The following is a 42059-nucleotide window of genomic DNA, read 5'->3' as shown; positions in this document are numbered from 1 at the left end:
AGGGGAAGATTTGTCCCCGTCTCTCATCGGCCCCGGTTATGACCCAACTCAAGCGGGGTTGAGCTGTCGGGAACAGCGAAAGAGAGCGATCGTCGGGAACGAATCGCGAACGACCCCGAATGTTTGGGTGATAGCCGGTGGGTTTACCGCTTCAGCGGCGATGAGCTCGCCGGGCGCCGGGGCTGTCCGGGGGATGGCGTTATCCCCCGGACACGTTCACCGTACTCTGAACGTGCAGGGAAAACTGATCTACGGGTGAACGGAATAACTGCGGAGCGAGAGATCGCCCCCGGAAGATGTTGGAAGGAAAATGTGTATAAGATACAGCCCTCTGGGAGAGGGCTGGGGTGAGGATTGCCTTTCAGGCAGACTGAAAGCGCCTGCGATACTCCCCCGGCGACACGCCGAACCTGCCCTTGAACGCCGTTGAAAAATGGCTGTGATCGGCAAATCCCCAGCTATAACCAATGCCCGACAGCTTTTCGCTGTGGCTCGTCGTACGCAGCGCCTGGGCGCAGAGATCGAGCCGCCGGTTTTTGATGTACTGAGCCACCACCAGGCCTTTATCGGCAAACAGGCGATAGAGGCTACGCACCGACATCCCGGACTCGGCGGCAATCCACTCCGGGCGCAGGGTTTCCGACTGAATATGTTCGTCAATCAGCGTCATTACTTTTTGCAGATGGCGATCGCGCTTTGAATGCGGCAGGCTGTGCCGGGTCAGCGCCGGAGCAAGCAGACAGGCAATCGCCTCAAGCGTGGCTTCACTTTCTCCGCCGGTCAGGCCGTCGCTGCCCATACTTTCACGCAGCAGGCCGTGGCTGAGGCGGACCATCGGCATTTCGGCCGGGAGCCTTTGTGCGCAGGGGATTTCCCCCAGACGCAGGTGCTGCTCCAGCAGGTGGCGGGGCAGCAACAGCGAAACCTGCTTCGCCCCGTGCGTATAGGTAAAACAGCTGGGGCGTGAGGCGTCGATAAGCGTGATATCTCCCTGGCCGAGCACGGCCTGGTTTTCCCCTTGCTCCATCACGGCTTCGCCCTCCAGCTGGAAGACGGTATAGAACCAGGCGTCGTTGCTTTGGGCGACTTCGCGGCTTGTTCTCAGCAAACGAGCCTGGTTAATCCCTACCACGCTGAGTTTAATGGCATGGGCAAGATGCTCCCTCAGACTGCCGTGAAACCCTTGCTCCAGCGCCGCGCCCGAGAAACGACCACATGCGACATTCACCTTCTCCAGCCATTTTTCGAATCGCTCGTTGTGTTGTCTTTCCGCCATAGATCCTCACTTATTGCCGCCCGAGGCCAATAACTATAGGTAAATGCGATTCAAAAAAAGAATCATTATAGACATTTGTGTAGCGTGTCACAGCCAGCAAAGCGAATGTCAGCCGCAGAAAACCCTAACCTCAACATAACGCCTAGAATGAAGGGGTGCTACCCGATAATGACCTTGATAAGGAGATGCTATGATCGAGCCAGAAACGGTAAGCGTGCTTGGCAATGTGCGCCAGTTTCTTCAGCGTTCTCATGGGCTATATATTGATGGCCGCTGGCAAACGTCTAACAGTGAAGCACGTTTGCCTGTCTTCAACCCGGCGGATGGGCAACAAATTTCCAGTAGCGCCGATGCCAGCGCCACGGATGTTGACCGGGCGGTAACGTCTGCCTGGCGGGCCTTTAGCAGCGGCGTATGGGCCAACATGCTGCCCGCCGGGCGAGAAAGAGTCTTACTGCGTTTTGCGGACTTACTTGAGCAAAATATGGAAGAACTGGCGCAGCTTGAAACGCTGGAACAGGGCAAGTCCATCAACATCTCCCGCGCGTTTGAAGTCGGCTGCACCCTCAACTGGATGCGCTACACCGCAGGCCTGACGACGAAAATCAGCGGCAAGACGCTCGATGTGTCGATCCCGATGCCGGAAGGCGCACGCTATCAGGCGTGGACGCGCAAAGAGCCGGTTGGCGTAGTGGCGGGCATAGTACCGTGGAACTTCCCGCTGCTGATTGGCATGTGGAAAGTGATGCCGGCCCTGGCCACAGGCTGCTCTATCGTCGTGAAGCCTTCGGAAACCACGCCGCTGACGCTGCTGCGCATGGCGGAGCTGGCAACCGAGGCTGGCGTACCGGACGGCGTATTCAACGTGGTGACAGGCAGCGGCGCTGGCTGTGGCAAAGCGCTGACCGAACATCCGCTGATTGCCAAGGTCAGCTTTACCGGTTCGACCGCGACGGGAAAGGGCATCGCCAGAGCGGCGGCAGACAGGTTAACGCGCGTAACGCTGGAGCTGGGGGGCAAAAACCCGGCTATCGTGCTGAAAGATGCCGACCTGGCAATGGTCATTGAAGGCTTAATGGCGGGCAGTTTCCTCAATCAAGGGCAGGTGTGTGCCGCCAGCTCGCGGATTTATATCGAGGCGCCGCTGTTCGACACGCTGGTGAGTGGTTTTGAGCAGGCGGTGAAATCACTGCAGGTAGGGGCGGGCATGGATCCGGCGGCCCATATCAACCCGTTAGTTTCGAAGGTTCAGCAGCAAAAAGTAGCCGGATACCTTGCCCAGGCGCAAGAGCAGCGTGCGGAGCTGATTTCCGGCAACCCTGGCCCGCAGGGCAACGGCTACTACATTGCGCCGACGCTGGTGGTAAACCCTTCAGCCAGCCTGCGGCTCACCAAAGAAGAGGTCTTTGGCCCGGTGGTCAACCTCGTGCGGGTGGCGGATGCGGAAGAAGCGTTGCGGCTGGCTAACGACAGCGACTACGGCCTTACGGCGAGCCTGTGGACCAACAGCCTGCAGGCGGCAATGCAGTATACCGGGCGTATTCAGGCCGGTACGGTTTGGGTAAACAGCCACACGCTTATCGATGCAAATATGCCGTTTGGCGGCATGAAGCAGTCGGGTACCGGGCGTGATTTTGGTCCTGACTGGCTCGATGCCTATACCGAAACGAAATCTGTCTGCGTGCGTTATTGAGGGCGCACATTTTTGGCCCCATCACGGCCCGTTATTAATTGACGCTGCTATTCTGAAGGCCCCCGCTAAAGGGGGAGATCGTTGTCCGATCTTGACCATTAATCTTAATAAATAAATTTTGCTACCTTAAGACCGGGATATCCCGGTCTTTTTTTTGTATTTTTTTGTCAGGAAGGCGCTATTTTAGTCATGAAATGCTTGCCATAGGTGATTATCGCGCTTTGTGAATAGCGGTCTGACTCCCCCCGTTTTGCGTAAAACTAACCGCAATGTAACATTTATGGAAAAACAACCAAAAATGAGCAACCCGAATTTATCGCGCGGCTGTCGGAAAATGTAAATTTGATGTAAATCAATCCTTATTCCATAACCTTATGAATTATAACCTATAGCTATTTGTATAAATGTACGCAGATACGGTGCTTATTTGTCTTATTGTTCTGCTTCTTTTCTTTTGAGTAACATTCCGTTAACAATAAATGATTGGTGAGGTTAATTTTTCTTTGGTAGGATTTTTCTTGCAAACGTTTCGGAAAAAGAATTTGGGTGGTTTGCACCCCCGATTTAAATAAGTCATATTGCGTGACGCCTTATATAAAGGAAGCATGAAAAAGCCACCGCTTTCATTTATTAAGAGGAAACGAAAGCAATGCAGGCGTCACTACCTCATTTTAAGTGATACGGAATTGCGCCGTTGAATTTAATGGGCAGCAATGCTGTGGAAATTTTAATTTAAAAAATCATTGCTGCTCAAAACATTTGAGTTGCTAAGCCATGCCTGTTTATACGCAATACAGGACGGTACAACAACACCCAGGTTATTTCGCGGATAAGGATATTGTCGGTTATGGTCCACTCATGTTCCCTGCCAGCCATGATGCTCGCCGTTATTTGTCTCGGCAGCGGCCTGCGGGCGAATGCCGCGCCGGTTCCCGACTGGGCTGCTGCACCCGGTGTAGCCCAGGCGTCGACCTTAACGCTCGGTGAAAGTATTCTGTTCGCACTGGACCGCGACCCCTCGGTTTCTCAACAGGCGGCACAGTTCGGTATTGGGCTGGCGCAAATCGCGCAGGCACGTAGTGCCTGGCTACCGCAGATTTCCCTCAACGGAAGCACCGGCCATTCCCGAACCACAGACTCCAGTGGTTCGCTAAAGAACTCGGCGGCTTATGGACTTAGCCTGACGCAGCTGGTCTACGACTTCGGTAAAACCAACAGCAATATCAGCCAGCAGCAAAGTCAGCGCGAAAGCTATCGCTATCAGCTGATGGCGACGCTAACCGGCGTGGCCGAAAAAACGGCACAGGCCTATGTGGACCTGAAACGCAATCAAGCGCTGATTGCGGCGACTGAAGAGAGCATGGAGGTGCTGCAAAGCGTCAATGTTATGGCAAAACTGCGTGCAGACGCTGGGTTAAGCTCGAGTTCGGATGTGCTGCAAACTCAGACGCGCATCGCCGGGATGCGCTCGACGCTCGAGCAATATCAGGCCGCCTTGCAAAGCGCTAAAGCACGGCTGGCGGTATTAACCGGCGTTAGCGCTACCCAATATCAGTCGATGCCTGAACGGCTGGCGCTGGAGCAAACGCCGCTCGACAATATCAATTACTCGTTAATCCCATCTGTGCTGGCCGCTGAAGCAATGCGTGCATCTTCGGGCTACGCCGTTGATAGGGCAAAGGCAGGCCACTGGCCAACGCTAAGCCTGAAGGGAGGGCGCACGCGCTATCAGTCCAACAACAACGCCTACTGGGACGACCAGATCCAGCTGAGTGTCGACGCACCTCTCTACCAGGGCGGCGCGGTTTCAGCCCAGGTTGAGCAGGCTCAGGGAGCCAGCCGCATTGCGGCCTCCCAGGTTGAGCAGGCGAAGTTCGACGTTCTGCAGAAAGCCTCGGTGGCGATGGCTGACTGGAACGGGGCTAAAGGCCGCGAGGCGGCGGGTAAGCGCCAGCTTGAAAATGCCCGCCGCGCCCGCGAGGTTTATAAAAACGAATATAAGCTTAGCAAGCGTAGTCTTAACGATTTATTAAGCGTGGAACAGGATGTTTTCCAGGCTGCATACGCACAAATTAATGCTGACTTCGACGGCTGGCAGGCTGCAGTAAATTATGCGGCCGCCGTCGATAACTTATTACCTCTGGCAGGAATTGAAAAAAACGCCGCATCAAAATTACCGGATTTAAAATAAATAGAGTCAGGCCAGTGGGTTAGTCACGGTCATCTGAAAATAAATTGATGTGAAATGAGAGCTGGAATTCTCAGGGTTGCCTACATCTGAAAATTAATAGCGCATGCCTCGTTTCGGCATATATAAGGAGAAGTGCTATGAGTAAAATTCTTGACGTTATTTCCCGTAAAAATGCAGAGAAAACATTATTAAGCAGTGACGGTAATCTCTCTGTTTCGCTCTCTTCCCCCTCGATAATCCAAGTTCATGCCAGCGCTCAGGATGTGGTTCGTTACGTGCGCCAGGGCAAGGATCTGCTTGTCTACATGAAAGACGGCAGCGTGATCCGCTGTAACGGCTATTTCGTCGAGGAAGAGGGCAATTCGGGGTACCACTCCGAGCTGGTCTTTGATGATGGCAAGGGGCTTACTCATATTACTTTTGAAGACGCGGCGGCGCTGCCGGGCGGCCAGGGCGTAGAGCTTACTGCCACGGCGACGCCGGTTGACTCTATTCAGCCGCTGATCGACGGGGCGGGGATGAGCGAAGTGCCGTGGGGCTGGGTGGCGGGCGCTATCGCAGGCGGCGTCGGCGTCGGGGCGCTGCTGGCGCACGGTGGCGGAAAGTCGCATATCGACGTGATCGACAATACCAAAGAGGTGGAAAGCGCAAAGCCCACCTTTAGCGTCACCGATACGAAAGGCGACAGCAAAGGGCTGCTGAGCAGCAATGCGGTTACCGATGATGCCACACCAACGTTCAGCGGTTCCGGTCAGCCTGGCGCCACTATTCAGGTAAAAGACAGCAGCGGTAATACGATTGCCAGCACCCAGGTCGACAGCAACGGTAACTGGTCGGTTATGCTCAGTGAGCAGGTGGACGGCACGCATACCTACAGCGTGGTGCAAATTGACGGCAATAAAATCACTTCCGCAGGGGAGATAACCCTTAATGTGGTCACTGCCCAGGCTTCCCTGAGCATCGCGATGACCGCGGGCGACAATACGATCAACGCCGCAGAGCAGGCTAACGATTTTACCGTAAGCGGAAGTTCTAAAGCGCTGGCAAGCGGCACCGCGCTGACCGTCACGCTAAACGGCAAAGCTTATGCGGCTACCGTAGGCAGCGACGGAAGCTGGAGCGTAAGTGTTCCTGCCGCCGATGCGAAGGCGCTGGCGGACGGAAACTGGACGGTGGCGATTAGCGGCAAAGATGCTGCGGGCAACACTATTTCTGCCAGCCAGACGCTGGTCGTGGATACGAAAGTCCCAACGCTGACGCTGGATACCGTCGCGGGCGACAATATCATTAATGCCGCCGAACATAACGCCGCGGTGGGCATCAGCGGTAAAACCGATGCAGAAGCCGGGCAGGTGGTAACGCTTAAACTGAACGGTAAAACCTATACCGCGACCGTAGGCGCAAACGGTAGCTGGAGCATGGAGGTAACGGCGGCCGACGTGCAGGCATTGGCGGACAACAATTACACGCTGAACCTCAGCGTCAGCGATAAAGCGGGCAACACCACAACGGCAAATTCCTCGCTACTGGTAGACACCACGGCGCCAGAAGCCAGCATCAATGCCGTAGCCGGCGATGATATTCTTAGCGTGAGCGAGCAGGGCCAGGCGCAGATCGTCTCCGGCATCAGTCGCGGGGCCAGCGCGGGTGACAGCGTGACCGTTACCGTCGGTGGCACGAGCTGGAGCACGACCGTGCAGCAGGACGGCAGCTGGAGCGTCGGTATTCCTAAAGATGTGGTCTCTTCGCTGCCGGAAGGCACAAACACCATTACCGTAACCATCACCGACGCGGCCGGCAATACCGGCTCCGCTACCCACGATATCACCGTAACGTCAACGCCGCCGAGCGTTGCGTTTGACGCTATTAGCCAGGATAACGTGCTGAACGCCATTGAGGCGACCCGGCCACTGACGCTGAGCGGCACAAGTAACCTTCCGGATGGAAGCACCGTCAACGTTACGCTAAACAGCGTAACCTATACTGCGGCAGTTAACGGCGGCATCTGGCACGTTCAGGTGCCGGTCAGCGACGTGGTTAAGCTGGGCGACACAACCTACACCCTGAGCGTGAGCGGCACCGACAGCACCGGCAATACAGACACCGCCAGCGCCATGCTGCTGGTTGACACAGCGCTGCCAACCGTCACGGTTTCTACTTTTGTGGGCGATAACCGCGTTAACAACAGCGAAATTGCCAATGACCAGACGCTGAGCGGGCGCGTGACCGGCGCGCATGAAGGCGATACCGTAACGATTAAGATTGGCGGTAAAAACTACACTGCCACCGTACAAAGCGATTTGACCTGGAGTACCACGGTTCCTGCGGCCGATCTGCAGGCGCTGGGCGATGGCGATGCGTCTATTGTGGCCTCTGTCACCAACGGTCACGGTAATACCGGCTTCGGCAGCCGCGACATTAACATCAACGCGCAGCTTCCTGGCCTGCGCATCAATACCGTCTCCGGCGATGATGTGATTAACGCCATCGAGCAGTATCAGGATCTGACCGTTACAGGAACCAGCACGCATCTCAGCGCCGGTACGGTGATCACCGTACGCATCAATAACGTGGATTATCCGGCCTCGGTTAGCGCAACAGGAAGCTGGCAAATCGGTATTCCAGCGAGCGATCTGGCGGCCTGGGCCAACGGCAAACTGGAGATGGTTGCCAGTTCAGCCGACGAATGGGGCAACCCGGTCGCCGCCTCGCGCTCGGTTGACGTTGACCTTCATTCTGTTGCCATTTCTATCAACAGCGTGACCAGCGACGACATGCTGAATGCGGTAGAGAAAGCGGCAGATCTGACGCTGAGCGGTAAAACCCTGGGCGTGGAAGCCGGGCAAACGGTGGTCATCAAGTTTGCCGGACACACCTATACCGCGACCGTTAACGAGGACGGCACCTGGCATTACAAAATTCCGGCGGCAGACATGAAAGACATGATTGATGGTCGCGCCGACGTTTCCGTGAGCGTTACAAACGCCAGCGGCAACGGTGCCAGCGGTGCGCGTGAAGTGCTGGTTGATACCCAGCCGCCATCAATCACGCTGAACAACATCACCGCTGACAATATCCTGAATCATGCCGAAGCTACGCAGGATCTGGTGATAACCGGCACTTCTACCGCGCAGGCGGGGCAGACGGTTACCGTTATGCTCAACAACCAAAGCTACACCGGGCTGGTGCAGGCTGACGGCAGCTGGAGCGTCACCGTCCCGGTTCAGGACCTCGGTCGCCTGACTGACGGAAGCTGGTCGGTTAACGCCAGCGTCAGCGACGTAGCGGGCAACCCGGTCAGTATCAGCCACGGTATGTTAGTAGACACCACCGTACCGGTGGTCACTATCAATACCTTCGCTGGCGATAACATTGTTAATCAGTCTGAACACGCGCAGGCGCAGATGCTGTCCGGTAAAGCGACGGGCGCCGCGGTTGGCGACAGCGTAAAAATCACCGTCAACGGCGTTGAATACACCACGGTTTTGGACGCCAGCGGTAACTGGAGTCTTGGCCTGCCTGCGGACGTCATCAGCGGTCTGGCGGAGGGGAAATATACCGCAACGGTCGTCGTTACTGATAAAGCGGGCAATACCGGAAGCAGCGCGCTGGCGTTTGAGGTTGCCACCGGGCTGCCGCAAATCACAATTAACACGATTGCGCAGGACGACGTGGTTAACGCCTCAGAAAAAAGTGCAGATCTCACTGTCAGCGGTACCAGCAATCAGCCGGACGGAACCCACATCACGCTGAGTCTGAACGGTGTGAACTATGACGCCATCGTGAGTGGCAACGCCTGGCGTGTGAAGATCCCGGCGTTGGACGTCGCTAAACTGGGTGAAGCCAACTATACAGTCAGTGCCTCGGTAACGGATGTCAACGGCAACAGCAATACCGCCAGCCATAACGGACTGGTGGACAGCTCACTGCCTCTTATCACCGTGAATACCGTAGCGGGCGATAACATCATCAACCTTGCTGAAGTCAACGCCGGGCAACTGCTCAGCGGCAGCGTGATAAACGCGGCAGCGGGGGATGTTGTCACGATCGTTCTGGGCGGCAAGCACTATACAGCCGTCGTGCAGAGCGACCTTAGCTGGAATCTACCGCTGAGCAAAGAGGTCCTCAGCGCGCTGGGTGATGGCTATCTCATCGTTCACGCATCTGTCACCAACGGGCGTGGCAATACCGGCAGTACGGATCATGACATCACCATTGATGCTCAGCTGCCGGGCCTGCGCGTTGATACTATCGCAGGTGATGACGTTATCAACCTGGCTGAGCATAACCAGGATCTGATCGTCAGCGGTACCAGCAGTGGCCTGAACGCGGGCAGCGTGGTCACCATTACGCTGAATGGTAAAGACTATCTGGCGACGGTTAACGCTGACGGAAGCTGGAGTGCGGCGGTGCCGGGTACCGATGTAGGCAACTGGCCTGACGGCGTATTGACGGTCACCGCTTCGGCTAAAGACGGCGCCAACAACCCGGTCAATATCAACAGCATTGTCGACGTCGATCTGGCACCGGTTTCCATTAGCGTAAATAGCGTAACGGCAGACAACGTACTGAATGCTGGGGAAAAAGGGGCAGATTTACTGCTTTCTGGCCTCACGACTAACGTGGAACCAGGGCAGACCGTCACCCTCACGTTTGCCGGACATCGCTATACCACTACCGTGAACGATGACGGTAGCTGGCACTACACCGTGCCTGCTGAGGACATGGCCAAACTGAAGGACGGTGATGCACAGGTGACCGTTAGCGTCAGCAACGTTAACGGCAACCCGGCATCCGCTGCGCAGGAATACAGCGTGGATGCCAGTGCGCCAACGTTAGTTATCGATCCGCTGAGCGGCGACAATATGCTTAACGCTGCCGATGCTAAACAGCCGCTGATCGTGAACGGTAGCAGCAGCGCGGAGGCCGGTCAGATTGTTACCGTTACGCTCAACAACGTTAGCTATAGCGCAGTGGTCGGCACCGACGGTCGCTGGAGCGTAAGCGTGCCAGCAGGCGATTTGGCGGTGCTCAGGGACGGTACACTCACCGTCAGCGCCTCGGTGGCGGATAAAGCCGGTAACCCATCCAGCGCCGATCGCGGCATGCTGGTGGATATCACCGAGCCGACCCTGACCATCTACACCGTAGCCGATGATGATACGATTAACGCGGCTGAGCACAACCAGGCTCATACCGTCAGCGGTGCCAGCGCCGGTGCCGCTGCGGGTGATGTGGTTACCGTTGTGGTGAGCAACGGGCAGGGAACCTCATTCACCTTCACCACCACCCTGGACAGCGCGGGCAACTGGAACGTGGGTCTCCCGGCATCGGTGGTTAAAGGTCTTGCTGACGGCAGTTACACCATCACTGCAAGCGTTACCGACGCCGCAGGCAATAGCGGCAGCGTAGATCATGCGTTAACGGTTAATACCGCCTTGCCGGTTATCGATATCGCTACGCTCGCTCAGGATGACGTCATCAATGCGGCGGAAAAAGGGCAGGATCTTGTGCTGTCCGGCACCAGCAACCAGCCGGCAGGAACGGTGATTACCGTCACGTTAAACGGCATTCGCTATCAGGCTATCGCCGGAACCGATGGCAGCTGGAGCACGAGCGTACCGGCCTCCGCCGTCAGCAAACTGGGTGAAGCGGATTACACGGTGAGTGCGGCGGTAACCGATGCCTACGGCAACAGCAACAGCGCCAGCCATCAAGTACAGGTGGATAGCGCATTGCCGACCGTCATTGTTCACAGCGTGACCAGCGATAATATCCTGAACGCCTCGGAAATCGCCAGCGGCCAGACGCTCAACGGAACCGTCACCGGGGCGATAAAAGGTGACGTTGTCACGATTATTCTGGGCGGTAAACGCTATCAGGCGACCGTTCAGGACGATCTGAGCTGGAGCCTGCCGGTTTCAAAAGACATTCTCACCGCCCTGGGTAACGGCGATCTGACCATTACGGCTTCCGTGACCAACGGGCACGGTAATACCGGCAGCGGTAGTCGCGATATCGTTATTGATGCGAATTTACCTGGCCTACGTGTGGATACCGTGGCCGGTGATGACGTGATTAACGCCATCGAGCACAACCAAAACCTGATTATCAACGGCACCAGCACTGGCCTTAGCGCGGGCAGCGCGGTGACCGTCACGATTAACGGCAAAGACTATGCGGCGACCGTGCGTGCGGACGGTAGCTGGCAGGCGGCGGTGCCGGGCGAGGATGTCGGCCGCTGGACTGAAGGCGCGGTAGCCATTGAAGTCAAAGGCAGCAGTAGCGCGGGCAATGATGTGGCTATCCAGCATCAGGTAACGGTCGACCTCGCCGAAGTGGTCATCAGCATTAACGCGGTAACCGGCGATAACGTACTGAATGCCGCCGAAAAGGGCGCAAACCTCGTGCTCTCCGGCATGACGCAAAACGTAGAGCCGGGTCAGACCGTCAAAATTACCTTTGCCGGGCACAACTGTACCGCCACGGTTCAGACGGACGGCAGCTGGAAATATACCGTGCCTGCGGGGGATATGGTTAACCTGAAAGAAGGTGAAACCGCCGTACAGGTGAGCGTCACCAACCAAAATGGTAACAGCACCGAAGCGGCACAAAACGTTAGCGTAGACAGTCTTGCACCGGCGCTAACCGTGGATCCTGTTAGTCAGGATAACCGGCTGAACGCCGCAGAGGCGAAGCAAGATCTGATTATCAGTGGGACCAGCACCGCAGAGGCGGGCCAGACTGTGACCGTACAGCTTAATGGCGAAAGCTATCGGGCAGCAGTAAAAGCAGACGGAAGCTGGAGCCTGACCGTACCCGCATCGGACGTCGGCAAACTGGTTGACGGTAATATCACCGTCACCGCAAGCGTAGAAGACCGCGCGGGTAACCCGGGCAGCGCCAGCCGCGACATGCTGGTTGACGTCACCGTTCCTGAAGTGACCATCGGTATGATGGCTACCGACGATGTTATTAACCAGACCGAGCACGGCCAGGCGCAGGTGATTTCTGGTACCAGCACCGGCGCGCAGGCAGGCGACATTGTCACCGTTACGCTGGGCGGTAAAAGCTATACCGGCGTGGTGGATGCGAACGGAAACTGGAGCGTGGGCGTGTCGCGTGCAGATATCAGCGCGCTGGGCGACAACACCTACACCGTGACCGCCTCCATTACCGACAAAGCAGGCAATACCGGCGATGCAACCCATAGCGTTAAGGTCGATACCGCTGCGCCAACCCTGACTATCGACACCATTGCGGGCGATAATATCCTGAATGCCGACGAAAAAACGGGTGATGTGGTCATCAGCGGTAGCTCCACAGGCCTCGCCAGCGGGACGTCCGTAACCGTTAATCTGAACGGTAAAAATTACCCTGCCACGGTAGACTCTCAGGGCAAATGGACCACTACCGTACCGGCACAGGACGTAGGGAAGCTGGGCGAAGCCTTCTATGAGGTTTCCGTTAGCGCCAGCAGCGGCGTTGGCAACACCGGCAGCCAGACCAGTACCCTGGAAGTCGCTTCCACGCTGCCAGGCGTCACGATCAATGCCGTGGCGACCGACGATATTATCAATGCTGCCGAACTGGCAGCCGGGCAGACGATTACCGGACGCGTTACTGGCGTACTGGCCGGGGCTGACGTGACCGTGAATATCGGCGGCGTGAATTATACCGCGAAGGTGCAAAGTGAGCTCACCTGGAGCCTGACACTTAGCCAGGACGTTCTGACCGCGCTGGGCGACGGTGCGCTTAAAATTAACGCCTCTGTTACGGACGGTGCGGGTAACACCGGCACCGGTTCACGCGGCGTCACCGTTGACGCTGCGCTGCCGGGTATCCGTATTAACACCCTTGCGGGCGATGACGTTATCAACGCTATCGAGCACAGTCTGAATCTGGTGATTAACGGTACCAGCAGCGGCCTGAATGAAGGCACCACGGTAACCGTGACGGTAAACGGCAAAGACTACGCGGCAACGGTTCGGGCCGATGGAAGCTGGCAAACCGTAGTGCCGGGGAACGAGGTTAACCAGTGGAATGCCGGCGATATTACCGTATCGGCAGCCGGAACCAGCAGCTCGGGTAACCCAGTCACTATCGATCACACCATCAATGTGGATCTCAGCGCGGTGGCGATAACAATCGGCCAGATTGCCGGGGACGACGTGCTGAACGCCGCCGAGAAAGGCGCTGATTTATTGCTCTCCGGTGCAACACAGAATGTGGAAGCCGGGCAGACAATCACCATCACCTTCGCGGGGCACACCTATACCACTCAGGTAGAGAGCGACGGCAGCTGGAAGCTGACCGTACCGGCGAATGATATGAAAGGGCTGAAAGACGGCGAAACTTCCGTGGAAGTCAGCGTCGCTAACGTGAGCGGCAACGGAGCATCTGCCGGGCGTGAAATCAGCGTGGATACCGCAGCCCCGACTCTGCAAATCAATACCATCGCCGGGGATAACGTGCTTAATGCCGCCGAGGCCGGGCAGCCGGTGGTCATTAACGGCACCAGCAATGCGGAACCGGGCCAGACCGTGACCGTGACGCTGAACAATGAAACCTATACCGGTACAGTACAGGCTGACGGGACGTGGAGCGTAACCGTTGCGGCGGACAAAGCCTCCGCGCTTAGCGACGGCGTCTATACCGTTGAAGCCAGCGTCAGCGATGCCGCAGGCAACGGATCCTCAGCGAGCCATAACCTCGGTGTGGATGTCACCGTGCCGTCCATCTCGTTTGGCGTGGTTGCAGGTGACGACGTGATAAACCTTGCCGAGCATAGCCAGGCGCAGATCATCTCCGGCATCAGCGGCGGCGCGGCGGCGGGCGATAAGATAACCGTGACCATCGGGGCAAATAGCTGGACCACTACCGTTGATGCCGCGGGCAACTGGAGCATTGGCGTACCGGCAAACGTGATAGGTCAGCTTGCGGACGGCAAGGTCACCATTAGCGCCAGCCTGACGGATGCCGCCGGTAATACCGGAAGCAGCAGTCATGAAGTGACGGTTAACACCGGCTTACCATCGATTAATTTCAACACCATCAGCGGCGATAATGTGGTGAACGCCACTGAAAAAGGGGAAGTACTGACGCTGAGCGGAACCAGCGCTAATCTTGCGGCGGGCACCCGCGTAACCGTAACGCTAAACGGCAAAAACTATATTGCCACCACTGACGCCAGCGGTAGCTGGCGTGTGGATGTTCAGCCAGGCGATCTGGCCCGGCTGGGCGAAGCGAACTATACGTTGACCGCCACCGCCACCAGCGCTGTCGGCAACAGCGCCAGCGCCAACGCTAATCTGCTGGTGGACACCGCCGCACCGGGCGTCACGATTAACCCGGTCACTGCAGATAACATCCTTAATACCGCTGAAATCGCCACGGGACAGACGCTGGGCGGTACGGTGAGCAATGCGGCGATAGGTGACGCTGTCACTATCTCGCTGGGCGGCAAGACTTACACGGCGATCGTGAAGAACGATATGAGCTGGAGCCTCAATCTGCCTGCAGAGGTGCTGAGCGCGCTGGGTAACGGCAAATTAACCGTTACGGCATCCGTCACCAACGGCCACGGTAACAGCGGTTCAGCGGATCGCGAGTTTGCTATCGACGCCAGTCTGCCGGGGATCCGCATTAACACCGTAGCGGGTGATGACGTGATTAACACCATCGAGCACAATCAGAACCTGATTGTCAGCGGCAGCGCCAGCGGCATGAGCGTAGGCAGCACCGTCACCGTCACCATTAACGGCAAGCACTACCTGGCTACGGTTAGCGCCAGCGGGACATGGTCGGCCGCCGTTCCGGCGGAAGATGTCGGTAAGTGGGCGGCAGGTGATCTCACCGTCACGGCTGCGGGCAGCAGCAGCGCGGGCAACCCGATCTCTATCGACCACGCGGTGAAGGTCGATCTCAGCCCGGTCGCGGTCAGTGTTGAAAATATCACTGCCGACAACGTGTTGAATGCCGCCGAGAAAGGCGTGGACCTGGTGCTTTCCGGAAAAACCCAGAACGTTGAAGCAGGACAAACAGTCACCGTTATCTTCGGCGGTCACACCTACACGGCTAAGGTCCAGGCTGACGGTAGCTGGAGCTACACCGTTCCGGCAAGGGATATGGCCGGGCTGAAGGACGGCGAGGCTACGGTAAACGTTAGCGTCACGAACGTTAACGGCAACGGGGCTTCTGCAGAACGTGAATTCAGCGTTGATGCCAGTGCGCCAGGGTTGTCCATCGATCCGGTGGCGACGGATAACGTGATTAATGCCGCTGAAGCCGGGGCGGGCGTCACCGTCACCGGAACATCAAATGCGGAAGCGGGCCAGACGGTCACGTTGACGCTGGACGGCAAGAACTATACCGGCGTAGTGAAAGCCGACGGAACCTGGAGCATCGCGCTGGACGCGACGGCGCTGAGTACGCTGGCAGATAGCAACTATCAACTAAACGTCAGCGTCAGCGATGCGGCGGGCAACGGCGTAACCGGCAGTAAGACGATTACCCTGGACACCTCCGCACCAGGCATCCGCTTTAACGCTATCGCAGGCGATGACATCATTAACCTCGAAGAGCACGCCCAGGCGCAGATTATCTCTGGCTCTAGCAGCGGCGCGGCGGCAGGGAACAAAATCGTCATCACCCTGAACGGCATTCAGTACGTGACGCAGGTTGATGCCAACGGTAACTGGAGCGTGGGCGTGCCGGCTTCGGCTATCTCTGCGCTTAATAACGGCACGGCAACCGTCACCGCAACGCTGACCGACGGCGCAGGGAACGAGGGCACGGCATCCCACGACGTTGAGGTCAACGCCGCACGGGTTGAGCTAACCATCAATACCCTCAGCGGCGATGATGTGATCAACGCGGCTGAGTTGAGCCAGGATCTGACGATCGTCGGCGGCAGTCGCGAACTGGCGGTGGGGACGCAGGTAACCGTCATGCTTAACGGCGTGCAGTACACCACTACGATACAGACGGGCGGCAGCTGGAGCGTAACCGTGCCTGCAGGTCAGGTGCAGAATTTGGCGCATGGCAGCGGCTACACTGTAACCGCATCGGCTAACGACAACGCGAGTAATACAGCCTCGGTTACCCACAATATCAGCGTGGATACCTCCGCGCCGGTGGTAACCATTGCCGAGATTTCCGGGGATAACGTCGTTAATGCGGCCGAGCAGCAGCAGCCGTTGACAATCAGAGGCACCAGCAGCGCGGAGGCCGGGCAGAAAGTTACCGTTACGCTGGGTAGCGGAAGCTATGACGCGACGGTTCAGGCGGATGGTTCCTGGAGCGTGACCGTTGCGGCTGAAGATTTGGCGAAGCTCGCTGAGGGTGAGTTTACCGTTCATGCCGCCGTCAATGATAAAGCCGGTAACCCTGGCAGTGCGGATCGTATTTTGACGGTAGACACGATCGCGCCGACCCTCACCTTTGACAAGGTGGCGGGTGACGACATCATCAACAGCGCAGAGCAGCAGGCGGGCCAGGTTATCAGCGGCACCACCAATGCTCAGCCCGGGCAGACCATTACTGTTACCTTCAACAACCATAGCTACACCGCGAAGGTTAGCGATACCGGAACCTGGTCGGTCACTGTGCCGGCGCAGGACTTCTTCGGCGCAGCGGACGGCAGCTATACAATCTCCGCAAGCGTGAGCGATAAAGCGGGTAACGGCAGCAGCGCTGACAAGCAGGTCACCCTGAGTGGCGAAGTGCCGACTATCAGCATCAATGACTTTGCTCAAGACAATATCGTCAGCGCAGCTGAGCACGGTACGCCATTAGTGATTAGCGGCGTGACCAACGCGCCTGCGGGAAAAACGGTCACGATTACGCTTAACGGCCAGCAGTACACCACCACGGTAAACAGCGATGGCACCTGGAGCTATACCCTGGGCAGCAGTGCGGTTACCGCGCTGGCTGACGGTGGTGCATATGTGATTCATGCCGGCGTCAGCAACAGCATCGGCAACAGCGCCGGGGCGGACCGCACCATTACGGTCGATACCACGCCGCCGCAGATGACCATTACCATTGATGCTCTGCAGAATGACACCGGACTCAGTGCTACCGACTTCATTACGGCTGATAACAAGGTGGTGGTTAAAGGCTCTTTGAGCGCCGCGTTGGGCAATAACGAGAAGGCGCAAATTAGCCTGGACGGTGGGGCAAGCTGGATTGATCTGGTGGTCAACGGCACGTCGTGGAGCTATGCCGACGGGCGCACTCTCCCGGACGGCATTGTGGCCTATAACGTGCGCGTTATCGACAATGCGGGCAACGTTGGCTCGACGGCAACGCAGAACGTGGCCATCGATACCGTGGCACCGGACGCCAGTAAGACCATCACTGTCGACGCTATTACCCAGGATACAGGCCTGGATGCGCACGACTTTATTACCAGCGACAATACCCTGACCCTCAGCGGCAAGCTCGGCGCTCCGCTGGCGACGGGTGAGCACGCCCAAATCAGCATTGACGGTGGGAAAACCTGGATTGACGTGCGTATTAGCGGCACTACGTGGAGCTACATTGATAACCGTACGCTTGCCGACGGCGACCATCTCTACCAGCTGCGCGTGATTGACGATGCGGGCAATATCGGTTCTACAACCAGCCGCCTGGTGACCGTGGATACCGTGGCGCCGGACGCGAGCAAAACCGTCTCGATTGACAGCATCAGTGACGATACGGGGCTGAGCAACACTGACTTCGTCACCAGCGATACCTCGCTGACGATCCACGGTTCTCTGGGAGCATCACTCCTGGCGAGCGAACATGTGCAGATAAGCCTGGACGGCGGTACGGTTTGGCAGACGGTAGTCACGGTTGGCACAACCTGGTACTTCAACGACGGCAGAATCCTCAGCGACGGCACTTATCAGTACCTGGTTCGCGTGGTTGACGACGCCGGTAACGTTGGGCAGAGCGCATCTAAGAACGTCACTGTGGATACCACGCCGCCGGACGCATCTGTTACCGTGACCGTCGACAGCATCACCACCGACAGCGGCTTCAGCAACAGCGATTTTATCACCAACGATAATACGCTGACGCTGAACGGCTCCTTAGGTGCGGCGCTCGGCAAAAACGAATATGTTCAGGTGAGCTTCGACGGCGGAGCCAGCTGGGTTTACGCCACCTCGGTGAACGGCACCAGTTGGCGCTATACCGACGGACGCCAGCTTGCGGACGGCGACCACACCTGGCAGGTTCGTGTCGTTGATCTTGCCGGCAACGTGGGCGCAACCACCAGCCAGACGGTGACGGTGGATACCGTCGCGCCAAACTATGGGATCACCATTGATAGCATCGCTGATGATACCGGGCAGAGCGCCAGCGACTTTATCACCATGGACACCACGCTGACGCTGAACGGCACGCTCGGCCATGCGCTGGCGAGCGATGAACGCGTACAAATCAGCCTTGACGGTGGTAAAAACTGGGTCGATGCGGTGGTGAACGGGACCGCCTGGCACTACGTTGATGGCCGCACCCTGGCCGATGGCGACTATGTCTACCAGGTTCGCATTATCGACCAGGCCGGAAACGTAGGTTCAACTGCAAGTCAGGTTGTGACGGTTGATACCGTCGCTCCGGACACCGTGGGGAGCATCGTCAGCTATACCGACAACGACGGCGAACGTACCGGTAATTTCGACAGCAGCTATTCTACCGACGACACCTCGCCGGTGCTAAACGGCACGCTGAACCAGGCGCTGGCCGACGGCGAAATCGCGCAGATCTTCCGCGACGGCGTGCTGGTGGGCAAAGTGACCATCACCGGCGGCACCAGTTGGACGTTCGCAGACTCTGGCCTGCTGGACGGAAACTACCAGTACGTCCTGCGGATAACGGATAAAGCAGGGAACTACACCGAATCGAATGACTTTACGCTGACGGTAGATACCTCGGTGCCGACGACCAAAGCGCTGGTCGATGGTTTGAACACCACCGACACAACGCCAATTATTACCGGCAGCGTGGATGCGAACCTGGTGAACGGCGAGTTCGTGGTGGTGACGGTGAACGGCAAGACCTACACCTCCGATCGCGGCGGTGCAGTGGTGGTCGATCCTTCTTCTAACACCTGGTATCTACAGATCCCTGACGCCGATGTTCTCTCGTTAAAGAGCTATGACGTTACGGCGCAGGTGAAAAGCAACGCGGGCAACGGCAACAGCGTAGATGTCACGCACGGCACGGTGGTGGTGGGCGCAGAAGCGTCGATGTCGCCAACCTAGTCCTTCACCAGCGCGACCAACGCCATTGCCGCAAGCTTTATGCTGGATGAGAACGGGATGTGGACGTTTGCCAGCAACCAGCAGTTCGCTACCTCGAACGACCGCAACAGCTACAGCGTGAGCGGGAACTTCTCGATGACCGGCAGCTACACCACCGGCGCCTATGCGGACATTAACCGCGACGGCCATGCAGATATGCTGGTGGAGAGCACTAACTACAACTATGTCACCCAGCTGATGAACAACGGTGACGGCACCTACACGGCGTCCAGCTCCGGCAGCAGCGCTACCGTGGGAACCTTGCTTTGGTACGGTGCCGTCGTGGCTCTCGACTTCCAGGGGGACGGCTACGTTGACTTTGTGATGGGGGATGCCGGTGGGCCAGACTCCAACACCTTTGTGAATAACAACGCCGGAAAACTGATGGGGGCTTCCAGCGGCGGAACCTACACCAACTTCGTCTCCGGGGCAAAAGTCGGCAACTACAACAGCCTGATTGAAACTTCCGGCGTTGATCTCAACAACGACGGCATGGTGGATGTCGCCCAGCACACGACTAACGGCGGTAATAACTATGCGCTGTCGACGATGTTTAACAAAGGGGATGGCACCTTCACCTGGAGCCAAAATTTCATCAACACGATGTACAGCGCAACGGGTTCTGTCGCGGCGAATAATGCGGTGAGCATGACCTGGGCGGACTTTGACGGCGACGGCTACATGGACCTCTACATGGGGATGTCACGAGCAGGCACCGGCGGTACGATGATGATGAACGATGGCAAAGGCAACCTGCTCGCGGGGACTGCGGTCGGTACCGAGAAGTACAACGGCACGGTTAGCGTCGCGGTGGACTGGAACCTCGATGGCCGGATGGACATCATCAAGCTGGCTAACAGCGGGCAGTCGTACATGTACACCAACGACGGGCTGAAGGGCGTAGCAAGCTTTACCTCGTCGACGTTCGGTTCGGCTGCCACCAGCCAAGTCTCCGGCGCAGCGCTGGTCGACTACGACTGGGATGGCGCGCAGGATCTGCTGATCTTCCGTCAGAACGGCAGCGTGACGTTGGAGCGGAACACCAACGCCGTGGCACCGGACACGGCCATTCACCTGAAAATTGTCGACAGCCAGGGCATTAACGTGTTCTTCGGCAACACGGTGAAGCTCTATAACGCGGCAGGTGATCTGGTGGCAAGCCAGGTGATTAACGCCCAGTCGGGGATCGGCATCAACGACGCTTCGGCGCTGGTGAGCTTCTACGGGCTCAACCCGAATGAAACCTACCATGCGGAGCTGGTGCGGGCGATCAACGGCGTTTCCAGCAACACAACCTGGGGCGGGTTAACTGCCGGTGATGGCAAAGAAAGCTATGCCCTGACGGCAGAGGCCGCGACCGGCGTACACGGAGGCACGCTCACAGGCACAGGCTACAACGATACGTTTATCGCCGAGCAGGGCACCTATGTCTACAACGGCGGCGGCGGCTGGGAAACGTCTTCCGATCGTCAGACCTGGAGCGCGACGGGCGGTATGGATGTGGTTGATTTCCGTCACTCGAGCGTGGGCGTCAGCGTCGATCTGGGTAAAACCGGGGCGCAGAACACCGGGTTTAATACCGCAACCTTTAGCAATATCGAAGGGATCGTCGGCTCCAGCCATGACGATGTGATCACCGGCAATAGCGGCAACAATACCTTTGAAGGAGGCGGCGGCAACGACACCTTTAATATCGGCAGCGGTGGACACGATACGCTGCTCTACAAGTTGCTGAACAGCACGGACGCTACCGGCGGTAACGGTCATGATGTGGTAAACGGCTTCAGCGTCGGGACCTGGGAAGGCACCGCGGACAGTGACCGTATCGACCTGCGTGAACTGCTACAGGGCAGCGGCTATACCGGCGATGCTTCGGCTCACTACATCAACGGCGTAGCACAGCTGGGTGCTGGTGCAGGCAACATCGGCGACTACATCAAAGTGGTACAAAACGGCAGCAACACCGAGATTCAGATTGACCGCGACGGCAACGGGAATGTCTTTGACCCGACAACCGTGGTGACGCTGAACGGGGTGCAGACCGATTTGGCCACGCTGCTGGCAAACCACCAGTTATTGGTTATTTAGCGCTAACGCCCGCCGGGCTTTAAGTCCGGCGGCATTTTAGCCGCTTATTTTTATTACCCGGTATAAAACATGTTTATGAAACAAGCCGTGGAAAGGACAACACCGGCGCTCTTTGCCACTTTCGCAGGACGTGAAACACGATGACTTCAACGCATTCCCGCTATGAACCCTGGCTGCAGGCCATGCTGGCGGTCGCACGCCACTACCGACTGGATTTCTCGGAAGAACACGTACGCGTTGCGGTTAACCAGGAAAGCCAAAGTCCTCATCACCTGGTGCTGGAAGACATGGCTCGCCAGCTCGGACTGGCCCTGCGCAGCATACCGGCGGATGTCACGCTTATCGATCCGTGGCGTTTGCCGCTGGTGGCTGAGCTTAATGATGGCCAAATGGCGGTGCTGACCCATATGGATAAGCACGGGCAGTTGAGCGTACAGCTTAGCGGCGATGGCGGCCTGGAAACCGTGGTCAGCCGTGAAGCGCTGGCAGAACGGCTGAAAGGGCTATTCCTGCTGCGTCCGCTGAATTCGATTCCCGATGCACGAGTGGACGACTACGTTAAGCCGTATCAGAAAAACTGGTTCTGGGCGCTGGCGCTGAAAGACTGGAAGCGGTACGGCGACATCATGCTGGTGGCGATGGCGGCTAACGTGCTGGCGCTGGCCGGGATGATCTTCTCCATGCAGGTCTACGACCGCGTGGTACCTTCGCAGTCGGTGCCCACCCTTTGGGTGCTGTTTGGCGGCGTGATGCTGGCCATCATCTTTGAATTTACGATGCGTATGCTGCGCGTCCATATTGCCGACGTCGTCGGAAAAAGGGCCGATTTGCGTATTTCTGACCGGGTGTTTGCCCGGGCATTGCGCATTAAAAACAGCGCACGCCCAAAATCAACAGGCTCTTTTATCTCGCAAATTCGCGAGCTGGAATCGGTACGTGAACTGATTACCTCAACGACGATCGGCACGGTGTCGGACATCCCGTTCTTCCTGCTGTTTGTTTTCATTCTTTGGCTAATCGGGGGGCCGCTGGTGTTTGTGGTGCTGCTGGCAATCCCACTGCTGCTGATCCCGGGCCTGCTGGTGCAGCGACCGCTGGCACATCTCTCAAATGAGGGAATGCGTGAATCGGCTATCCGCAACGCCACGCTGGTGGAGGTCGTGCAGTCCATTGAAGACATCAAGCTGCTGCGGGCGGAACAGCGGTTCCAGAATCAGTGGAATAATACTAACGACGTTGCCGCCGCGGTAGGCATGAAGCAGCGTTGGCTGACCAGCCTGCTGATGACCTGGACCCAGGAGGTGCAGTCGATTGTCTACGCCGTGGTACTGCTGGTGGGCTGCTATCTGGTGATCAACGGAGATATGACAACCGGCGCGTTGGTGGGCACATCAATCCTGGCTTCCCGTACCATTGCGCCGCTGGCGCAGATCTCTGGCGTACTGTCGCGCTGGCAGCAGGCGAAGGTGGCGCGTAAAGGGCTGGACGACCTGATGCAGCGCCCGCTGGACGATCCTGAACAGGGCAAAAAAGTGCATAAAGCGCATTTGCAGGGGAACTATCAGCTTAACTATGCGGCGTTTTATTACGATGAGGAAGAGAAGGTCAACGATCTGGATATTGCCAGCCTGACTATCCGCGCCGGTGAAAAAATTGCGCTACTTGGGCGCAATGGTTCAGGGAAAAGCACGCTCTTACAGCTGCTGGCGGGGATGCAAACGCCGCAGCACGGACAGATCCTGCTGGATGATATCAGCCTCGGCCAGCTCGATACCGCCGATCTCCGTCGCGATATGACCCTGCTAAGCCAGCAGGCTCGCCTGTTCTTCGGCTCGGTGCGCGACAACCTGACCATGGGCCGCCCGCTGGCGACCGACGATGAAATCCATCGGGCGCTGGCGTTAAGCGGCGCGTTAGGGTTTGTGCAGAAGCAAAAAAATGGACTCAACTACCTGATTAGCGAAGGCGGAGCCGGACTCTCAGGCGGCCAGCGTCAGGCGCTTTTACTGGCCAGAACGCTGATTCTGCAGCCGCAAATTTTGCTGCTGGATGAGCCGACGGCCTGGCTGGATGAAGTCAGCGAGCAGCAGCTTATCGCTAATCTTGCTCCGTGGCTGGGTAACCGCACGCTGGTGGTCGCCACGCACCGGCTACCGATTTTACAGCTGGTTGACCGTATTATTGTGCTGGATAACGGCCGTATAGTCATGGACGGCCCGCGAGATCATATCTTACAGCAGCACGGCATGATGGAGAAAAAGCCTGTGCCGCGCCGGACCGCGACGTTAAAACCGGCGAGTGCCACGGAGGAGCGGGTATGAATGACATTACGCGTTATAACAGCCGCCTGAAAGAGCCCGCGCTGCCACGGGCAAGCCTGGTGGCCTGGGCGCTGGGAGTGATGTTGCTGGTTTTCGTCCTCTGGGCAAATGTCTTCACGCTGGATGAAGTCACGACAGGTTCCGGGAAAGTAGTGCCGTCATCGCGTGAGCAGGTCATTCAATCCCTGGAGGGGGGGATCCTTTATGAGCTGGACGTACGCGAGGGCGATATTGTCGAGCGTGGCCAGGTGCTGGCGCAGCTGGACCGAACCAAAACCGAGTCCGGCGTACAGGAGAGTGAGTCTCGCCTGCATGCCGCGATGGCGACCGCCGCGCGCCTGAAGGCGGAGGTTGGCGCAACGCCGCTGGTCTTTCCCGACATGCTGCCTGGCGATAGCGAGCTTGTGCGCCAGGAAACGGCGCTCTATACCTCACGCCGCAACAGCCTCGAAAAAGGGGTGGCCGGGTTACGTGAGGCTATCTCGCTGGTGCAGCGTGAGCTGGCAATGACCCAGCCGCTGGTCAAACAGGGGGCTGCGAGCAGCGTGGAAGTCCTGCGTCTGCAGCGTCAAAAAAACGAGCTGGAGAACAAAATCACCGAAATGCAGAATCAGTATTACGTGCGCGCGCGTGAAGAGCTGGCAAAAACCAACGAGGAAATTGAAACCCAGCGTTCGGTCATGCGGGGGCGGAAAGACTCGCTGACCCGCCTGAAATTTACCTCCCCGGTGCGGGCGATTGTGAAAGGCATTGAGGTCACCACCGTGGGCGGGGTGATTCCTCCTAACGGCAAGCTGATGACGCTGGTACCGCTGGACGATCAGATGCTGATTGAGGCGAAAATCTCGCCGCGAGATGTGGCATTTATCCATCCAGGGCAAAAGGCGTTGGTGAAAATTACCGCCTACGATTATTCCATTTATGGCGGACTAAAGGGGGTAGTGACCACCATTTCACCGGATACGCTGCAGGATGAGGTGAAACGCGACGTTTACTACTACCGGGTATATATCCGCACCGATGTCAGCCAGCTGGAGAATCGGGAGGGGAAAACATTTCCGATCTTCCCGGGCATGATTGCCACGGTGGACATCAAAACCGGCAGTAAATCCGTGCTGGATTATCTGCTGAAACCACTTAATAAAGCCAAAGAGGCGTTAAGGGAAAGGTAATACAGAAAAAGCCGGCGAATGCCGGCTTTTTTATACTTCGGTTGGGTCGATATCCAGGCCATACAGAATAAATGAGAAGTAAAATCCAAAATAGGATTCAGCCATCTCCATAAAACTGTTATGAATTTCCAATACACCTTCACTATCTTCGCTAAATAACCCAGCCATAATGCCACAATTAACAATGCGTCTCAGGTGCATTCTCGAAACAGATAAATCCTTCGCTGTTTTATTATAGTTGGGACGCAGCCACCATCTCCCATCGTCATCCTGCCTGGCCATTAGGTATATTCTGAGGATAATAATATGTCCGGCATCTTTATCCACAAACATCGCGCTATTAGGCACCAGTCTGCTCAATATGACTTCATCAAATAGCAGGCGGGCACTGCGGTGAAAAAAGGCTTCGAAGATATGGGTATCCTCAAGAGCATGAATCGAAAGCGTATTTTCCGGCAGCAACATTTTCAGTGAAGGAATTGAGATCTGCATATAGCTGCGGGTTTCATCAAGACCTTTTGTGCTGGGGGTATACAGCAGCACCCGGCGGTCATCCTCACTTTTTTCCAGCGTCATTCTGCCGGTAATACGCAGTAACGTGACCAGTGAATTCACCGTATTTAGGCTGGTGAGCTCCATTTTTACGCAAAATTCTTTGATATCCGCGAGAACCGCCCGACGGTCGCTGTAGTGAAAACACAGCAGCGCCAGTACAACGTGAAAGCGCGAGCTTTGTAAAATGGTTTTATAAAAGAGCGGCTGCTTTTTATAGGTTATCAGCAGGGAGTCATAATGGTGTTGGATGGCCTCTCGAAAGCGGGGATGTTTTTTTATTTGCTGGCTGTACCTGGCTATGGTGTCTTGAAGTAGGTGTTGCGTCATATTTTTTCTCGGTATAAGCGACGAGATTATTACTCTGCGAAATGCGTGCCAAAGAAGAGATAAAAAGGCACATTACGCATAGTTTTATTTATTTGAATGCATATCAAATTCATTCGGGAGTATATCACTGTTGATTTATAATGAAATAAGATCCTCAGGATTTTGTCGATCTTTACTTTTGTCTTAACTAAAAATGCTTGTTTTGACCTGGGATGATATTTTTTCCATGGTAAGGAAATAAATATTCCGGTAAGGGAAGTGTTATTTCCGGTGTAGTCTTCCGCCAGAGTAAATATTATCAAGATGATAATTAAGGGCTGTCTGTCAATACCAGAACGGGGAGAAACGGATGGGGCGGAGGGAAAGAAAACCATTTTTAAAGTGACATTTCATGTGATATAGTAAGTTACATGAGTTTTGTCTATTTTTTCGCCGATCGCCAACCAAAGGGGACGTGATGAACGATACAAATGACATTTTCAACGCGGAATTCTCCCGCCAGTACGATGCCAGCGGCGAACGCCTGAAAGACATTTCAAATAATCTGCATTCGCTGATATCGCTCTTGCTGGGGAATTTAGCCAGTGATGCGAGGGTTCTCTGCGTAGGTATTGGCACCGGGACGGAAATCGTCAGGCTGGCACATCAGCACCCAGGGTGGCGGTTTACCGGCGTGGATCCTTCTCCCAATATGCTTGCCGTTTGTGCAGAAAAGCTTGAGCGAGAAGGGCTGAGCGACCGCTGTACGCTGATTGAAGGCCACGTTATCGACGTTCCTGAACGGGAAAAATATGACGCCGCTTTGTGTTTGCTGGTGGCGCATTTTATTCAGCACCCGCAGCGGGGGGGGATTTACCAACACATTGCCGACAGGCTAAAACCCGCCGGGCAGCTAATCGCCGCAGAAATTGCGGGTGACATGGTGGATCCCGGTTTTGACAGCCAGTTGAAAAATTGGGTTGCGCTGCAGCAGGCTTATACCCAACGCGAGCGGGACATTTCTGAGGTGAAGGCCGAGCTTAGTCGACGTTTGCTTCTTCTGCCGCCTCGTCAAACCGAAGCGTTGCTTCTTGACGCGGGATTTGCCAGCGCGCAGTCGTTTTTCCAGTCGCTGCTTATTCACGGCTGGCAGGCTATTAAGCCTTAGAGTGAAGACGCGGCGCGCTGAAATAACGCGCCGCAAACCGATTATTTACTGGTAATGTCCTCTGACTTCACAAGCGTTGGCGTTTCGTTAAAGAAGTTCCACGGCTTCAGCAGGGCATGTACCCACTCGGTCGGCATGATGGGCCACTCTTCGGCGCGGGCGATATGCGTGGTGCCGGTGGTTAACCAGACGACGTTGTCCGTGTTTTCCAGCGACTGATTGTCTTTAGTGTAAGCGCCTAAGCCGGTGTCGTGCGCGGAGCGGTTCGGATATTTGCCTTCGGAATAGCGTTCATCCGGGTTATAGCGAGTCACCCACAGCTGTTTATCCATAAAGCTCAGACGGTGGTAAATCCACTCGTCCGGGGCAAACTTCGCCCCGGTTGCCACCGGGTGAGTCCCTCCTGCGTAAGGAATCAGCTGATAGGAAACCGGGTTACCCATGCGGTTTTCTTTGTTCGGGTTGCTGAGCAAACGGACGGTGCCCGGGTCAAATTTCTGCGCCGCGTCCTGCTCGTTTTTAATCGCATATTCATTGGTTTGCATCGTACTTGTGCGTGGGCCGCCGCGGGTGTTCGGCTTCACCACCGGATCGATAGCGGTCAGGCTGTTGTTTTCGCCGTCGACGTCCAGATCCAGGCGGAAGTTATAAATATGCTGATGGGTCGTGCCGACAATATTGTGGTCGATAAGCGTCCCGTAGCGGGTATCTTCTTTCGCGGTGGCATCGTGCATGGTTTTGGCCTTCACGCCTTTTACCGCTTCGATGCCGGTCGCGCCTGCATCAATGCCGATGGTGCCGTTCTGGTGGAAGACCCAGTCAAAGATGTAGTCGTAGTTGCCGACGGTGCTTATCCAGCGAATCACCAGTTCGCGGCGTTCGCTGCTGACGTTCGGCTGGCCCATCTCCTGGTGCTTATACTCCGGCCCGGCGTAGCGTTCGAAAACCGCAATGGCGCGCGGAATCGTGGTTGGTTTGCCGGTGTAATCGGCCAGGGTTTCGTCCAGCAGGACGGCGTTGGCCGGCGCATCTTTGCCGCGTACGATAGGCGAGGTCAGCGTGCCCATGCCGTAATCCCCGGCGTCCAGGTAAGCTTTAAAATACCAGCCGATATCCGGGTCGCCATACGGCACAATCATCCCACCGAGCGACCCTTCATACATGATTTTCCGTTTAGTGCCGTTGTCGTTGTAAGTCACGGTGGAAATAATCGGACCAACGCGGGAATTCAGCCGCAGGTGCAAATCCCAGTTTTGCCAGCGGATCGTGTCGCCGGTAATGGTGTAATTTTTGCCTTCTGGCTCAATGATATTCAGCGGTTTCAGGTTGGCAGCCTGCCGGTCACGTCCATCATAAGGGCGCGGGGTCATCGGCACAGGAATGACCGGACCTTCCTCAATTTTGATGATTTTTTTCTGCTCGAGATCCACCACGGCCACCAGGTTTTCAATCGGGTGCGCCCAATAATTGCCGTCGCCGACGTCAAGATAGCTCACCACTTTCAGCAGGCGCCGATCCTGCTTCAGGCCGTCCTTGCCGTCGAAATAGCCGACGGTAAGCGGGGTAGTGACCACTTTTGACGGATCGCTGATGCCGCGTTTTTTCACCGCATCGGCGAACTCTTTGCTGTTGTTGATTATCGACTGTACGCTGGCAAAATCGTCCAGCAGCACCATGCCCTGAGCGCCTTCAATCGGTTTCCAGCTTTTCACCTTTCCGGCGGCCAAATCTACCGTGGCTTAAATAATATGCCGGCCGTCAAGCATGATGACGTCCGCCTCACGCGGCTGGCTGACGCTGGTGCCGTCCATCACAAACTTCCAGATTTGCTCCTTCGGCGGCTCGCGCAGGGAAATCTCGGTAAAGCGAATATTCGGCTTGTAGCCCGCCGCGGCTTTGATTATCTCCACCGTTTGATTAATTTCGTCGGCGCTCAGGGAGTTGAGCGGGTGCGGTTTTTTCTCGACCGCAAAGGTTTGATCCAGCCCGGACTGGAACACTTCATTGATAAACCCTTCGGAGATAAACGCCGTTTTGTCTTTAAAGGTAACCGGGACTTCAAGCGTGAGCGTTTTGCCATTCACGATGGCGGAGGTGGCGTTAGGCTTCACCTTCACGTAGGCACCGTCTTTGACGATGGTAAACATCTGCGCGTAATCGTCCCACTGGACGTCGGCACCAAAATCCGCGAGCGTTTTTTGCATTGGCACCATATGTGCCTCGCCGCCGTGGGCAAAAGCAGGGGCGTTAATCCCCGCCGAGGTCAGAAGCGCAATAGCCAGCGCCAGCGCTTTTTTTCCCGTTTTCATTGTCATCGCTTTCTCACCTTAAACGTGCGTTGTGTTGTCATGTGCGTGCTGGATAAAGACTGTCGGATTCAACATAACAACTTCCGCCGGGGCTTCCCTTGTATTCCCTGCCAAGTGTTTTGCTGTGGTTGCCAGAATGTGGAATTGGGAAGAGTTGTTACTCCGGGTCGATGAGCTTCGGGTTAAATTCAGCCCTCACCCCGGCCCTCTCCCGGAGGGAGAGGGGGAAAACAAAAGATTGGTTAATTATTTGTTCCCTCTCCCTTTTAGGGAGAGGGTTAGGGTGAGGGTCAAACCAGAGGCGATGACTTGCCTGTCTGGCATTTAAGACTCAAGCGGTAAAATCACCGTTCAGGCGGGCAACGAGGGTGAGGATCGAGTAGCGGGCAACGACCTGCTGATGCTGGTTGGTGATATCCACCGCCCATTCCACCACGCCAACCGGCTTATCTTCCGCCGTTTTCTGCGGTTTGGCGGTTTTACGTTTGCAGGTCAGGCGCACCTGAATGGTATCGTCGATTTTTACCGGCTCAATAAAGCGCAGGTTTTCCATGCCGTAGTTGGCAATCACCGGCCCGACGCCTGGGTCAACAAACAGCCCGGCGGCGGCGGACACCACAAAGTAGCCGTGCGCCACGCGTTCGCCAAAGAAAGATTCTGCTGCGCCAATTTTATCGGTATGGGCATAGAAACGGTCGCCGCTCAGGTTGGCGAAGTTGGCGATGTCGGCTTCGGTCACGGTGCGGCGGGCGGTGAGAATGCTTTCCCCTATACGCAGCTCCTCAAAGTGTTTGCGGAACGGATGCACGGCATCTTCCTGAACCCGAGCGCCGTAGTTCCACTGTCCGCTAACGGCGGCAAGCATCGTTGGGCTGCCCTGAATAGCGGTGCGCTGCATGTAGTGTTTCACCGCGCGCAGGCCGCCCAGCTCTTCGCCGCCGCCCGCGCGGCCAGGGCCGCCGTGAACCAGCATCGGCAGCGGTGACCCATGCCCGGTAGACTCGACAGACGATTCCTGGTTCAGCACCTGAATTCGTCCGTGCGCGCGGGCTGCGCCGAGAATAAATTCACGTGCAGTTTGCTCATCGGCGGTGACCAGCGTCCCGGCAAGGCTGCCCTGGCCGGCGCGAGCCAGCGCCATAGCGTGTTCAGCATCCCGGTACGGCATCACGGTGGCAACCGGGCCGAAGGCCTCAAGCTCGTGCACCGCAGGCGTTTCATCCGGCTGCTGGCAAAGCAAAAGGGTCGGCGGGAAGAACGCGCCCGGCTGAGCGAGATCTGCTTTACCGCCAAGCACGGCTTCGCATCCGGCGGCAATCAATTGGTCAACTTTACGCTGCACGTCATCCCGCTGTTCAAGGCTGACCAGCGCCCCCATGCGCACGCCTTCCACCGCCGGGTCGCCTGGTTGAATTTTCCCCAGTTTTGCCTTCAGCGCTTCGATCACCGAACCCAGCCGGTTTTGCGGCACGATAATCCGGCGAATCGCGGTACATTTTTGCCCGGCCTTGGCGGTCATTTCACGCACGACTTCGCGCACAAACAGCGCAAATTCAGGCTGCTCAGGCGTCACATCTTCTGCCAGCACGCAGCAGTTCAGTGAATCCGCTTCCATGGTAAAGGGAATAGAACGGGCAACGATATTTGAGTGACAACGTAACTTTTGTCCGGTGCTGGCCGACCCGGTAAACGTCACCACATCCTGCTCATCTAAATGCTCGAACAGGTCACCCACGCCGCCGCAAATCAGGCCGATCGCCCCATCCGGCACCAGGCCGGATTCAACTATCGCTTTGACCATCGCCTGGGTTAACTGCGCGCTGGCCGTGCCGGGTTTAACGATCGCGGGCATACCGGCCAGCCAGGTCGGGGCCAGCTTCTCGAGCATCCCCCAGCAAGGGAAGTTAAACGCGTTGATGTGCAGCGCCACGCCGGACTTAGAGGTGAGCACGTGGCGGGCGGCAAATCCGCCCTGTCTGGAGAGCGGAATCAACTCGTCTTCCGGCCACAGCGTGTCATCCGGCAGCTCGCGGTTGCCCATTCCGGCGTAGGCAAACAGCGTGCCGATCCCGCCTTCAATATCTACCCAGCTATCAGCGCGGGTCGCCCCGGTTTGGTACGAGACCTCGTAGAACGCCTCTTTTTGCGCCAGCAGATGCTTAGCCACGGCTTTTAACATTGCGGCGCGCTGGATAAACGTCATCGCCTGCAGTGCCTTGCCCCCTTGTTCAACGGCGAAGCGTTTTGCCGCCGCCATATCCGCGCCTTCGCTGGTCACCTGCCACAGCGGTTCGCCGCTAACGGCATGAAAAATGGTTCTTTCTTTACCCTGGCCGCTAAACCACGTCCCGGACAGATAGCTGGTTAACTTTTGCATCTCACTCTCCATTACATGCTGCATTTAATGCTTACAGTGTTTATTTTATGAATCATAAAAATCAAGCTGTAATTTAATAAATTGTTAACAATGCGATGAGGTGTGATTTTTGTTATTTATTTATATCAATGATAAATAGGGGTTTAGCGAAATTTTACGTGATAGACCTCACAATCATACCGTGTAATCTTTGCGATCTTCGTTAACTTATCTGTAACTTTTAGTCATGATGTGATTCGCAATATCGCAATGTGTAGCATTAAATTGAATCATAAGGTGATGCCGTGACAGAACAAGAACGCTTTGACGAGCGCATCCAGCAGGAAACCGCCATAGAGCCGCAGGACTGGATGCCGGAGGCTTACCGCAAAACGCTGATCCGCCAGATAGGCCAGCATGCGCACTCGGAAATTGTCGGCATGCTGCCGGAAGGCAACTGGATAACGCGTGCGCCCAGCCTGCGCCGCAAGGCCATTCTGCTGGCCAAAGTGCAGGATGAAGCCGGGCACGGCCTGTATCTCTACAGCGCCGCCGAAACCCTGGGCTGCGCCCGGGAAGATATCTACCAGAAGATGCTCGACGGCAAGATGAAGTACTCCTCCATCTTTAACTACCCGACGCTCAACTGGGCCGACATTGGGGTTATTGGCTGGCTGGTTGACGGCGCCGCTATCGTCAACCAGGTCGCGCTGTGCCGGACTTCTTACGGCCCTTACGCCCGTGCGATGGTGAAAATCTGTAAAGAAGAAAGCTTCCACCAGCGTCAGGGGTTTGAAGCCTGCACCGTGCTGGCGAAGGGCAGCCCGGAACAGCGCCAGATGCTGCAGGACGCCATTAACCGCTTCTGGTGGCCGGCGCTGATGATGTTCGGGCCCAACGACGACAACTCGCCAAACAGCGCCCAAAGCCTCGCCTGGAAAATCAAACGCTTCGGTAACGACGAGCTGCGCCAGCGCTTTGTCGACAACACGGTGCCGCAGGTTGAGCTGCTGGGCATGACCGTGCCGGATCCCGATCTGCATCTGGATGAGGCTACCGGCCACTACCGCTTTGGCGACATTGACTGGCAGGAATTTAACGAAGTAGTGGCCGGGCGCGGCTTATGCAACGAAGAGCGCCTTGCCGCCAAGCGTAAAGCCTGGGAAGAGGGGGCATGGGTGCGCGAAGCCGCCCTTGCGTATGCCGAAAAACAACAGGCCCGCACCGCCGCCTGAAGGAGTAAGAGATGAGCAAAATTTACTGGCCGCTGTACGAAGTGTTTATCCGTAATAAAAAGGGGCTGTCCCACCGCCATGTCGGCAGCCTGCACGCGGCCGACGGCCAGATGGCGCTGGAAAACGCCCGCGACGCCTACACCCGCCGCAGCGAAGGCTGCTCCATCTGGGTGGTGAAAGCGAGCGAAATCGTGGCCTCGCAGCCGGAAGAACGCCCGGAATTTTTCGACCCGGCAGACAGCAAAGTCTACCGCCACCCGACGTTTTACACGCTGCCTGACGGCATCGAGCACATGTGAGGCCGCCAATGACACTCGATCCTGTAGCGACCTACAGCCTGCGCCTCGGCGACACCTGCCTTGTGCTCGCCCAGCGCCTGAGCGCCTGGTGCGGTCATGCGCCGGAGCTGGAAATTGACCTGGCGCTGGCCAACATTGGCCTCGACCTGCTCGGCCAGGCACGCAACTTCCTGACCTACGCCGCCGAGCGGGAAGGCGAACACATTGATGAAGACAGGCTGGCCTTTGGGCGTGATGAACGTGAATACCGCAACCTGCTGCTGGCGGAACAGCCCAACGGTGATTTTGCCGAAACGCTGGTGCGACAGTATCTGCTGGACGCCTGGCACGTCTCGCTGTTCGGCCGTCTGGTGGAAAGCCAGGACCCGCAGCTGGCAGCTATCGCGGCCAAAGCGATTAAAGAAGTCCGTTACCACCTGCGTTTCAGCCGCGGCTGGCTGGTTCGTCTGGGGAACGGCACCGCGCTTTCTCAGGTAAAAACGCAAAGCGCGCTGAACAAACTGTGGCGCTTCAGCGGCGAAATGTTCGTTGCCGACGAGCTGGAAATGACGCTGGCAGAGCAGGGGATCGCGGTCGATCCGCTTAGCCTCAAAGCCGAATGGCTGCAAGAAGTGACCGCCGGGTTGAGCGAGGCCTCGCTGCAGATACCGGGAGAAGCGCCATACCGCACCGGCGGTAAGCAGGGCTTACACACCGAACACCTCGGCCCGCTGCTGGCTGAAATGCAGTACCTGCAGCGCGCTTACCCAAACCAGCAATGGTAAGGAGGAGAGGATGCAAACCGCCACGCTTCAGCCCGCCGCCGTCCGCGACGTCTGGCGTCTGCTGAGTGAAATCAGTGACCCGGAAATCCCGGTGCTGACCATCACCGACCTTGGCATGGTACGCAGCGTAGAACACGGCGAGGACGGCTGGCATATCGGCTTCACGCCGACGTATTCAGGTTGCCCGGCGACCGAGTTCTTGCTCGCGGCCATCAGAGAAGCGATGGAGGGTGCAGCCCTAAGCCCGGTGCATATCAAGCTGGTTTTGCATCCCGCCTGGACGACGGACTGGATGTCGCCGGAGGCCAAAGCCCGGCTGCGCGAATACGGCATCAGTCCGCCGCAGGGGCATGCCTGCCACGCAACTGTCGCCGCCCAGGTGACCTGTCCGCGCTGCGGGAGCGAACACACTTCGCTCATCAGTGAATTCGGCTCCACGGCCTGTAAAGCGCTTTATCGCTGCGACAGCTGCCGGGAACCCTTTGATTACTTTAAATGTATTTGAGGATGCTATGCCTTTATTTCATTCCCTGAAAGTGGCACGTATCGAACCCGAAACCGCAGAGGCGGTGGCGATCACGTTTGCGGTGCCGGACGCGCTGCGCGGGCAATATCGTTTTCGCCCTGGGCAGCATTTGACACTCAAAGCCCGCCTGGGTGATGAAGAGCTGCGCCGCTGCTATTCCATTTGCCGCTCTGACAATCCGGGCGAGATCTGCGTCGCGGTCAAAGCCATTGAAGGCGGCCGTTTCTCGCAGTACGCGGTCAGTGATTTAACCGCCGGCATGTCGCTGGAAGTGATGGTGCCGCAGGGGACGTTTGGCTATCAGCCGGAATCGGAAACTCGCGGGAACTATCTGGCGCTGGCGGTGGGCTCCGGCATTACGCCGATGCTGGCGATTATCGGCGCCACGCTTGCCACGGAGCCACAAAGCAGCGTGACGCTGGTCTACGGCAACCGCAGCAGCGCCAGCATGATGTTCCGCCAGGCGCTGGCCGACCTGAAAGACCGTTACCCGCAGCGTCTGCAGCTGATTTACCTGTTCAGCCAGGAAAAATCGGACAGCGAATTGCTCAGTGGCCGCCTGGACGGCGCGAAGCTAAAACAGCTCGGCGACTACCTGCTGGACGTCAAAGGCTTTGACCGCACCTTTATCTGTGGCCCGCAAAGCATGATGCAGGTAGCCGAAGCCACGCTGAAAGAGATGGGCGTGGCGCCGCAGGATATCTACCTCGAGCATTTCAACACGCCGGGCGTTACGCCCAGCGCTCGTTCTCGCGCTCAGGCGGCCGGTAAAACCGTGATCCTGCGCCAGGACGGCGTGGATCGCCAGATAACGCTGACCGCCGGGGACGAAAGCATTCTCGACGCGGCGCTGCGGCAGGGCGCGGATCTGCCGTATGCCTGCAAAGGCGGCGTCTGCGCCACCTGCCGCTGCAAGGTACTGCGCGGCGAAGTGGAAATGGGCGTCAACTACAGCCTCGAGCCGGATCAGCTGGCCGCAGGCTACGTGCTGAGCTGCCAGGCGCTGCCGAAGGGCGACGACGTGGTGCTCGATTTTGACGCGCAGGGGCTGTGATGAGCGAACTTCTAAGCCAACAGAGCGGCCGGGTGCTGACCCTGACGCTGAACCGCCCGCAGGCTCGCAATGCGCTCAACAACGCCCTGCTGACGCAGATCGCTGAAGCGCTGGAAGCCGCGCAGCAGGACGAATCCATCGGTGCCGTCGTTATCACCGGCCACGAGCGCTTTTTCGCCGCCGGAGCGGACTTAAAAGAGATGGCGAGTCGGGATATGCCCGCCACGCTGAACGATCCCCGGCCCCAGCTTTGGGCGCGTATTGAACGCTTTCCAAAACCACTGATCGCCGCCGTCAACGGCTATGCGCTCGGCGCAGGCTGCGAGCTGGCGCTGCTGAGTGACATCATCGTTGCCGGGGATAACGCGCGCTTCGGCCTGCCGGAAATCACGCTGGGGATTATGCCCGGCGCGGGCGGCACCCAGCGGCTTATCCGCAGCGTAGGCAAGGCGCTGGCTTACCGTATGGTACTCAGCGGCGAAGCTATCGACGCGCCACAGGCGTTACGTGCCGGGCTGGTTGCCGAGGTACATCCTGCTGCGCTGACGCTTGAATACGCGCAGAAACTTGCCGCAAGCATCGCTCGCCATGCGCCCCTTGCGCTGCAGGCCGCGAAAAACGCGCTTCAACAGGCGCAGAACACGGGCCTGAGCCAGGGCCTGCTGCAGGAACGTCAGCTGTTTACGCTGCTCGCCGCCACCGAAGATCGTCAGGAAGGCATCGCCGCTTTTCTGGAAAAACGACCTGCTGAATTCAAAGGACGTTAATCATGAGTTTTATTGTTAGCGATGTGCAAAACGGGGTGATGACCCTGACCCTGAACCGCCCGGAGCGGCTGAACAGCTTTAACGACGAGATGCATCGCCAGCTGGCGGAAATCCTGACCCAGGCCGAAAGGGATGAAACCATCCGCTGCCTGCTGATCGCCGGTGCCGGACGTGGCTTTTGCGCCGGGCAGGATCTCAACGACCGCAACGTTGACCCAAGCGGCGATGCGCCAGACCTGGGCTATTCCGTTGAAACTTTCTATAACCCGCTGCTGCGCCGCTTGGCGAAGTTGCCGAAGCCGGTGATTGCTGCGGTCAACGGCGTTGCGGCCGGAGCCGGTGCCACGCTGGCGCTGGGCTGCGACATGGTTATTGCCGCACGTTCGGCAAAATTCATTATGTCTTTCAGCAAGCTGGGCCTGGTGCCCGACTGCGGCGGCACCTGGTTCTTACCCCGCCTGACCGGGCGGGCACGCGCTATGGGGCTGGCATTACTTGGCGACACGCTGAGCGCGGAACAGGCGCACGAGTGGGGCATGATCTGGCAGGTAGTGGATGACGAACAGCTAAGCGATACCGCCCGCCAGCTGGCTCAACACTTGGCTACTCAGCCGACCTTTGGTCTGGGGCTTATCAAAAAAGCGCTTTACGCCTCGGAAACCAACACCCTGGACGCCCAGCTGGACCTGGAGCGGGACTATCAGCGCCTGGCCGGCCGCAGCGAAGACTATCGCGAGGGAGTTTCAGCTTTTCTGGCGAAACGCCCGGCGACCTTTAAGGGGAAATGAGCATGCTGACACCTGATGCTGTGATTGCGGTAATAGGCAGCGGCACCATGGGCGCGGGAATTGCGCAGGTGGCCGCCAGCGCAGGCCATGCCGTCTGGCTGTATGACATTCAGCCCGGCGCGGCAAAGCGTGCGATTGACGGCATTGACACCGCGCTAAGCGCTCGCGTAGCCAAAGGCAAGCTGGATGATGCCAGCCGTCAGTCAACCCTTGCCCGGCTGCATCCGGCAGAAACGCTGGAAGATTTGGCTCAGGCTGAGCTGGTGATTGAGGCAGCGGCCGAACAAATTGACATCAAACAGGCGATCTTCCGCGATTTAGCGGCGGTCTGCGGCGCTGATACCGTCTTTGCCAGCAATACCTCATCCATTTCCATCACCGCCATCGCCAGCGGAATCAGCCATCCGGCACGCGTGGTCGGGCTGCATTTCTTTAACCCTGCGCCGGTGATGAGGCTGGTGGAGGTGGTCAGCGGGCTGGAAACCTCGCCGGAAATTGCCGAGCGGCTTTGTGAGCTGGCGCTGCGCTGGGGAAAACAGCCGGTGCGATGCCACTCCACGCCGGGATTTATCGTTAACCGCGTGGCGCGGCCGTTTTATGCCGAAGCCTGGCGTGCGCTGGAGGAGCAGGTGGCTCCGGCTGCGGCCATCGACGCGGCTTTACGCGACGGCGCGGGCTTCCCGATGGGGCCGCTGGCGTTAACCGATCTGATCGGCCAGGACGTCAACTTCGCCGTGACCTGCTCGGTGTTTAACGCCTTCTGGCAGGAGCGCCGCTTTTTACCTTCATTAACCCAGCAGGAGCTGGTGCTGGGCAAGCGCCTGGGCAAGAAAACCGGGCAGGGCGTTTACCGCTGGCCGCTTGAGGCGACGCCGGAATACCAGCCTCAGGTGCCCGAAGAATTTGCCGCAAAACAGGCCACGCAGTCCGGCAAAACGCTTGAGCTTGACGGCATTGTGGTCGCCATTACCAACGGTATGACCGCCACTGCCATGTCAGCCGAACTGAAACGTCCGGTGGTGCTGCGGGACAGGCTGGCCGATTCCTCTCTGGAAGTGCTGGCCGCCTCGGCTTTGGTTACGCCGCAGCAGCTGGCGAAGGTCATCCATTACTTCCAGCGGCAGGGTAAACAGGTACTGGTGATTAACGACTACCCCGGCATGCTGGCGTGGCGCACGGTGGCGATGCTGGCCAACGAAGCGCTGGACGCGCTGCAGAAAGGCGTGGCCGGAGAAGCGGATATCGATACCGCGATGCAGCTCGGCGTTAACTATCCACAGGGGCCACTGGCCTGGGGAGCGCGGCTGGGCTGGCAAAATGTCTTAACGCTACTGGAAAACCTCCAGCGCCACTACGGCGAAGAGCGTTACCGCCCGACGTCTTTACTGCGCCAGCGCGCGCTGCTGGAGAACCAACATGAGCACTAATGCCTGGGATAACGCTCGCCTGATGTACGCGCGGGACAACTGCGCCAAACAGATGGGAATCGAAGTGATTGAGATGGGCGACGGTTTTGCGCTGCTCACCATGACCATCACCGAGGCCATGCTCAATGGCCACCAGACCTGCCACGGCGGGCAGCTGTTTACCCTGGCCGATACCGCCTTTGCCTACGCCTGCAACAGCCAGGGGCTGGCGGCCGTAGCATCCGGTTGCAGCATTGAATTTCTGCGCCCCGGCAAGGCGGGCGACCGATTGAAAGCGGTGGCCAGGGTGCGCCAGCAGGGGCGACAGACCGGCGTCTACGACATCGAAATTATTAATCAGGATGAGAAGACGCTGGCGCTGTTTCGCGGCCGCGCCCATCGCATAGGGACAACGCTTTCAGGAGAAAAATTATGAGTCAGGCTTTTATTTGCGATGGCGTTCGTACCCCGATTGGCCGCTACGGCGGGGCGCTTTCGAGCGTGCGTGCGGATGACCTGGCCGCGCTGCCGTTAAAAGCGCTGTTGGCACGTTACCCTAATCTCGACTGGAGCGCCGTCGATGACGTTATCTTTGGCTGTGCGAACCAGGCCGGGGAGGATAACCGCGATGTGGCGCGCATGGCGACGCTGCTGGCGGGTATACCTGTCGACGTTCCGGGCACAACCATTAACCGCCTGTGCGGTTCCGGGCTGGATGCCGTGGGCTTTGCCGCTCGCGCCATTAAAGCCGGTGATGCCCAGCTGATGCTGGCGGGCGGCGTGGAATCCATGTCCCGTGCGCCGTTTGTGATGGGCAAAGCCAGCTCGCCGTTCCAGCGTCAGGCGGAGATGTTTGACACCACCATCGGCTGGCGTTTTGTGAACCCGCTCATGGCCGCGCAATTTGGTACTGACAGCATGCCGGAAACGGCAGAGAATGTAGCGGAATTGTTAAAAATAAGCCGCGAAGACCAGGACCTGTTTGCGTTTCGCAGCCAGCAGCGCACCGCCCACGCACAGCAAAAGGGCATTCTGGCCGAAGAGATCGTGCCGGTCACGCTCAGCGGGCGCAAAGGGGCTGTGGCCGAAATGCATGAAGACGAGCATCCGCGCGCAGAAACCACGCTTGAGCAGCTGGCGGCGCTAAAAACGCCGTTCCGCGCAAACGGCGTAGTGACGGCGGGCAATGCTTCCGGCGTGAACGACGGGGCGGCGGCGCTGATTATCGCCAGTGAAGCCGCCGCGCTGCAGCACGGGCTGACGCCAAAGACGCGTATTGTCGCCATGGCGACGGCGGGCGTAGAGCCGCGTTTGATGGGGCTGGGGCCGGTTCCGGCGGTGCGAAAAGTGCTGGAAATTGCCGGGCTAAGCATCCACGACATGGACTTAATTGAACTAAACGAAGCCTTCGCCGCGCAGGCGCTCGGCGTGCTTCGCCAACTGGGGCTCCCGGATGATGCCCCGCATGTGAATCCTAACGGCGGCGCGATTGCGTTAGGACACCCGCTGGGGATGAGCGGAGCCAGACTGGCGTTAACGGCCAGCCTGGAGCTGCACCGGCGCGGCGGGCGGTATGCCCTTTGCACCATGTGTATCGGTGTGGGTCAGGGCATTGCCCTGATCCTTGAGCGTGTGAGCTAGTCAAACCTGCGAGTACCCTAATAATGATAACCTCTGAAACTAAGCTGGAACCGATTGAAACCGCGTCGCTGGATGAGCTGCAGGCCCTGCAAACGCAGCGCCTGAAATGGACGCTTAACCACGCTTATAACAACGTCCCGATGTATAAGCGCAAATTTGACGCCGTGGGCGTGCACCCTGACGATTTTAAAGAGCTAAAAGACATTCGCCTGTTCCCTTGCACCACCAAGCAGGATCTGCGCGATAACTATCCTTTTGATACTTTCGCCGTGCCGATGGAGCAGGTCGTTCGTATTCACGCTTCTTCCGGGACGACGGGCAAACCTACGGTTGTGGGCTACACCCAAAACGACATTGATACTTGGGCTAACCTGGTGGCGCGTTCGCTGCGTGCCGCAGGCGGAACGCCAAAAGATAAAATTCATGTCTCCTATGGCTACGGGCTGTTTACCGGCGGGCTGGGCGCACACTACGGCGCAGAGCGCCTCGGGGCGACCGTTATCCCGATGTCCGGCGGGCAGACTGAAAAACAGGCGCAGCTGATCCGCGATTTTCAGCCGGACATGATCATGGTCACGCCGTCCTGGTGCCTGAACCTGATTGAAGAGCTGGAACGCCAGATGGGCGGCGATGCCAGCGGCTGCTCGCTGCGCGTGGGCGTTTTTGGCGCGGAGCCGTGGACCAAAGCCATGCGGGCAGAAATTGAACGCCGCTTAGGCATCACCGCGCTGGATATTTACGGCCTGTCAGAAGTGATGGGGCCGGGCGTGGCGATGGAGTGCCTGGCGTCGCGCGATGGCCCGACGATTTGGGAAGACCATTTCTACCCGGAAATCGTCGATCCGCAGGGCGGCGTGCCGCTGGAAGACGGCGAGCACGGCGAGCTGCTTTTCACCACGCTGACTAAAGAGGCGTTGCCGGTGATCCGCTACCGCACCCGCGACTTAACGCGCCTGTTGCCGGGCAGCGCGCGCACCATGCGCCGTATGGACCAGATTTCCGGCCGTTCCGACGACATGCTGATCATTCGCGGCGTGAACGTGTTCCCGTCGCAGCTGGAAGAGGAGATCCTGAAATTCCAGCATCTGGCGCCGCATTATCAGCTGGAAGTACATCGTCGCGGTCACCTTGACACTCTGGCGATCAAGGTGGAGCTGAAGGAGAGCAGCCTGTATCTCAGCCACGAGCAGCGCTGTGGGGTTTGCCACGAGCTGCGGCATCGCATTAAGTCGATGGTAGGGATTTCAACGGATATCACCATCGTGAACTGCGGCAGCCTGCCTCGCTCAGAAGGCAAAGCTATCCGGGTTTGCGACCTGCGTCAGGCGGCTAATCATTAACTGTACGTGACATTGTCACTAATAACGGGCCGATGGATAACAATCCACTGCCCGTATTTCTTCCCGGCCGCAGTAATTGCAAATCTTTTTGTCTTCTTACATGAGATCGGAAAGCCTTTGCACCGGTGCAATCTGCCATTTTCCAGGAAACCCAAAGGCCTCATTCCAAAACATCACGGGCTTTCACCGTTGGGCAGGAACTGGTGATGCACACCAATTGATTTAACTTATTGTTTTTCATGGTGTATTTATCGCCAGTAGTTATTCCGTTCACCTATAGTTCGATTTTCCCTGCACGTTCAGATCACGGTGAACGTGTCCGGGGGATAACGCCATCCCCCGAACAGCCCCGGCGCCCGGCAGGCTCACCGCCGCTGAAGCGGTAAACCCACCGGCTATCACCCAAACATTCGGGGTCGTTCGCGATTCGTTCCCGACGATCGCTCTCTTTCGCTGCTCCCGGCAGCTCAACCCCGCCTGAGTTGGGTCATCACCGGGGGCGATGAGAGC

The 42059-nt window shown here is 57.5% G+C and carries 23 protein-coding genes and 3 pseudogenes; 21 read left to right on the top strand and 5 right to left on the bottom strand.

Features of this window, described 5'->3' with window-relative positions; translation table 11 throughout:
* Nucleotides 1-259 (top strand): hypothetical protein (locus tag VGM55_RS22480; protein WP_331636754.1); only part of this gene is annotated, 259 nt, incomplete at its 5' end.
* Nucleotides 260-361: 102 nt separating this feature from the next.
* Here the strand turns inward: VGM55_RS22480 and feaR are convergent.
* On the bottom strand, nt 362-1276 hold the full coding sequence (gene feaR, locus VGM55_RS22475) for a transcriptional regulator FeaR (protein ID WP_331636752.1): 915 nt from the start codon (nt 1274-1276) through the stop codon (nt 362-364).
* Between the two features lie 190 nt (nt 1277-1466).
* Between feaR and VGM55_RS22470 the strand changes: the two genes are divergently transcribed.
* From VGM55_RS22470 to VGM55_RS22445, 8 genes and pseudogenes are all read left to right on the top strand, one after another.
* Nucleotides 1467-2969 carry an aldehyde dehydrogenase family protein gene (locus tag VGM55_RS22470; RefSeq protein WP_331636751.1) on the top strand — a complete coding sequence of 501 codons (1503 nt, stop codon included), beginning with the start codon at nt 1467-1469 and terminating at the stop codon, nt 2967-2969.
* A gap of 847 nt (nt 2970-3816) precedes the next feature.
* The gene (locus tag VGM55_RS22465) at nt 3817-5160 is read left to right on the top strand and encodes a TolC family outer membrane protein (protein ID WP_154188965.1); all 1344 of its coding nucleotides are present in this window, start codon (nt 3817-3819) and stop codon (nt 5158-5160) included.
* Between the two features lie 137 nt (nt 5161-5297).
* Nucleotides 5298-5687: pseudogene (locus tag VGM55_RS27525) on the top strand (BapA/Bap/LapF family prefix-like domain-containing protein); the annotation flags it as partial.
* The gene (locus VGM55_RS22460) at nt 5679-19415 is read left to right on the top strand and encodes an Ig-like domain-containing protein (protein WP_414648304.1); all 13737 of its coding nucleotides are present in this window, start codon (nt 5679-5681) and stop codon (nt 19413-19415) included. The pseudogene VGM55_RS27525 and the gene VGM55_RS22460, both read left to right, overlap by 9 nt.
* Nucleotides 19416-19454: 39 nt before the next feature.
* Nucleotides 19455-19766, top strand: a pseudogene (locus VGM55_RS27520) (FG-GAP repeat domain-containing protein); the annotation flags it as partial.
* Nucleotides 19767-19778: 12 nt separating this feature from the next.
* A complete protein-coding gene (locus tag VGM55_RS22455) occupies nt 19779-21542 on the top strand; it encodes an FG-GAP-like repeat-containing protein (protein ID WP_414648303.1) in 1764 nt (587 codons plus the stop codon).
* Nucleotides 21543-21682: 140 nt separating this feature from the next.
* Entirely contained in the window at nt 21683-23863 is a 2181-nt protein-coding gene (locus VGM55_RS22450; protein WP_154188963.1) for a type I secretion system permease/ATPase, read from the top strand.
* Nucleotides 23860-25035, top strand: a complete 1176-nt coding sequence (locus VGM55_RS22445) for an HlyD family type I secretion periplasmic adaptor subunit (protein WP_154188962.1) — start codon at nt 23860-23862, stop codon at nt 25033-25035. Before VGM55_RS22450 ends, VGM55_RS22445 begins: the two co-directional genes overlap by 4 nt.
* A gap of 30 nt (nt 25036-25065) precedes the next feature.
* Here VGM55_RS22445 and VGM55_RS22440 read toward each other — a convergent pair whose 3' ends face one another.
* Nucleotides 25066-25917 (bottom strand): hypothetical protein, encoded by an 852-nt coding sequence (locus VGM55_RS22440; RefSeq protein WP_331636747.1) that lies wholly within the window; start codon nt 25915-25917, stop codon nt 25066-25068.
* A gap of 457 nt (nt 25918-26374) precedes the next feature.
* Here VGM55_RS22440 and VGM55_RS22435 point away from each other — a divergent pair, with 457 nt between their 5' ends.
* A complete protein-coding gene (locus VGM55_RS22435) occupies nt 26375-27064 on the top strand; it encodes a class I SAM-dependent methyltransferase (protein WP_154188960.1) in 690 nt (229 codons plus the stop codon).
* A gap of 41 nt (nt 27065-27105) precedes the next feature.
* Here the strand turns inward: VGM55_RS22435 and tynA are convergent.
* Nucleotides 27106-29379, bottom strand: a pseudogene (gene tynA, locus VGM55_RS22430) (primary-amine oxidase).
* A 325-nt stretch (nt 29380-29704) separates the two neighbouring features.
* Nucleotides 29705-31750 (bottom strand): phenylacetic acid degradation bifunctional protein PaaZ, encoded by a 2046-nt coding sequence (paaZ, locus tag VGM55_RS22425; RefSeq protein WP_331636746.1) that lies wholly within the window; start codon nt 31748-31750, stop codon nt 29705-29707.
* A gap of 284 nt (nt 31751-32034) precedes the next feature.
* Between paaZ and paaA the strand changes: the two genes are divergently transcribed.
* The 11 genes from paaA to paaK are packed head-to-tail and all read left to right on the top strand — an operon-like array spanning nt 32035 to nt 41549.
* The gene (gene paaA / locus VGM55_RS22420) at nt 32035-32964 is read left to right on the top strand and encodes a 1,2-phenylacetyl-CoA epoxidase subunit PaaA (RefSeq protein ID WP_038472097.1); all 930 of its coding nucleotides are present in this window, start codon (nt 32035-32037) and stop codon (nt 32962-32964) included.
* An 11-nt stretch (nt 32965-32975) separates the two neighbouring features.
* The gene (paaB, locus tag VGM55_RS22415; RefSeq protein ID WP_331636745.1) at nt 32976-33263 is read left to right on the top strand and encodes a 1,2-phenylacetyl-CoA epoxidase subunit PaaB; all 288 of its coding nucleotides are present in this window, start codon (nt 32976-32978) and stop codon (nt 33261-33263) included.
* A gap of 8 nt (nt 33264-33271) precedes the next feature.
* Nucleotides 33272-34027: a 1,2-phenylacetyl-CoA epoxidase subunit PaaC gene (paaC, locus tag VGM55_RS22410; protein WP_331636744.1), complete on the top strand. Its 756-nt coding sequence runs from the start codon at nt 33272-33274 to the stop codon at nt 34025-34027.
* Between the two features lie 10 nt (nt 34028-34037).
* Nucleotides 34038-34532, top strand: coding sequence for a 1,2-phenylacetyl-CoA epoxidase subunit PaaD (gene paaD, locus VGM55_RS22405; RefSeq protein WP_331636743.1), 495 nt, complete (start codon nt 34038-34040; stop codon nt 34530-34532).
* Nucleotides 34533-34539: 7 nt separating this feature from the next.
* Nucleotides 34540-35607 carry a 1,2-phenylacetyl-CoA epoxidase subunit PaaE gene (gene paaE / locus VGM55_RS22400; RefSeq protein ID WP_331636741.1) on the top strand — a complete coding sequence of 356 codons (1068 nt, stop codon included), beginning with the start codon at nt 34540-34542 and terminating at the stop codon, nt 35605-35607.
* A complete protein-coding gene (gene paaF / locus VGM55_RS22395) occupies nt 35607-36374 on the top strand; it encodes a 2,3-dehydroadipyl-CoA hydratase PaaF (RefSeq protein WP_331636740.1) in 768 nt (255 codons plus the stop codon). The genes paaE and paaF overlap by 1 nt, the downstream gene beginning before the upstream one ends.
* Nucleotides 36374-37162, top strand: a complete 789-nt coding sequence (gene paaG, locus VGM55_RS22390) for a 2-(1,2-epoxy-1,2-dihydrophenyl)acetyl-CoA isomerase PaaG (RefSeq protein WP_331636755.1) — start codon at nt 36374-36376, stop codon at nt 37160-37162. Before paaF ends, paaG begins: the two co-directional genes overlap by 1 nt.
* Before the next feature lie 2 nt (nt 37163-37164).
* Nucleotides 37165-38589: a 3-hydroxyacyl-CoA dehydrogenase gene (locus VGM55_RS22385; RefSeq protein WP_154188952.1), complete on the top strand. Its 1425-nt coding sequence runs from the start codon at nt 37165-37167 to the stop codon at nt 38587-38589.
* Complete coding sequence (paaI, locus tag VGM55_RS22380) at nt 38579-39004, top strand: hydroxyphenylacetyl-CoA thioesterase PaaI (protein WP_331636738.1); 426 nt, start codon at nt 38579-38581, stop codon at nt 39002-39004. Before VGM55_RS22385 ends, paaI begins: the two co-directional genes overlap by 11 nt.
* Nucleotides 39001-40209: a 3-oxoadipyl-CoA thiolase gene (pcaF, locus tag VGM55_RS22375; RefSeq protein WP_331636737.1), complete on the top strand. Its 1209-nt coding sequence runs from the start codon at nt 39001-39003 to the stop codon at nt 40207-40209. Before paaI ends, pcaF begins: the two co-directional genes overlap by 4 nt.
* Nucleotides 40210-40232: 23 nt before the next feature.
* The gene (gene paaK / locus VGM55_RS22370; protein WP_154188949.1) at nt 40233-41549 is read left to right on the top strand and encodes a phenylacetate--CoA ligase PaaK; all 1317 of its coding nucleotides are present in this window, start codon (nt 40233-40235) and stop codon (nt 41547-41549) included.
* A 270-nt stretch (nt 41550-41819) separates the two neighbouring features.
* On the opposite strand, the gene VGM55_RS22365 is transcribed toward paaK, so the two are convergent.
* A partial coding sequence (locus VGM55_RS22365) for a hypothetical protein (protein ID WP_331636736.1) occupies nt 41820-42059 on the bottom strand: 240 nt, incomplete at its 5' end.

The sequence above is a fragment of the Cedecea sp. genome (assembly GCF_036500665.1).
In the GTDB taxonomy this organism is placed as follows: domain Bacteria; phylum Pseudomonadota; class Gammaproteobacteria; order Enterobacterales; family Enterobacteriaceae; genus Cedecea.
The sequence above is the reverse complement of the archived record's forward strand: the minus strand, read 5'-3'. Positions and strand labels throughout refer to the sequence as shown.

Coding starts and splice junctions, on each gene's coding strand:
- paaK (WP_154188949.1), top strand. CDS start 40,233: ATGATAACCTCTGAAACTAAGCTGGAACCGATTGAAACCGCGTCGCTG.
- VGM55_RS22470 (WP_331636751.1), top strand. CDS start 1,467: ATGATCGAGCCAGAAACGGTAAGCGTGCTTGGCAATGTGCGCCAGTTT.
- paaB (WP_331636745.1), top strand. CDS start 32,976: ATGAGCAAAATTTACTGGCCGCTGTACGAAGTGTTTATCCGTAATAAA.
- VGM55_RS22385 (WP_154188952.1), top strand. CDS start 37,165: ATGCTGACACCTGATGCTGTGATTGCGGTAATAGGCAGCGGCACCATG.
- paaF (WP_331636740.1), top strand. CDS start 35,607: ATGAGCGAACTTCTAAGCCAACAGAGCGGCCGGGTGCTGACCCTGACG.
- paaE (WP_331636741.1), top strand. CDS start 34,540: ATGCCTTTATTTCATTCCCTGAAAGTGGCACGTATCGAACCCGAAACC.
- paaD (WP_331636743.1), top strand. CDS start 34,038: ATGCAAACCGCCACGCTTCAGCCCGCCGCCGTCCGCGACGTCTGGCGT.
- VGM55_RS22450 (WP_154188963.1), top strand. CDS start 21,683: ATGACTTCAACGCATTCCCGCTATGAACCCTGGCTGCAGGCCATGCTG.
- VGM55_RS22445 (WP_154188962.1), top strand. CDS start 23,860: ATGAATGACATTACGCGTTATAACAGCCGCCTGAAAGAGCCCGCGCTG.
- VGM55_RS22460 (WP_414648304.1), top strand. CDS start 5,679: ATGAGCGAAGTGCCGTGGGGCTGGGTGGCGGGCGCTATCGCAGGCGGC.
- pcaF (WP_331636737.1), top strand. CDS start 39,001: ATGAGTCAGGCTTTTATTTGCGATGGCGTTCGTACCCCGATTGGCCGC.
- paaC (WP_331636744.1), top strand. CDS start 33,272: ATGACACTCGATCCTGTAGCGACCTACAGCCTGCGCCTCGGCGACACC.
- VGM55_RS22440 (WP_331636747.1), bottom strand. CDS start 25,917: ATGACGCAACACCTACTTCAAGACACCATAGCCAGGTACAGCCAGCAA.
- feaR (WP_331636752.1), bottom strand. CDS start 1,276: ATGGCGGAAAGACAACACAACGAGCGATTCGAAAAATGGCTGGAGAAG.
- VGM55_RS22435 (WP_154188960.1), top strand. CDS start 26,375: ATGAACGATACAAATGACATTTTCAACGCGGAATTCTCCCGCCAGTAC.
- VGM55_RS22455 (WP_414648303.1), top strand. CDS start 19,779: ATGGGGGATGCCGGTGGGCCAGACTCCAACACCTTTGTGAATAACAAC.
- paaI (WP_331636738.1), top strand. CDS start 38,579: ATGAGCACTAATGCCTGGGATAACGCTCGCCTGATGTACGCGCGGGAC.
- VGM55_RS22465 (WP_154188965.1), top strand. CDS start 3,817: ATGGTCCACTCATGTTCCCTGCCAGCCATGATGCTCGCCGTTATTTGT.
- paaZ (WP_331636746.1), bottom strand. CDS start 31,750: ATGCAAAAGTTAACCAGCTATCTGTCCGGGACGTGGTTTAGCGGCCAG.